We start from the raw sequence: 57671 nt of genomic DNA on the forward strand, positions 1-57671 counted from the left end.
TATCTCTCTTACATGAATATGCTCTAAAGTAGGTAGAGTAGAAAATGCTACTGGTGTAGAAAAAGAACTGCGGCCATTTTGATTCGTTACCATTGCCTGATACCAATAATTTGTATTAGGGTTTAATCCATTGACTTGATACCCATAAGTAAAGACATGAGACGTATCTAACCCTTTAAAATCTGTTACATTCTCAATATGCTTCGCCTTTTCAAGGGTTCCTGTATCTTCTAAGGAATTAAATAAAAGGTATTTCACTTCTTTTGCTGGACTTTCAAAGTTTTCGGAAGTAACAGATAACTTCGCAGAATTGTCTGTTTGATCCTCAACTTTTGTTGATAAAATTTTCGGTACTAAAATACTTTCAAAAACAAGCCGATAAGACGAGCCTAAAAGCTTTAGATTTGTAGAAGAAAGTTGCTCCCCTCCAAGATTACGATAGACTGTCCCATTAGCATTTAACCGAGCCTCAGTCGCATCAAATGTTCCCAACTTTGCACTTGAATTTGAATAACTTTCAACTTTCATACGATTACTTGCCAGAAGAGATACGTTTTCAACAGCAGTAGAATTCGCCAATAACCCTAAAGTCCCTTGAGCTGTCCCACTAAAATCAACTTTTTTTGGATCAAGTAGGTTTAGATTGAATTGATTATTGGAAGAAAGATCAAACATCGGCCCAGAAGCAATTGTCATGTCTAGCTTGGCATTTTCTTTGACAGTAAATGAGCCTTTTGCATCTTTAATTTGAATTGGAAGTTGCAATGATAAATTTACTGACGATTTTTTTTGAAAATCAAAGGTTACAGTTGAATTATTATTCAGATTAGGATAGATAAATCTTTTTCTAGTTGCATTCGAGACATCCGTTTGCTTGACACTTAAATAACCATTTTCTTCTACTGTAATCTTTTGATCAAAACTAGCAGAGCTATAAATAAACGCTCGATTGGTTGTAACATCAAAAGAGGCATCTTTTCGCACTACTATTTGGGTCGTATCTTTGTATGGATTGTTGCTATTTGTGCTATAAGAATAAATTAGCCCATCAATTGAATAAGCATCATGATTAACTGTAGTACGACCTGACTCAATTTCTATATAATTCGTTTCAGCCCATTCTTGAGCATATAAACCTCTGCCAGTTTGAATAAATTGATTATTTCCCCTCAAAATGATGGCGCCGTTAGGATTGTATAGAGGTTGCCCACTATCACTGTAATAACTTATTCCATCGTAAATAATCGTCATATTAGAATAAGTGGAATTCCCCGTAACAATTCCATAATAGCCTACAGAACCAGAACCGTCTGTATTACCAATTACAGCATTCTTAATTGTTACTGTCGCATTGTTTTCTTCTAAATAAAAACCAGTGTTATAACTCCCGGCTTTGCTATATGTAATTTTATACCCATTTCCATCTATCACTACACCATCAGACAATTTGAAACCACTCTGCGCTAAATCAATATTCTTAGTTAATCGAAAGAGTTTCTTACCTTCTGAAAGATAGGTTCTTAATTGAGTAGCTGTATCTACTAACCAGTAAGCATCTTCTCTTACTAGTTCAGTTTTGAGCATATCATCGTTTGATTCAATCAAACTTGATGAAGGCTCCTTCGTATCGTAGATTGTTTCAGAACTCATTGTTGTTTCATATGTATTAGAAGTCATTTCAGACATTTCTATTGAATCACTGACAGAATCATTACTACTTTCATCTATTGATTCTTCCGTTGAATCAGATTCTGTTATTGTTATTTTATCACTAAAATTTATTCTTTCTGAGGCATTTACAATTAAACTTGAATTAGAATTAACGAGAAAAAGAAGAATTGTTGCTAAAGTAACAAGTCTATTTAACTTTTTCAAACACTCACTCCCTTCATTCATATATTTACAAATAAAAAACTAACAAAGTTTTCTTATTCACAAATTTTGATGTTCTAAAAAAAAACACTTTGTAATACTAACAAAGAAATATATCAATTGTCAATAAATTATTTCATAAAATCAGAAATATATATCATAAAATAGATTTAAAATCGATAAAAAGTAGCATTATTTGAATTTGATTATATCTTTATAAGAAAAAATCTACACTTTAGAAGTGAAGCTACTTCAAAAATAAACTCAAATTACCATGAAGCAATCCGCATGCTAAAAGTTCCTTCTACATTGTTGCCTAATTAAGAGTGTAAAAATTTGAAAAACTCCCTCTAAGTAACGAATGTGACTTAGCAATCCATTTGCATAGATGCACTTATCGCCGTTTTTTCTCGTGATTCGATGTAGAAAAATCATTGCTTGGCTTAAAGAACTAAAAGCTTCTGTCCAAAATTCTCAATGGATATAAATTATTAAACAACATAATAAAACAAACTTTTCTAATAAAATCAGATAATCAATATAAAAGGACAAAAAAAATGGTTCTATACTATTTTGCGTTGGTGGAAATTCCTAAAGGAAAACCTACCAGCACTTTTTTGAGTGTTCAAACACAAAAAAGGAACAACAAACTGATAAAATGAAATCGACAAAAACCACAAATCATCAGAAAGGTTGTTCCTCTATGGATAAGAATAACAGAATTTTACTTGGACTAGCAGCTAAACATCTCTCCTTATGATCAATTACTCAAGTTGGTGTTTCCAAATGCCCAACTCATCACTGATTGTTTTCACATTGTCCAACAGATGAATCGAGCCTTAAATCAACTGTGGATAAAGACCATGAAGGCCTTTCAGCATTCCTCTCCACAAGAGCAGAAGCAGTACCGTCCACTCAAACGGTATTGTCGATGAATTACTCAGCCACAATTCAAACCTTGCGTATTGCTTACGATACCGTTCAATTTCTCAAATATGCATTTACTCATCAAAATGACAAGTGTTTCTTTGAAGAGCTTGATACGCTAGATCCCCGATTGCCTTTATGGTTCAAAAAGAAACTGAGTTTCTTCATGAAGCATAAACAAGGAATGACTAACGCTTTCTGTTTTTCTTTTTCTAACGGGATTACAGAAGAGGTGAATCACAAGATTAAGGTAATCAAACGGGTTGCTTATGGCTACCGTAATTTCTATCATTTTCGTTCACGTCTTTACATTGTTCAAGGTCTTATTTTTTCATAGCATTAACAGGAGAAATAGGCGAATATCTCCGCAGCTATAAGGGCAAATCGGGAATTAGCGGCTGTGTATCCATGTTCTTACAGCTGCTTTGACTCGATGTAGGAATGGAATTGGCACAGGGTTCGCCAAGTCGCTTCCGACCAGTTGCCCAGATCATTCTCGCTGTTTTTCTTCTTTCAAAAAAACTTAAAACAAAACCAGAGATTCTCTGTTTTTTGTTTCAAGCTCTTCGATTTTATTCAGTTTTTTGTTCTACCATCAGGATTTGACATAGAACCAAAAAAATCAGAACAAAAAATACACTTTTTGTTCTGACCTTATTTCGATTTAACGTATCAGCCCTATTTTATAAAGAGCTCTTTTTAATAGTTTGATACCTTTTATTTAAGAGATAAGCACAACTTAGCATGATTAATCCAACTAAAAAGAGGAAATTTTTAGATTCTCCTGTAGCAGGAAATTTTTTCAAAAAAATTCGTTCTTCTTGAGGTTCTGCCAATTTCTCAACAGATTCTGAACTAGCTGATTCTCGGAAAGAAGTATCCTCTGTCCCACCAATCCGACCTTCTATTTGAATAGAAGCTGCAGATACATCTACATCATCATTTAGATAAAAACCTATTCCTCCTGTTAACAGCACAACTAGTAAGAAATAGTTGAATAACTTTCGGAACATGATTTCCACCTCACTGCCTTATATTTAAGTATAACTATCTACCAATTTTTTCTCCATTTGCTTGAATAGAAACGAACCTTAATGTTAGTGTATAGTTCTCATTCGTTGCTTTTGTTGCGGCATCTGTTGGTAAGTTTTGCGATTCTCCTAAGTAATTAAATTCCGCTCTTTTACCCAAGCTTTCTCCACTACCAATTTCTAATTCATAATTTTTATTGGCTAAAACTAACCACGGAAGCTCTGGAGCAGACTTTATAAATAGTTGTCCATTATTAACAATCCCAACTGAAGTCGGTTCATTCTTTATTGCTGGAAATACTGGTTGCGGGTTTATTCTTAATTCTTTTACATATTTTGGTGTTCCTGTCATTTTCTCAACATAGACTGCTACTCCACGCCCAGAGTTATTTTCGACACTATATGTAGCCGAGGTAATATCTTTGTGTTTACTAGCGGTTGTTGTATGAAAAGCTGTTGCTGTATCTAATGTTACATTAATCCAATCATCAAACCCTTCAGGGATTTCAGTAGTTGGATCGGTATTGTCTAGTTTACCGATGGTTCCTTTGATCTCAATATCTCCAGTTTTTACACCATCTAATGTGTCTGCTGTACTAATTGAACTAAAGCCAGTAAAACCTAACCCTATAATCATTGTTGCTGCAAATAGTTTGTTGTGTGTTTTCATCATTCTTGTTCCCCTTTATCTACTATATTTTTTCAGTTATTCTGTAAAACCTACTTTAAGTTAATACGATAATTGTGATACTCGCTTGCACTTGACCTCTTTTTTCTTTTGTTTCAGGATCATAAATATTAAAGGTAGCAGTGGCTGGATACTCTCCTTTAGTCAAATTTTTATCTAATTTAGCTTCTGTGACTTCATAGCCCGGTTGAATGGCTCCTGAAGAATAGACTTTTTCTTGCCCTTCTTCATCAAGTGTAATAATGACTTCGATTGGATAGGCATTGGCTTTAGGATTTTGAATAAATAGTTTTCCAGTATCATTGCCATTTTGAAACAGTGCTTCTGGCTTAATAACCATATTAAACTTACTAGCATCAACCTCTTTTTGTTCCGCTGCATTGACTTCTTTATCTGTCATTTTCTTGGCACCTTTTTTATCTGGTAAATAGTCACCAGAAACCACTCTTACAGGTTCCTTTTGCGAAAAATAATAGTAGGTTCCTCCGCCAATTGCTATCAAAGCAAGTAGCAATAATAGTAACCATTTTTTTCTATTTTTCTTATTTTCTGTTTTCGTTTCTATTTTAAATTCCTCCTACTTCACTGGTTCAAATTTAAGTGTCATTTGATATTTCGGTAAAAGCATTGTCCGTAATGGATTAAAGAATTTCCCTGAAAAATCTAATTGAATCTTCTTTTGATCGGTTGTATTTAAATTCCCTATCAAGACAGGATTTTCATTTACCACGTTCGCCAAATCAGCTTCAAAAGTCGTTGCACCAAGACCTGATAATTTTATGCTTAGCGCATCTTTCCCTAATAAACTAACCGAATCCGATGTCAGCTCAATTGTTTCGGCATCTACATTTTGCTTTTTAAAATCAGAAACACTAACTTGAACTGGAACCGTCCCTTTATTCACCACCTGATAATCATCACGTTGTGAATAAATTTCACCAGCATCTTTTGTTCCTAAATCCTTATTTTTCGTTTGAAAAACCATCTCAATTGGAATTTCCACATCAATTACCTCTTCAAGCTGAGTCGTAAACTCTTTCACTGGCGTTTCGCTTAAAATAAATTCTTCTCCAGAAACATCGGTTCCTTTAACCCTTACATAATAGGTAGTATTATCATCTAAACCAGTTAACTCGATGTAAAACATTTCATTCTTATTCCCGTCTAAAACCGGTTCTATTGTTTGATAATTTGCAAAGTTTTTATCTTTACTATATTCAAAAAATAGATTTGTATAAATACCACCATAATCAGCCTGCTTATTTTTGATAGGATTCTCTTCACCATTACTAAAATCAGTCCAAATTCCTGTATCACTGTCTAGCATAGCGAATAAAAGAACGGAATGCGTTGTTACACTTCCTGCATATAACACGTTAAGTATCGGCTTCGTGGAAAAAGCAACCGGACTAGAAAGTTCACTTCGACCATTTTGATTCGTTACCATTGCTTGAAACCAATATTTAGTGTTAGGGTTTAATCCATTGATTGTATGCTCATAAGTAAACATGTTTGAAGTGTCTTTTCCTTCAAAATCAGTAACATTTTCAATATGTTTCGCTTTTTCCAACGTACCTGTGTCTTCTAATGAAGTAAACAAAAGATATTTTACTTCCTTTGCTGAGCTACCATAATTTTCCGAAGTCACTGACAACTGAGCAGAATTTCCGGTTTGCTGATTCACTTGTGTTGATAAAATCATGGGTATCTTGATACTTGTAAAAACAAGCCGTTTCGAAAGGCCCAAAAGCCTTAAATTCTCATCAGTAAGTTTCTCACCCATAATATTTTGATAAACTGTTCCATTAGCATTTAAAATAGTCGTTTTTGTCTCAAAATTAGATAACCAAGTTGTGGAATTAAAGTAACTATCTACTTTTACCTTATTACTAGTTAATACAGCTAAACTATCAACAGAAGCATTATCAGATAATAATCCAAAAGTACCTTGCCCTGTCCCTGTAAAATCCGCCAGTTTAGGATCATAAATGATGATTTTAAAATTATTTTTTGTAGTGATATCAAACGTTGGACCAGATGCTACAGACATATTTATCGTAGCATTTGGATTGACTATAAATGATCCCGTAGCTGCTTTAACTTGAATTGGCGCTTGTAAATCTAACCTTACGTTCGAGTTTTTGTCAAAATTAAATTTTGCAGTTGCGTAAGTATTCAAATCTGGATAAATAAATCTTTTTCTCACTAAGTTAGTAGCTTCTGTTTGTGAGATATTTAAGTGTCCGTTTTCCTCAACTGTGATATTTTGAGCAAAGCTAGCAGAACTATAAAGAAATGTATGATTTGTTTGAACATCAAACGTCGCCTCTTTCTTAACTACAACCTGTGAACTATTCTTATATGGGTTTCCTGCTGCTGTACTATAGGAATAAATAAAACCATCTGTCGTTGTAGTCTGATGGTAGACAGTTGTTGTCCCACTCTGTATTTCCACATAGTTTGTTTCCGCCCATTCTTGAGCATAGCTTCCAGATCCCATTTGAACAAATATATTTTCTCCTCGAAAAAGAAACTTTCCATGTGGATTATACAAAGGCTGTCCATTATTACTAACATAAATTACATTCTCAAAAATAATTGTTGAGTTGCTAAATCCTGAGTTGCCGGTGACAATCCCATAATAACCAGTTGCACCAGAGCCATCAACATTACCAAACTTTGTATTCTTAATCGTTACAGTCGCATTAGATTCTTCTAAACAAAAACCAGCTAGGTAACTTCCTGCTTTATTATAGGTAATTTTAAAGCTGTTTCCGTCAATGACTACACCATTAGATAATTTGTACGAAACCATTTCCAAATTAATATCATTTGTTAAACGGAAAAGTTTCTTGCCTTCTAAAAGATAGGTCCTTAACTGAGCCTCTGTGCTTACCAGCCAATAAGAATCTGAATCTTGTTTACTCGCTAGATACTCTCTTTTTTCAATCTTATGTATTTCTGATGAAGACTCTGAAGTCATATCTGAACTTTCTACAGTTTCAGGAACTTCTATGTTTTTATCTGAATTTACTATTTCAGGATTTTCTGAAGAATCACTACTTGGTTCTATTGTACTTTCTTTGCTAGTTGCTTCATCTTTTACCTTGGAAGATGTTGTTACCGTTTTCTCAAGTTTTTCTGTTTGCCCTTCTGATATTGCTTGAGCTTTAACAGCAAAACAACTATTTAGAATAAAAGAAATGAAGACCGCTAAAACAATTATTTTATTTAACTTTTTCAAACCCTCCCTCCTTCTAAAAAAATCCTAAATAAAATGAAAATAAAAAAAATCATATCGTTATATGAGAACTAAAATACACATAAAAACATGCTTTATATAATAATATTATACATTTATACTACCAACGAAAGTTAAATAAGTCAATGCGAAATATCTCTTTATTCTTTTTTATGATATAAAAAAAATATTTTATAAAAATAAAAAACGAGAGGATATATGGTTTTTCTGTATCAAAATTTAGTTTCAACAGTCTGATTTCTTTTTCTTTTTAATTATTTTAAACCAATAGAAGGATCAATTATAAAAAAAAAGCTTAAAACAAAAAATATTTGTTCTAAACTTTTTTAATTTTTTATCTCTAGTAACCTAATCCTAGACAAAAAATAAAATTTACAAAAATTCAACTTAATTGAATTTTTATCCTAAAATAGAAAGTTGAATTATTTTAAAAAGAATAAATTTGTTTATGCGAATCAATCAAAAATAATTACTTTATTGCTGATTCTCCTCCGACTCTTCATTCATATGCTTTTTTGAAATCGAATGGAAACTATTCCCTTGTATACTTAATACGAACAATACTAAAACTAATACAAAAATTGATAATGACAACAACAACGTCTGCATACCATCTCCATGAATAACCATCAACTGGCGCAAAACTGCAGTAATACAAATTAGTACTAAATAACGAATGGGAATATGGTGCCCTTCTTGAATATAGCGAATTACCATAATCACAAACTCAAAAAGAATGAAAAAGGATGTGATCTCCTGAATTAATAATGAAAAAACTTTTGGTGCTAAGGGTTGCTTTACAAATAGAACAATATCAACCCATTGCTTAACCATAAAAACAATTAACAACAACGCCAACATACCTAATAGTATATCTAGCAATAAAGTCAAAAACTTTTTAAATGTCTCAAACTGAATTTTCATCTTTCCCTCCTTTAGCTATGTTTATTGATTTTCAAAAACTTTAGATATTACCTTTTAATTATACTCTATTCATTTAAGCAAGAAAATAATATTGAACCAAAATTGTTTAGAAAAATTTTGACGTTAAAAACTGACTGATAAAACTATGACATCAATTATCATTCAAATCTAAATTTATTTTTCCACCCATCAAAACACTGACAATAAAAAAGCTTTAAGTATAATTCTGCAAATTATACTTAAAGCTCCTAATCAAAAAATGGACATTCATATCAAACAAAGTACCAATCAAATCAATTTCTAAGTATGAATAGAAGAATGCGACTTTTGTAAATCAATACCTTCTCTTCATCCTAGCTCATTCATTACAACTTTAGTTCAAATCTACTCTCAAGTGTCTCTTCTGAGTTTGGACCTACGAAAACAAGGAACTCTCCAGATTCCACATTAAAATCCATTGAACGTGTATAATAATATAAATCCTCTTTTGTCAGAGTGAAAGAAATCGTTTGCTCTGCTTTTGCAGCCAATAGAACTTTTTTATACTTCTTAAGTTCCTTGACTGGTCGAACAACTGAACCAACTACATCTTGAAGATATAATTGAACAGTTTCTAAGCAAGGAATAGAGGATGTATTTTTTATTGTGATAGATACAGTTAATTTTTCAGTCATTATATCCGTACTCAACGCTAACTCAGAATACTCTATTTCACTATAGCTTAACCCATAACCGAATGGAAACAGTGGGTTATTAGGACAATCTAGGTATTTAGAAACAAAACGACCTTTGTGAGTCGAACTAGTCAACGGACGTCCTGTTTTAAACTCGCTATAATACATCGGCAACTGTCCTACATGATATGGAAAGCCCAAACTTAATCGACCCGATGGATTGACTTTCCCTAACAGGATCTCAGCAAGCGCATTGCCCCCTTCAGTTCCAGGAAACCACGCTTGAAGAATTGCATCCATTTGCTTTATTTCATCTGTATAAACAAGGGGTCTCCCACTAAATGAAATCAAAATATTTTTCTTTCCAAGTGTAACCATTTCTTTGATGAACTCTTTTTGAATCGTTGGTAATGTAATATCTGTTCGACTGCCAGCTTCACCACTTTGCATCGTATGCTCACCCATAGCAAAAATAATGACATCAGCCTTTTCCCCTGCAGCTAAAGCCTTTTTTAGAAACTCTTTCTTAGCATCACCAGACATTGCAATAGATGCTATCTGTTCTTTCGTTGCACCAAATTCACCAAGAAAATCATAGTTTTCTAACATGTCACAGCCTTGCTCAAAATGAAAATGCTCTTCAACTATCTCTTTTTCTAAACTGGACTTAAGAGACACTACATCCGAAGTTTTCCCATGAACCGCCCACAACCCAATTAGATCCTGTTTATCACCATAAGGACCCACCAATAAAATCTTCTGCTTATTAGGAGCCAATGGTAAAATATTATCTTTATTCTGAAGTAAAACAATCGATTCTGAGGCAACTTGACGTGATAGCTCACGATTTTTTTCTGTTAGTAACATTAGTTTTTCATTTTCTACAGTTGCACCTCTATAAGGATCTTCAAATAAACCTAATTTATTTTTTAACTTAAGCACACGCCAGACAGCTTCATTGACTAGTTGAGGATTAATCTCTTGGTCTTTTATAAGCGGCTCTAACTGCTTGGCATAGCAACTAGTTTTCATATCAATATCTGTCGTCGCATTGATTGCCATCAGGCTCGCTTCACGATCATTTTTGGCTACACCATGAGCGATTAGCTCTTGAATAGCCGCGTAATCAGAAATAATTACCCCTTCAAATCCCCATTCTTCTCGCAAAATTTCTTTTAAAAGAAACTCGCTTCCTGTAGCTGGAATACCATCGTAGGTGTTAAATGCAGTCATCACCATCTCACAACCTGCATCAACCGCTGCTTTATAACCACTTAAATAGTCTTGACGCAACCGCCGTTCAGACATATCTACATTTGCATACTCTTTGCCAGCTTCACCTGCTCCATAAGCGGCAAAATGTTTGACACAAGAAGCGATTCCTTCGATCGTTCCATCTTTTTCTTGCTGAAATCCCTCAACCATTGCTTTCGAAAAATCAGCATTCAAAACTGGATCTTCTCCTGTTGATTCAAGACACCGCCCCCAACGAGCATCTCTTACTAAATCAACCATTGGAGCAAAGGTAACATGTGCACCTGCTGAACGAGCCTCCGATGCTGTTACCTTATATGCTTTCTTTACTAATTCAGGATTCCAAGTAGCACCTAAGCCAAGAGGGATTGGAAAAATGGTTCTATAACCATAGATAATGTCGGCCATAAATAACAAAGGTATTTTGTGACGACTCTTAGCTAAATATTTTTCTTGAATAACTCTCGTTGTCTCAGCACCCGTTACATTAAGAACTGATCCTACCCGGTCTACAATCTCCTGTGTAATCCCAAGTTTTTGTTTTGGCCCAACGGCTAAGGCCTCACTATGAAAAAAATCGCCTGATAGTTGAATTAGTTGTCCAATTTTTTCAGGCCAACTTAGGGAATTCATTAACTTTTTTAATTCTTTTTCTTTCATGATTGTCCCTCCAATTTTGCTGCTTCTTGCTCTAGTTGATAGGTTATATTATCTAAATGTTTAAACCATGGATACCATAACAGTGGCGATAGAATAAATTGAATGAATAGCTGTAGGATAATTACTGAAAGACTCCCTTCAACTGCTGCATGTAATCCAACCGGTAAACCAAAGATGGACTGTACACCAATAAAACGAGCTACCAATCCCATTTTTGTTAAAAAATATGCCAGAATTAAAGCAATTGTATTATTAGTGATAAACGGAATCGCTAAGTTAAAGTTCAATACAAGCGGCATCCCAAAAATAACTGGTTCAGTAATTCCAAATAGGGCTGGTAAAATCGAAATTTTACCGACCTCACGAAACTGTTTGCTTTTTGCTCGCAACATTAAAACAACTAATCCCAGTGCTAAACCACCAAAAGTCATAATACTAAAGAAGGCTAAACCAACAATGTTTGGAGGTACTTGTCCCGCTTGTACAGCATTCAAATTTTCAACATCCATCGCCATCCAAAGTGGCGTTACCAAAGGCATAATGACATTCGTTCCATGGATTCCAAAGAACCATAGAATCTGTTGTAGCAAACTTAAAAAAATCATCGCACCGATTGAACCACCAATACCTTTTAAAGGTTGCTGAATGATTGAGTAGACGAACTGGTGCATACTGCCAAAAGAAGTCATGTTAAATAGAAAACTGATGAAGATAAACAGGATGCCTATTAAAATAGCAGGAATTAATGCTTCAAACATTCTTGTTACCATTGGCGGTACTCCAGCAGGCATTTTAATCGTCCAACCTTTTTTCTTAATTCTTAAATACAAACTAGCACTTACCAAACCAACTATCATTGCAGAAAAAATCCCTTGAGAACCCAACCAAGTAAATGGAATTCCTGCTGTTTTATCAATCATCTGCCCACTAGGTGTAATAATTAGAAATGACATTAAGGAGATGACCCCCGCTGAAACCGGGTCCTCCTTGTTATCTAATTTTCGAACCAAATGATACCCCATTAAAATAGTAATATAAATAGCTAAACTTCCAATCGTCATTTGATTGACTTTACTTAAAATTTCAGTAAAAGCTGTCAACTCTTTCATTCCTGGAATAAAGTTCAGTAAAACAATTAATAAAACTGAAATAGAACCAATAAAAACTGGTCCGAGTGTTGACATCATCGCACCTGAAATTGTCTGTAAATAGGGATTCGTACCCAGTTTATCAAACCAAGGGCTTACCTTGTTAAAAAAAGCTGTAATTTTCTCTTTCATTCCAATTCCTCCTGAAATATTCTTTGATACTCTTATTATATTTTGAAACCGATTACAAATCAGTTCGTTTTTCAATAAGAAATCGGAAATTTAATTACTTTTTAAAATATTTTTGGCGATATTGTTGTGGAGATAGCTCATAATTTTTTTTGAACACATTATAAAATGACTTTACCGTTGAAAAACCACTATTATAAGCGATATCTAAAATTGTAGCATCTGTATCACGCAATTCTTTGTAAGCTGCTTCCAATCTAATCGAATGTAAATACTCTGTAAATGTTATGCCCATAAACTTTTTGTAAAATCTAGAAAAATAGGAAGTATTGTAGCTAAAAACTTGAGCGACTTCTTCAATTCCTAAATCTCTATGATAATTTTGAAGGATATAATCGTTTACTTCCCTCATTTTTTCCAGATATTTAACCGATTGAATCTCCTTGATGTTGGCTACTGACATTAGATGCTCTTTACAAAGCTCTGATAACAATCTATAAACATTACTTTTGACCAATAGATGTTCTGCCAATGAGGACTTGGAAAAATGTTTTCGAATAGATAAAAGTAATTCTTTCAACACATTTGATTGCTGTTTTGGCGTCAGCTCAAAGATAAAGTCTTTCCCATATTGACCTTCCGTGGCTTCTGCCAAATATTCTAGCGGAAATTGAATGGCTAAACACTCCCCTGGAATGGGACTACGGGAAGAATGGACAATGTTTGAATTAATAAATAAAAGATCATTTTCTTTTAAAGAATAACAAGTATTCTTAAAAGTCACTTCCAACTCCCCCGAAATGCAAAAAAGCAGCTCCCCACTTCCGTGCCAATGAGAGGGAATTAAACGATCTGGAGATTTCGTATAAAAAGTAAATATCTTACATGGATAATTTCCTGTTGGAACAATTTTTTCATATTTCATTTTGATTCCTCACTTTTCCTGTAAAGTATATTCAGCCAACATCTTAAACTCTTTCAGTATCTCAGTCAACCTTTATTTTCTAACATTTTTTAGAGATATTAAATTTTAAATAGGAGCATTCAATATTTTTAAATCAACATATATATGTGTGTGTTATAATTTGTAAAATCAAAAATGGAGGGAAATTTTTTTGAAAAAAATGATACTAACTTGCTTTATTTTGAGACTTTTCTTGGTAAGTAGTGGCTCAAAAAATAACTCTTTAACCACTGCAAAATCAACTAGTAATGAAAGATACATACCAAGCGAGTTATCATCACCACCCCTTTCAACCAGCACCAAAAGTTCAACTACTCCAGAAATCCTCAACCAACAGACCTCCTAAGAGACTACTATAATTGTTATTGACACTAAAGAAAAAACGCCGCAGAAAACACTTGATACTCAAGGTTTTGAAACTAACGATAATCTCAGTTTCACTCTTCTAAAAAGAATCAAAAACGACTATCTCTTCTAGAGACAAAGTAAATACATCTTAAAACAAGGAGGCTCAGGAACTGTTATTTTTACAAGGGTACACCAGACGGGGTAGTAACGCTATCTGATCCAAAAGGCAACCCATAATTAAAATACGTAACTGCCGCTACTTTTGTTAACTATAAATAAAATCTAGATAAAAAAATACCCACTCAATAGAGTGGGTTAAAACGTTGTTAGAACAACGTTAGTTTAATTATTTAGCTAAAGCTTCTTTTGCTTGGTCAGCTAATGTTGTAAATGCTGATGCATCATGAACAGCTAAGTCAGCTAACATTTTGCGGTTGATATCGATTTCTGCCAATTTCAAACCGTGCATTAATTTAGAATAGCTTAAACCATTCATACGAGCTGCTGCGTTAATACGAGCAATCCATAATTTACGGAAATCACGTTTCTTTTGACGGCGATCTCTGAATGCATAGTAATATGAATTCATTACTTGTTCTTTTGCTGTTTTAAATAAAATATGTTTTGATCCATAATAGCCTTTTGCTAACTTAAGAATCTTTTTACGACGTTTACGGGTTACTGTTCCACCTTTAACACGTGCCATGGTTAATTCCTCCTAAATATCTATCATTTCTTTGAATTTCTGTTATTTTTTTGAAAGAATCCTTTCGGGCTTTTCAAAACTATCTAGCTTAGCAATTTAGCTCAGCTTTCTTATTTCATTCTTGCTAATTGTTGGCGAATACGTTTGAAATCGCCAGCTGATACCATGCTTGCTTTACGCAATTGACGGCGTTGCTTTTTAGTTTTGCCGTGGAAACGGTGACTTGTAAATGCACGGAATCTCTTTAAACCGCCTTTACCAGTACGTTTGAAACGTTTTGCTGATCCGCGGTGTGTTTTTTGTTTTGGCATGACTAATTTTCCTCCTCAAAATCTTTCGTTCAACTGAACAAGTACATCCAGTATGTCATCCTGAAGCCTGATAAACCTATCTTAAAATATAATGTTTATATGACTCTCTTTAACATCGACTAATTATCGAGCTCAGTTTTCTCAATTTACTTGTCGTTTTTCGGTGCCAGCGTTAGAAACATGCTGCGTCCATCCATTTTCGCTTTTTGTTCAACTGTTGCGATATCCGCAGTTTCTTCTGCCAAGCGATCAAGAACCTTCTGACCAATTTCTTTATGGGTAATGGCACGACCTTTGAACCGGATCGAAGCTTTCACTTTGTCCCCTTTTTCTAAGAACTTACGTGCATTACGAAGTTTTGTATTAAAGTCATTCACATCAATAGTAGGACTTAAACGAACTTCTTTTACGTTGATCACTTTTTGTTTTTTACGAGCTTCGCGCTCTTTCTTTTGCGTTTCAAAACGGAATTTTCCATAATCCATAATTCGCGCAACAGGTGGTTTCGCTGTAGGTGCTACAAGTACTAAGTCCAAATTCGCTGTTTCAGCAATCTTCAGTGCTTCTACTTTTGTTTTGACACCTAATTGTTCCCCATCATGTCCGATCAAACGTAACTCACGTGCACGAATGCCGTCGTTTACCATCATATCCTTTGCTATGGTCATTCACCTCCAAGTTTTTTAAGAGAAAATTAAAAGCTAGTGCATTGAAGACTTCCTTAAGAAGACAATAAAAAACAGGCTCTGCTTACAGAACCCGCGACTATTCCATCTCAATTACCACCATAAGTGATAGTAGGAATCCTCTTATCTAGCCCAGTGACAACGTCTACTAAGGCGAGAAGCGGGTGCTTCTGCTTTCATTTCTCAACTCTTACATTGTACGATAATTAGGATTCTATGTCAACTGTTTTTTAGTCGATCATTAATTATTTTGAAGCAATTGCTCTAGTGTCACTAAAACGCCTTGCTCATCATTTGAAGAAATAGTCTTTTGGGCTACCTCTTTCACTTTTGGTTGGGCATTTCCCATTGCAAAACTATGTCCCGCATGAGCCAACATTTCCAAATCATTTCCACTATCACCAAAAGTAGCTAGTTCCTCCGCATTAATCCCCCAAAGCTCTTGAAGCTGCATCAAACCATTCGCCTTGTGAATTCCTGAAATAATCAAATCAATGTCTCCATGACCACTAGAAACAGGAACTAGTTTGTCTCCTAGTGCTTCATGTAGTTGCTCTAAAACTATTTCTACTTGTTGAACAGGAAAACTTAAAGCAAATTTGAAAATAATGTCTTCTTCTATCTCAAGCAGGTCTGGAACTTTTTTTAATCGATGATAGTATTTACTGCCATGTTGAATAAATTCAGCCGGTTCTTTTTCATTTACATAAGCACTATTCTTTCCACACAAAATAGTATGTCCGTCTTCAAATTGCTCCAAAATTGTTAATACATCAACTACCGTTTTTGGATCAATTTCCCCATAAAAAATTTCTTTTTCTTCACTAACAACATAAGCGCCATTTTCAGCTACAAATGACAGCTCTTTGGCAATTTCTGGAAAAAATGACTTCAATTGATAGTACTGATTACCACTAGCAATAACAAAACGAATACCTTGTTCTTTCATTTCTTGATAAATATTTGCAAATCGTTTCCGGTCATAGTCTTGCTGACTATTCAAAAAAGTACCATCCATATCCACTGCTACCATTTTAATTGTCATGATTTTTTTCCTTTCCGCTATTATTTCGTTTATTTTGACTGTCTTTTAAACTGTTTACATTAAGTATAGAGGAGTCCTCCTGTTTCTGCAATTGGTTCTAGATTAATACTAAAAACCCCATAGTCGTTTAAGAAATTCGATGAATGCCTTAAATTACTATGGAGTAAATTTTTTATCAAATAATAATTAGTGAACTATTTCTATTAAAATAGAAATTTCCTAGAAAAAGATAAATGATCGAATTTAATCGCTATATCTATCTTATATACCCTAGGCTATCCCTGTAGTCCCTACAGTTCATAAAATCAATTAGCTATTGCTTCATTTAATCCCATCGAAAGAACTTGAACACTTGCTGCTATTTCGGGATCTTCTAGTGCTTTTTTCTTATTTACATCTGGCGTAAATAATTTACTTTCAGTTTCTTCAACGATTACGCTAGAATCTTGACAAGCAGATACTTTAATAATTTTTTTATTATACCAAAGCGCTTTGTATTCCAGCTTCGAAATGAACATCGCCCAAGATACGTCCGTGATTCCTCTATTTAGCTTACTATTTCTAAAAAAATCTTCTTTATGAATATCTTCTACACAAATAACATCGTATTTGGTTACAATTTCAGTTGTAATTTTATTCAAGAAGTCTATTCTTTGATTCATTAGTTTTTCATGCATTTTAGCAATTTTTAACTTTTGCTTTTGATAATTTTTTTGTTGAGAAATATCCATTTTTTTTGACTGGGCTATTTCTTTTCTGCGTATTAATTTTTTTTCCTCTCTTTTCAAGCGAATCTGAAAATTTTGCGTATATTTATCATTATCAATTCGCTGACCATTAGACAAAATAGCAAACTCAGATGTTCCTAACGTTATCCCAACTGCGGAATAGGTTTTAGGCGCTTTAGGAATTTCTTCCTCACAAAGCAAAGAAACAAAATATTTTTTACTAGGACTCAAAGAAATCGTTGCAGACTTTATTTCACCTGTTAACGGACGATGAACCTTCATTTTAATCAGTGTTTTCAACTTGGGAACTTTTAAATATTTAGAATCAAGTATTTTAATGGTTCCATTTTGATTATTCGTTGTGTAAGATGAAACAGAATCTTTTCTCTGCCTCAACTTAGGAAAACCAACCGATTTATTTTTATGAAAGTTCTTAAAAGCCCGATCCAAATGGACTTGTGCATTAGATAATGCTAAACTATCAACTTCTTTTAGGAACGGATAGTCTTTTTTATATTTCGCAGGTGTTGGGTATTTTATTTTAAGCTTAGAATCTTTTTTCAATTTTCGGTATATTTCTACACGGTCTTGTAGTAAAAGATTATGCACAAGTCGAACACAAGAAAACGTCTTTCTTATAAACTCTTCTTGCAATGGGTTAGGATAAAGTCTGTACTTGTAAGCCTTCAGTACTTTCATCACATGCCCCCCTACCAAGATAATAACAGTAAGTATTTTTATAAGCTTGAGAAATTAATTAGCTGCTTTTTCTTTTTTTTCAATAATTTTTTGACGGTAACCTGCTACTTCATCTTCAGCGCAATAAACATAATGTCCATCTAAAATTTCTCTTAAATCACGCTCTTTACCATCTTCCACTTGCGGTTTATAAACAATTCGTTTACGAGAACGTTCATAATCTGGATCTGGTAAAGGTATCGCAGATAGTAGACTTTCCGTATAAGGATGAACACCAAAATTATAAACATCATCACTTGAACCTACTTCTAGTAACTTACCACTATGCATTACACCAATACGATCACTAATATGTTTTACCATTGATAAATCATGGGCAATAAACAAATACGTTAGACCGGCATCTTTTTGTAAATCTTGTAATAAGTTAACTACTTGGGCTTGAATTGAAACATCCAATGCTGAAATTGGTTCATCACAAATGATAAAGCGTGGATTCACAGCTAACGCACGAGCAATCCCAATACGTTGACGCTGACCACCTGAAAATTCATGAGGGTAACGTGTTCCGTGACTTGGATCAAGCCCAACTACTTTAAGTAATTCATTGACTTTTTCTTCACGTTCTGCATTATTTTCTGCTAAATTATTAATATCAATTCCTTCAGCAATGATATCGTTAACTTTCATTCTAGGATTTAATGAGGCATACGGATCTTGGAAAATCATTTGTACTTCTCGTCTAAATTCTTGCATTGCTGTTTTTGAACGGATTTTACTAATATCTTCACCGTCAAAAATAATCTCACCACTTGTTGGATTATATAAACGAATAACACTACGGCCAGTTGTCGATTTTCCACTACCAGACTCTCCAACTAAACCAAATGTTTCACCTTCATAAATATGAAAGCTAATATCATCTACTGCTTTTACTTCATCTTGACGGCCAACATTGAAATACTGTTTCAAGCCTTTTACATCTAAAAGAACTTTCTTTTTCTCACTCACTATTTACCGCCTCCTGCATTTATTGTATTGTGACGTTCTGCATAAAGCGCCCAACGTCTAGCAATTTCTGCTGGTGGAGTTACTTTCGGTGCTTGTGGAGCCAATAACCAAGTTGCAGCATGATGCGTTGGCGAAACTTCAAAATATGGTGGTGCTTGTTCGGTATCAATTTTCATCGCGAACTCATTTCTTGGATAGAACGCGTCTCCTTTAGGTGGATCTAATAAATCCGGTGGAGAACCTGGAATCGCATATAGCTTATCTTCAGTGCCTTCCATTGTGGGCATTGACCCTAGCAATCCCCAAGTATAAGGATGTTGTGGGTTATAGAAAATTTCTTCTGATGTTCCCACTTCAACCAAACGTCCACCGTACATTACGGCTACACGGTCTGCTACATTAGCTACAACACCTAAGTCATGAGTAATGAAAATAATTGATGTACTAATTTTTTCTTGTAAATCTTTCAAAAGCTCTAAAATCTGTGCTTGAATTGTTACATCCAAAGCTGTTGTTGGTTCATCGGCAATCAAAACTTCCGGGTAGCAAATCAACGCAATTGCAATCACAATTCTTTGACGCTGTCCCCCAGAAAACTGGTGAGGATAATTTTTTAAACGCTTTTCAGCATTAGGAATTCCTACTAATTTCAGTAATTCTAATGCTTGAGCCAACCCTTCACTCTTAGACACTTTATTATGTTTCACCAAAGATTCCGCAACTTGTTTTCCGATTGGCATCGTTGGGTCTAATGATGTCATAGGATCTTGGAAAATCATTGCGATTTCTTTTCCTCGAATTGTCTGCATTTGTTTTTCTGATTTTTTTACAATATCTTCACCTTTAAACAGAATTTCTCCATTGTCGATGTTGGCATTGCCACTTAATAAGCGCATGATACTTCTAGTAGTTACTGATTTACCACTACCAGATTCTCCAACAATTGCCAAAGTTTCTCCTTTATAAAGATCGAAACTAACACCACGAATCGCATTTACTTTTCCAGCAAACGTATCAAAAGAAATCTGTAGGTCTTTCACTTCTAATACTTTTTCCATAGTCATTCACTCTACTCTTTCATCTTAGGATCGAAGGCATCACGTAGTCCGTCAGCTAACAAGTTAAAACAAATCATAATGATTGATAACGTTGCTGCTGGAATCCACATTAAGTATGGAAGGAAACGGAAAGTTTTATACCCTTCGTTCAATAATGTCCCTAACGAAGCCATTGGTGGTCTTAACCCTAACCCAATGAAACTTAAGAAAGCTTCGAAGAAAATCGCTGAAGGAATACTGAACATCATTTGTACAATAATCACACTAGAAATATTAGGTAAGATATGCTTAAGGGCAATCTTCAATCTTGATTCACCTAATGTTTGAGCTGCTAATACAAATTCTTGATCTTTTAGTTTCAAGGTCTGGGCTCGAACAATCCGGGCCATTGATATCCAGTTTGTAACCACCATCGCCAAAACAATAGAAAGAATTCCTGGATCTAATACAGTTAACATTAAAATCATCACAACAAGGTTAGGAATTCCTGATAATACTTCTAAAATACGTTGCATCACAGTATCTACACGTCCGCCTAACAAACCTGATATTAGTCCATAGGTTACCCCAAATGTAATATCTAAAATTGCAGCAATAAAGGCAATTAGTAGTGAAACTCGAGTTCCCATAAACAAGCGGCTTAAAACATCACGACCTAAACCGTCTGTCCCTAAATAAAAATTAAGATCATCTGGTACTTTAGCTTGAGCATATTTATCAACTACTTGACCAGCAACCGTTGCTTTTCCATTTAGTCCGTTAATTCCTTCTAAACCGGGAATACGAGGAGGTAAATTGATATAAGATACATTTTGTTGTGTCGGGTCATGAGGAGAAACCCAAATTGTAATGACAGATATGAATAAAATAACAGCTAGAAATCCTATTGAAACAACAGCCGCCTTATTCTTTTTCAAACGTCTCCATGAATCTTGTAGGAAACTTAGAGAAGGAGTTGCAATACGTTCTCTTTCTTGCGATGTCGAAGCATCAAGATGTTGAAATTCAGTTTCAGGTATTTCCCGAATTTTCTCGGGTACATTTTTTAAATCAATTGTTTCCATTAGCCTCGGTCACCTCCTGAAACACGTATTCTTGGATCGATTAATCCATAAAGCAAGTCAACAATTAAAATAACAAATACTAACATCGCAGAATATAAAATCGTTACTGCCATGATTGTTGGATAATCATTCGTCATAATTGACTTAACAAATTGCTCTCCAATTCCTGGGATTGCAAAAATATTTTCAACAACTAACGAACCAGTCATTAGACCCACAGCTAATGGACCTAACAATGTAACCAACGGAATCAAACTGTTTCTTAACCCATGTCTAAAGGCTACTTGCCAACGACTTAAACCTTTTGCTCGTGCTAATTCCACATAATCACTATGTAAAACTTCCACCATTTCCGTTCGAATAAAGCGGGCGGAATCCGCCATTGGACTCATCGCTAGTGCAATAGTTGGTAAAATCGTATAAGCAAAACCATTCCACATAGCAATTGGCAAGACTTTTAATTTCATGGCAAAAACATATTGCAACAATACAGCAAAGACAAAGTTTGGAATCGATCTACCTAAAATTGCCATTAAGGTTGCTAAAGTATCTACCCATGTGTTTTGTCTCATAGCAGCAATTACCCCTAATAAAATACCAACAACTGTTCCAAAGATAATTGCCTGTAACCCTAGTTGCAGTGATGGTCCTATCCGACCAGCTAATAATTTAGCGACTGGTTGATTTTTAAATTGGAATGAAATACCAAAATCACCTACAAGTAGATTTTTTAAATAGATACCGTACTGAACAATCACAGGCTTGTCTAAACCTGACTGTTTATTCAGCATAGCAATTGTTTCTGGACTAAGTTTTTCTTGGTTTGTATATGGAGTACCAGGTAATAATTGCATTAAGAAAAACGTAATCGTTGCGATTAACCACAATGTGATAATCATAAAGAAAACGCGTTTAAGAAAATACTTTCCAAAACTGTTCAAAAAGGACACCTCCGAGTTTATTTTGACTTCATCAGATATTTTCGATAAAGTAAGGGGTAGAAAAAATTATGCTGAGATAAGGATGAGCACATGAAAAAATTAAAATGGCCCTTGATTACATCTGCCTCTACTAGTTTAGGTATTGCTTTGTACCTACTCTTTGTAAAGCAATCTTTTACGTTCCAAACTTTATCAGATACGTTCTTTATTGTATCACTTTTTTTCTTGATTGTCGGTATAGCTTTATGGATTATGTCCTCTGGCTTTTTTGATACCTTTCAACGAACAATGAAAAATGCATTTCGCTTTAGAAAAAAGAATGATCCACAAGAATTTACTCCACTTTCTATAATAGGCAACGATCATCGCCTATTCTGGCTAGAAACTGGAGGCATCTTACTGATAATAGCCTTATGCTTTTTACTATTTTACTTTTTATAGATAAAGATAGCAAGGACCTTGCCCTTTTAGCTAGAAGGCGAAGGTCCTTTGCTATTGGCTACCGTTTCAGATTATTCTGAAATATATGCCCATTTATAATCAAAATTAGGTCCTGCTGAATGGAAAACAACATCCTTCACTTTTTCAGAACGCATAAATGTTGTTGCTCGTTGATAGATTGGTGAAACACCCATATCATCTATAATGATTTTCTCTGCATCAACCATATTTGTCCAACGTTTTTCTGGATTATTAGCATTGGTTGTAGCAGCTTCCTTCACATTTTTATCGTAGTCAGCGTTAGTATAATGCCCACGATTATATGAGTTGTCTGTTTCAAATAAATTCAAGAAACTACTTGGATCTGCATAATCAGCACCCCAACCACTAATTGTGGTATCGAAGTCTCCTTTGTTCGAACGATCTAAACGAACAGAAAATGGTACTGGACTCACTGTAACTTTAACACCCTCTAAGGATTGTTGAATAGCACCTTGAAGATACTCAGTCATTTTTTTACCAGTATCTGTATCAGATGAAAGAATGTCCATCTCTAAAGTCTTAATTCCCAATTCTTTCTTCGCTTTTTCCCAATATTCTTTGGCTTTCTTTTGATCGTAAGAAATTACGTTCCCTGCTTCTTCAGTAAAATCCTTTTTATTTTTAGGATCAAAAGACATACTTGCAGGAACAAGGCCTTTAGGCTCTAGAGAACCATCTGCTAAAATCTTTTCTACTAAAGATTTACGGTCGATTGAATAAGAGATAGCTTTTCTAAGGTTTTCATTTTTATATGGTGAATTTGCTTCACGCTGATTAAACTCTATATAACCCGTAGATGCTTCTTTTTCAGTCACAAGTTCTTTATCATCCGCTAACTGTTGAGCCAGTTCTCCACTCAAAATAACTTGGTCTACTTGACCATCTTGGAATAAGTTTAATGAAGTAGGTGCTTCTTTTACAACACTTACTTGAATTTCATCTAAATTCACAGTTTTGTTATCCCAGTACTCTTTGTTCTTTTTCAAATTCCACTCAGTATCAGTTCCAGGTCCATCAAAATCTGCTAAAACAAAAGGTCCATTATAGACTGCTTTATCACTTGAAGTCGCATAATCTTTTCCATATTTTTCAACAATATCTTGTCTTTGTGGGAAAAATGAAGGGAATGCTAATAAATAATCCATATAAGGAGTGGCTTGTTCTAGTGTAATTTCTAATTCATAATCGCTAACTGCCTTAATCCCTAATTCCCCTTTGTCTTTCTTACCTTCAATTATCTCTTGACCATTTTTAACACTTGCAAACATAGAAGCATATTCTGAAGCAGTTACTGGGTCAACTGTGCGTTGCCAGCCATAAACATAATCTGCTGCTTTTACAGATTTTCCGTCAGACCATTTAGCATCTTCGTTCAATTTAATTTTGTAAACTAAACCATCCTCACTAACTTCAGCTTCTTCAGCAGCTCCAGCTGGTTGAGGTTTACTATCTTTGTCTAAACGATAAATTCCTTCATACGAATTATTTAACGTATTAAAACTTATCTCATCTGTTGCTAACGATAAATCGGCACTTGGCATTTCACTTTTCTCATTAATACGAAATACTTGCTCACCACTCGCTTTTTCTCCTGATGCCGCTTTTGAATCCTCTGTTTTTGTTCCGCCACTGCCACATGCAGCAAGTGCAGATAAACTAAATAAAGTAACCATTCCTAAAGAAACCGACTTTTTCAACTTCATTATATTGCCTCCTAAGTGTCTTTTGTTTTTTCTGAAAAATCAGAATTTAATAATTATTAATTGCTATGAGGTATAGTTTACATTTTTCACACAAAAAAATCAAGAATAATCTGAACTTTTCTTAATATTTGATGGATTTTCCATGATAAAACTTTGTATTTTCTTACCTTTTTCACTTTTTCAGCCTACTAGGTTTATTGCAACAAATATGGTAGATTAAAAGAACTAAGGAAAATGTCAGAATAAATGAAGCTTTTTAACCCCTAACTACCGGATTGTTTTATTAAAAAATGAATAGCTCATTGCCTTTTGAATATTTGCTACTTTATTTGAATTATTATTAATGGAAAATAGGCTCTTTTTCACAATAATCCTGTTATTTATTCACACTTTCCTACTATATAATATGGAGGTTTTACAAAATGAAGCTAAAATACCCTACTAAACCTAATATGCCTATCCTAGATGAAACAGATTTTATTTCTTTAGAAGATGAATTAGTCATTGAAGGTTTGCATTTGAAAGATCAGGACTTAAGCTATCAAGATATCAATGGTTTAGTCTTTAGAGAATGTCAGCTTGAAAAAGTGATTATGAATCGAAATCATTTCAAACATTTTGAATGCAGTAATGTTATTTTTGATCATTGCGATTTTTCTAACACAGAATGGATTGGAGGCAGTTTTCATCAAGTTCAGTTTCGGCAATGTAAATTGACAGGGACAAATTTTGCAGAGTGTTATCTCAGAGATTGTCTTTTTGAAAATTGTTTAGCCGACTATTCCTCCTTTAGCTCATCCAATCAAAAAATTGTTCATTTTAAGGAAAATAGTCTGAACAGTACTGAATTTTTTGAAATGGAGTGGAAACATTTAATATTAGAAAACTGCTCTTTGACCGATAGTAACTGGTTTAGAACGAAACTAAAGGACTTAGATTTTTCTCAAAATACCTTTCAAAAAATTGCTGTTTCTCAAGAATTGCTAGGTGGGGTAAAAGTCAGCCCAGAACAAGCGTTGATTATTTCGGCTGGCATGGGAATGATTATTGAATAAGTGAAGAAAGAAGGAAAAAAAATGAACAGAAAGGATGAACACCTTTCACTAGCACACACTTTTCACAGAGAGAATAAAAATGATTTTGATCAGGTGCGTTTTATCCATCATTCTTTTTCTGGCATTTCAATTGACGAAGTTGATATCTCTACGTCATTTCTTGGTTTTTCTTTTAAACAGCCCTTTTATATTAATGCTATGACTGGTGGAAGCCAACAAGCAGAAAAAATTAATCAGCAATTAGGAATGATTGCAAAAGAAACGGGAATGATGATAGCAACTGGTTCAATTCGGTCTGCTATAAAAAATCCAACACTGGCCTCTAGCTTTCAAATTATGCGAAAGGAAAATCCAACTGGTGTAATTTTTGCGAATATCGGTGCAAATCTTTCTTTGGATAATGCCAAACAAGCACTTGAATTAGTTGAAGGAAATGGGCTGCAAATCCACCTTAATCTACCTCAAGAATTAGTTATGCCTGAAGGAGAACGCCATTTTTCTAATTGGCTGGAAAATATTGCAGACATTGTGGCGAATCTTTCTGTTCCTGTAATCGTCAAAGAAGTTGGTTTTGGTATGAGTAGTGAAACGATTGAAACTTTGCTCTCTATTGGTGTAAAGGCTGTAGATGTCAGTGGAAATGGTGGCACTAGTTTTACTCAAATTGAAAATGCGCGTCGGCTAAAAAAAGAGTTATCCTTTTTAGATGATTGGGGACAATCTACGGTTGTCTCGCTCTTAGAATCCGTCAGCTATCAATCACAAATAGCAGTTCTTGCCTCTGGTGGTGTTCGTCAGTCATTAGATATTGTCAAAGCCCTTAGCTTAGGGGCAAAAAGTGTTGGAATTTCTGGAACTATTTTAAATCAGTTACTAACAAACGGACTGGAGGAAACCATTGCTTTCATTCAGCAATGGGAAGAAGAATTGCAATTACTCTATACTCTACTGGGAAAAAAGACGACAGCTGATTTACTAACAACTGATTTAATTCTCACTAGTGACTTAATTCATTGGTGTGAAAGTAGGGGCATTTCCTATCAGCAATTTGCTCAAAGAAAATAAAAAAAGATGAAATTAGCCTTTATTGAAGGATTAAATTTCATCTTTTTCGTTAGTTCAACTCTGTTTTTATTGTATGAGACTAATTTGCTTTCTCTAATGGACTTTTCATAACTTTATCCCAATTTGTTCCAACTGGTTTAAATCCTAATTTAGCATATAACTTTTCTGCTGGAAAATTTCCAGGGGTTACAACCAAATAAACTTCTTGATATTCTGACGATTCAAAGGAATAGAGCATTTGCTGCAGGATTTTTTTTGACAATCCTTGCCCTCTTTTTTCAGGATCTACTGCTAGATAAATAATTAAAGGAATTTCTCTAAATAAGGAGACAATTCCACTACCTATAATCGCTTTTCCTTCCTCAATATAAAAGGAATGGCGTTTTAGTATCGGCCCATATTTCCCAGCAAAACTTGCTTCCACTTCCTCAAACCAATCTGTTAGTGTTTCATCTTCATCATCAATCGTTCCTTTAAAAGAATAAAGCAGATGCCTAGCTAATCGTTTACTCCGCTCCGTTCTATTACTTTCGTTCGTTTCAAAGCTCTTTACTTCTTCACTGAAACTATACTCCCTAACAATTTGCTTTCTCATAATAACTCTCTCGCTCATCCACTGTCCCCTTCTAGTAAATAACTTTTGCTATTTATTTCCTTTTTTACCCTTTAAAATTATACAACGGTTTAATTATTTCTTGTACTGTCATAGTCGCTTCTACCTCTTCTAGTAATTGTTTTTTAGGCTTATATGCTTTTGGTGCTTCATCAATTGTTTTCTTTGAAACAGACGTTGTCCACACATGTTTCATGGCTTGTTGGTAACTTTCTAGACTAATATTTGCTTTTGCTTGAGAGCGACTTAAGACTCGTCCAGCGCCATGAGGACCCGATTGGTTCCACTCTTGATTTCCTTTACCGGTAGCCAAAATACTGCCATCTCTCATATTTAAAGGGACAATCATTTGCTCCCCTGTTTTAGCTGATGCTGCCCCTTTTCTTAAAATTAATTCCTTTAAATCAATGTAATTATGAGGACAATCAAAAGAATCAACGACTTCTTTTTCCCACTTCATTCCTTTAAGAATTGTTTTTGCCATCAACTGTCTATTTAGTTGTGCATAGTTTTGAGCGATTTGCATATCTTTTAAATAATTTGTTAAAGACTTTTGGGTCACATATGACATCTCATAAGGAACTTTTATTGCTTCTCTTTCTTCAATAAGTCGTGCCATTAAATCATATTGCCCGTTCTTTTTTGCATTTACTGCCATAATTTTCAGTTCTTTTCTAAGTTGTGATAATTTCTGATAAGCAATTTCTTGGTGATACTCAGCTATTTCTTTTCCAAAAATACGACTAGCACTATGAATCACTAAATAAAGAGCATCAGCGCCTTCATTCACTTCAATAAAATGGTTTCCACCGCCAAGACTACCTAAACTTCTTAGTACCCAGCCCTTATGAACTGGCGCATGAACCGCACCTAATTCAAATAGATGAATCGGCTTATCATGGGTTTGGCTCCCAGTAGGAATTTGATTTCGGATGATACGATCTAATTTATCAAAATGGGTTTTGATTTTCTTTTTCATTTTTACTACGAGTAAACCACAACCAATATCGACCCCCACTAAATTTGGCACCACTTTATCTTGAATCGTCATTGTTGTTCCGATCACACAACCTGAGCCGCTATGAGTATCCGGCATAATCCGAATCTGACTTTCTTTCGCGAATTCTTGGTTACATAAAGACATGATTTGCCCAACGGTATTATCGTCTAAAAAATCTGTATAAATTTTTGCTTCGTTATATTTTCCTTTTATTGTTAACATTCTAATCTCCTAATTACTTTTTTAGAATGCAACATTTCTTTGCATTCTATTTTATGTTCCATTTATTTCCTTTTTCATTCCAATCATTGGTTACACCTCCAAATATTACTTAAATCAACTATCTGATGCTCATTTTGACCATAAAAAAACACCGACCTATAAATGATCGATGGCTTTTCATAAGATATTTAAACTCTTATTTATTACGTAAGAGAGCACACACAAACAGATCTTTTGTGTTGGTTGCAACTCTTTGCCTTGTATCCAATCATTTTTTGTATTTTCTCTGCTACAATAATTATTGTCTTTTTCATGATATGCTCTCCTTTCTCTTGTTGTTATTTATTTATGCTACCACCATAGTTAACTCTTTGTCAACTTGGGATTCAATAAATGATTTATTCTACTGGTAGTTCTGCCGAGGTAAATACTTCTGAAACATCGTCATCCTCTTCTAACTTATCCACTAATTTCTGTAATTTTTCTGTTTGTTCTGCGTCTAAATCAGTGAAAGTTTGAGGCAACATCGTCAATTCTGCTTGTGCTAAAGTGAAGCCTTCTTTTTCGAAGAAGTCTCTAACATCTGTAAAATCTTCTGGTGCTGTATAAATTTCAAATACTTCTTCTGATGTTTCCAAATCTTCTCCACCAGCTTCAATGACTTTTTCAAACATAGCATCTTCTTCTATTTCTAAGCCTTCTCGCTCAATAGCTAAGTAACCTTTACGATCAAACATGTAATTAACAGAGCCAGTTTCCCCTAAAGAACCACCATTTCTTGAAAAAGCTACTCGAACATTAGTTGCTGTTCGATTTCGGTTATCAGTTAATGCATACACTAAAATAGCTACTCCACCCGGTCCATATCCTTCATAAATAATTTCATCATAGTGTTCGTTTTCACTACTGCTACTGGCTTTTTTTAGCGCTCTTTCTACGTTATCATTAGGCATATTTGCTGATTTTGCTTTATCAATCACTAAACGTAACCCTGGATTCATAGCTGGATCAGTCCCACCAGCTTTAGCTGCAATATAAATTTCTCGTGATAACTTCTGAAAAATTTTCCCTCGTTTTGCATCTTGTGCATTTTTACGTCCTTGAATATTTTTCCATTTACTATGTCCTGCCATAAAAATAGTCCCCCTTAGTCAAATAGTCAACTCTCCTCTATTGTACTATTCTTCGAATTTGTTGCAACTATCGTCTAATTAGAAAGAGGTTCCAATACAAATGACTAGCTTTTTGGGTTCAACTTAATTAAAGCCTCTTGGGGTATTTCGCTCTCTGGAACTTCTTTCCACTGCTTGACATTTTGCCCTTTAATCCTAATTTGCAGATATTTCCCTGCTTTTAACTCTTTACCAAAGGAAACAAATTTCAATTTACGAGCTTTTCCTTCTTTGTTGTAACTCTCTTGAATATAGGTGTAATTATCGATTCGACTTACTGCATCTGGAAACTTCTCTTCATATTCTTTTGGAACCTTAATATAAACCTCTTCTGTTTTAGCAAGTGGATTGATTCGATCAAACAAAGAAGCGATATCAGATGTATTGTTATAGGAATAGAAATAAAGACCAAAAATAATTGCTACAACAATGGTTATTCCTGCAACGATTGAAGTCAAAAACCTTCTCATGATTGTCACAACCTTCCAATAAAATAAACTGCCTATGTTCTATCCTACCTTTTCTCATAACCAATTCCATCCTACTAAAGAATGACTTTTTCTTCTTTTATTCATAAAAAAATCCCTAATAACTTTTTAGTCTATTAGGAATTTTTTGATCGTCGTTTTTTATAGCTTTCTATTTTTCTTTCGTTTAGAGTAGAAAATAATTCCTCCAATAAAAAGTAATATAAGATATGCAAAGTTACTGGCAATAAAAACAAGGAACTTTTTTCCTGCTTCAGACCAAAAGCTCTTCTGGTTGTTCCAGTTCTTCTGGATCAATGTAAATACAGAGCTATTCTTTTTTTCTTTTTCAGAGGATTTTTTTTCTTCAACAGTGAGTTCAAAAGTAATATATTCTACTTGATTATCTATTCCCTGATTCATCCTAGTCAAGTTTTCCCGTTCTTCACGAATAGTAGCCAATCGTTCTTGAATTTTCAGCATATCATCTAGAGCATCGCTTTTAGCTAAAAGGTCCAGCAAGGCTTGCTCTTCTGTCTTTAAAGCATCAATCCGACTCTGGTTATCAGAATAAACGGTAGAAAAGTTTTCTGTTTGAACTTCCTCACTGGTTGTTGTGCCAATTTCATCTAAGCTTTCCATAAATTTTTCACTTTGCTTTTTAGGTATCCTTAACTTGTAATAACTTGATTGTTGCTCCCAGGAACCATTTTCGGGCTTTTGAAGAGTCGATTTTTCGATGTAGCCGTCAAATTTTTGTACTATTTTTTTCAGCTTATCATTGGCTAAGTCTAGCTTTTCGGTTCTTTTTGTCATTGTATAGAATTGCGCATTTTTGCTCTTTTCTTCTGGTAAATTAACGGCTGAATCATTGACTGCACTTTCATTCTTTGCCGCTGCTGGTGCCGGTATTTGTGAGTCTGCAACTTGCTGAGATGCTTCTTCCTTACTAAATTGCCCAGCGTTTTGACCGATCGGACCTCCCTGATAAAAAATAATCAGAATTAAGCTGAAAATCACTATCCCAACAACAGCAATTGCTGCTGGGTATTTGCCTAATTGAGATAAAAAATTGCTAATTTTAATCTTTTTCTTAGTCGTTTGTTTTCCTATTTGTTCATCAATTATTTGAAATAACTCTGCTTTAGGAACGTCAATGGACTCCCATTCTTTTTCCCATTCTTGATTCAGTTTCATTGGTCATCCTCCTCAAGATAATTTCTTAGCTTCAAGCGTGCTTCGTATAATTTATATTTGGTTGTTCCTAATGGTTCATGCATAACCTCACTAATCTCTTTCAATTTTTTTCCACAAAAATAATGGAGAATCGTGATTTCCTGTAAATGTTTTGGTAACCGTGCAATTGCATCGTAAATATCCAAGCACTCTTCCCTTGAAAGCTGTTTTTCTGGTTCAATAACTTGCTCCTCTAACACAGAAAATTGTTTCCCGTTTTTCTTTATGAAGTCTAATGAAGAGTATATGACAATTCTTACTGCCCAAGTTGTAAAATATTCTGGATAGGTTAACGTATCAAGTTTTTTCAATATTTTTATTATTGCTTCTTGAACAATATCTAATGCATCTGCTTCATTTTTCACATATAAATACGCAGTTTTGTATAATTGTTGGTAATTTTCTTTCAATACTATTTCTAATGCCTCTGAATCTCCATTCATTGCTTGCTGGACAAGCCTTTTTCCCATTATCTTTCACCTTCTTTATTTATTAGACGACTCTTGAGACAAAAAGGTTGGCTTTTTTTAATTGGTTTTATTGTTTATAATAACATTTTTATTTTACGAGCCTTATCTATCTATTTAATTGACGGAACCAAGCTTATTCGATACGATAGTAGTAAGAGATGGAGGAGGTTTAACGATGAAATTCTATCATATAAAATCAGAGGAAGATATACTAGAAGTAACTGAAGATGAACGCTTCTTCGTTATTTGTGATCGCCACAACTTTTCCACTATTTACAAACAATTTAATATTATCAATCAAGAAGAAAGTCGAAAAGCAGTTGATTTAGTCCATTTTGAAAGTCATGCTGACTACGATGTGATTTCTTTTTCCTTTTTTGAATGGAAAGACAAGCAAATGGTTTTTGAAAAAGTTTATTTATACTTTAGTAGAAGTTATGTTATTTTTGTTTGTGACCAAAATGAAACCTTATTCAAGTCTGTCACTAGCGACATCCAGCTTAATCAAGACAAGCAACCTAATGGAATTGATACTTTAACCTATATTTATTTTAAAATGCTTGACCACATTCTATCTGAAATGTTTGTCTCCTTAGAACATTTTGAAACATCAATCGCAGAGGAAGAAATGAGCTTATTAAAAACCACGAAAGATTACGACTTTGAGAAAATCATTCAAATGAAAGCTATTTCTTTCGAAGCAAAAAGACAGTTACGTTTACTCACTTATATTAGCGAACAAATTCTTAGCAATGATAATAATTTAATTGAAGAAGAAAACTTAAAATACTTTAAAAATATCTCTGCCAAAACGAATCGCTTATATGAATTTGGTTCAAGTTTAAATGACAAAACGGCTCACCTGATGGATTTATATAATACAAATGTCAGCGAACGTTCGAACAATTTTCTAAATAAGCTGACTGTTTTTACTGCTTTTGCTACTCCTATAACAGTTCTATCTGGTATTTATGGTATGAACTTTGTCAATATTCCTGAATTGAAACTGAAATATGGCTACTTTTTCCTTTTAGGATTGATTGGCTGTATTACCGGGATTATCTATGTACTTCTAAAGAAATCTAAAATGTTATAAAAGGAGCTGGGTGTCTTGATTATCTATAATATGACTGCAAAAAAGAAACTGACTTCCCTTGAAGAAATCATTGACCAACAAGCCATTTATTTTGTGATTGGCGAATATAAAGAACGGGAAAATCTTCAAAAAAAATTTCATTTTCATGATTATCAAGAACAAAAAGAAACCCTTGACCAAATGATTCACTTCCAAATTTATGAAAATTTTGACTTTGTGAGTTTACTTTATCTAGATTTGCAGGATGAGGAATTTACACATTCTAAATTAAATTTGTATTTGGGAGAGCAAGCTCTTGTTGTTTTAACTGACGATGTACAAGGAATGGAAAAAACCTTAAATAAAGAAATTAAAGAATGTTTAGATGATATCTTTATTGGACGAGAAAAAATCAATCACCTATACTATCATATTTTTCATTCTGTTCTTCATGAAATGTTTATTAAATTGGAGGATTTCGAAGCTATTTTGTTAGCAAAAGAAGATGCTTTAATGAAAAAAGTGCAGAAAGATGAGTTCCCAACCTTAATTGCGTTGAAACGAACAGCAAATGAAATAAAAAGAAATATGCGCCTACTTGCTTACGTAAGTGATGAAATCCTTGCAAATGATGGCGGTTCTCTACTTGAAAGTGATATAAACTTATTTAAAAGTATCAATATTCGGACAAAAAAAATGTATGAATTTTCTGTCTCTCTGTTAGAAACTAGTATGCATCTACTAACGGTATACGATAGTAAAATTGCAGAACAAACCAACGCTTTTATGAATACTTTTACCGTGATTACAATGTTTTTAACACCGCTGACTTTTATCAGTAGTTTATATGCTATGAATTTTATTGGAACACCGATTTTAAAATTTGATTTTGGAATTATCCTCTTTTTAGTTGCCTGTTTCTTAGTTCTTAGTTTAACCACCTTCATTTTAAGACGAAATAAGTGGATTTAAGCTGTTCATCCTATCAAAAAAGAATTCCTTTTACGGGCTTAAGCCTCATAAAAAGAATTCTTTTCTTATTTTTTCCTCAATTTCTTTATACCAATTATCAATAAGCAAAGTGCAACTGCCGTCAAAGCCCCAGCAGAATCTAGCATCACATCTTGAAACAACGGTGTTCTGCCACCTGTCATCATTTGGTGAAACTCATCCAATCCTGCATAACCAGTAGCTGCTAACCACGCTATAACTCCTGTTAACCAAACACTTTTTATTCGAGGTAACAGCCCCAAAAACCAGCTTCCTCCGAGAATAAAATACGTTCCAAAATGAGCGCCTTTGCGAATAAAAAATTCGACAAATTTTACGTAGCCTTTAGCCTGAATACTGACTTCATCACCTGCATAAATAAAAGAAATATTTTTTAATTGCTCTTTAAACGGTTCTCCACTCAATAATTTCTGAATAACTCCAACTTGAGATTGTTGTTCATAGGTTTGAGAGGAACTATAAAATAAAATAGCCATTACTAAAAATGCAATTCCTATGTAAACGTCCTTATTTCTAAATATTTTTTTCAATTGAACACCTCATTCCATTCTTTTACTATAGTATCTTTTTCTTTCAAAAAAAACAATCAATCTCTTGTTTATCCCTTATGATATAATGGAAAAAGAGAAAATATGCGTTTAGATCAATTGATCGCAAAAAATTTCTTTTTTTTCAATAAAAAAGAGTAGGTCAATTTCTACTAGAATCAATCGATTTAAATCTATCAACTTATTCATAATTTAATGAAATCTTTGTTATACTAGGACGTGTCTGAAAATATTTGTGCATAGAATTTTCATGCATACCCTATTACAAAAAAACGAAAGAAGGAATGAATAGTGAGCTACTCAACAATTTGGGATTTAGAATCCATTTTTCCAGGAGGCAGTGCCTCAACACAATTACGTTTGCGTATAGAAAAATTACAGCAACAAATTGCTGAATACCACAAGTCAGTTGAACTGTGGAACCCTATGAGCGATGACGATTATTCTAAATTAGAATCCATTTTAGCGTTACAAGGAGCAATCTCAAATGGCTTTACTCAATGTCATAGCTTCATTACTGGTCTTTTATCTGCTGATACAAAAGATAGCAAAGCAAAGGTTTTATCCAATGATCTATTTTCAACACTACCTTCATTCCAGCTAGCAGAAACGATATTCACTAAAAAATTAGCGGATATTTCTACCGCTAAATGGCAAGAATTAGTGAGCATGGACGCTTTCAAAGCCATTGCTTTTCGTTTAGAAGAAATTCGAAGAGATGGCAACAAATTATTGTCTGAAAAAGAAGAAAATATTATCAATACTTTGTCTTTAGATGGTTTAAACGCTTGGAGTAGCCACTATGATACCATTGTCGCTAGTATCAAAATTCCTTTTGAAGAAAAAGACGGTTCTATTTCCCACCTATCTGCTGGTCAAGCCTTCAATCGCATGATGGGTGATCCTGATCCAGTCGTTCGGAAAACTCTTTTTCAGCAATGGGAAAAAGCATGGTCTGAAAAAGCGCCCCTTTTAACTGACACATTAAACCATTTAGATGGCTTCCGTCTTGCAACAAACAAGCTCCATAATGTAGAGGACTTCTTGGAAGAACCACTAAACTATAATCGAATGAAAAAAGAAACCTTGAACGTTATGTGGCAAACAATTGAAGCAAATAAGCAACCCTTTGTAGATTATTTAACTCGCAAAGCACAATTATTTGGAAAAGAAAAAATGGAATGGCACGATCAAGATGCTCCGATTGTTTTAGGTGATTTAAAAGAAAAAACCTTCACTTTTAATGAAGCAGCAACATTCATTTTAGAAAATTTTGAAAAATTCAGTCCAAAAATGGCTGTTTTTTCTAAGAATGCTTTTGAAAAAAAATGGATTGAAGCAGAAGATCGACCTGACAAACGACCTGGTGGCTATTGCACTGAACTACCTGAAACAAAAGAATCTAGAATTTTTATGACATTTGGGCAATCCATGAATGAAGTTTCTACGTTAGCTCACGAATTAGGGCATGCATTTCATAGTAGTGTGATGTGGGAATTACCTAAGTTAAACAGAGAATATGCCATGAACGTTGCTGAAACTGCTAGTACTTTTGCTGAACTAATTGTTGCTGATGCAACATTAAAAGAAGCTAAAACACCTGAAGAAAAAATTAATTTACTAGACACAAAAATGCAAAACGCTATTGCCATGTTTTTAAATATCCATACTCGGTTCATCTTTGAAAGCAACTTTTACCAAGCCCGTCAACAAGGGTTTGTAGGGGAAGATGAGATTACAGAAATGATGTTGGCGGCTCAAAAAGAAAGTTATCAAGATAGTTTAGGCACGTACCATCCACATTTTTGGGCAAGCAAATTGCACTTTTTCATTGATAGTATTTCTTTTTATAATTTCCCGTATACGTTTGGTTATTTATTTAGTTTAGGGATTTATGCTTATGCAGCCAAACAAGGAACTGAATTTGAAGACCAGTATATCGCCCTTCTACAAGATACCGCTTCGATGACTTCTGAAGAATTAGCAAAGAAACATCTTGGTGTTGACTTGACGCAACCTGATTTTTGGCAAGCTGGAATAGATCTCGTTCTAAATGATGTCACTCAGTTTATGGAACTAACAGAAGAGTATCTTAAATAATCTAGTTTCAATTTATAAAAAATACAACACCTAACACTTATACTAATTTTGACATAACCTTTATCTAAAAGCTGGACTAAAAATCAAGGACGCTTTTAGATAAAGGTTTCTTTTTTTTATTTAGTCTCAATCAATTTTACTTAGTAGCTACTTGTAATTTTCACTTAACAAATCAATCGCTAGTTACCTAGTTCATTTTAGTTGCTCCCAGACTGCTAAAGCATCCTTCATTCCTTTGACTTCGTGAACTCGAACAATTTCCACTCCTTGCTGGGCTACAAATAGTGAAGCTGCTACTGAACCAAAATCCCTTTTTAATGGGTCTGTTTCATCGATTAAAGCAGCGATTGTTCTTTTTCTAGAAACACCATATAGCAAAGGATACTCTTGATAACGAAATTCCTGAGGCTGTTGCAAGATATGAATATTTTCTTCTAAACTTTTCCCAAAGCCAATACCGGGATCAAAACAAATCCTGGACGCTTCAATCCCCTTTGACTCGCAGAGTACAGCTTTTTCTTGATAAAATTGTTGAACATCCTCTTTAACCGATAGCTTTGGCTTTCTAGGACGAGAATGCATTAGAATTAACCCAGATTCAGGATATTTTTGCGCTATTTCCAACATGCCAGATTGGTCTAACCCTTTAATATCATTAATAATTGTTGCTCCTTCGTGCAATGCTGCCTCGGCTACTTCAGGATAATAAGTATCAATTGAAATTCGCGTAGTTGTAAGTTGGCGGATCTCCTTAATGACTGGCAGAATGCGTTGCAATTCTTCGACAGCAGATATTTCATGATAGCCAGGTCTCGTTGATTGCCCTCCAATATCAATAATATCAACATCAGCCGCAATCATCTCTTGCGCACGCTTCACAGCCTCTTCTACTTGGACATAATGACCGCCATCTGAAAAAGAATCTGGTGTTACATTTAAAACACCCATAACAAGCGTTTTATTCTCCGAGAAAAAGGGATTCGTTTTCATCGCAATTTTCCTCCTTAATTTTTTCTATCATCTTTTTTAACGCAATCACTCTGGGGCTATACGTATCGCGAGTTGCTTTTGACAGTTGAGCTAATGTACAACCTAGTTCTGGTAAATAGAAAATCGAATCGAAGCCATAGCCTAAATCACCTGTTATTTTTTTGGCTAACTCTCCTTTTAGGGTTTCAGAAGAAGTCAGATAGTGTCCTTCTGGCCAAGCATACACTAAAGTCGATTTTAATTGAATCTCTCTCGTTAGTTCTGGCTTTCCATTAAATAGTTCCAGTAACTGTTGATTCTTCTGTTGCTCTGATAAATTTTCATTAAAAAAACGGGCTGTCTTTAAGCCCAATAAGGCTGGGAATGCAATTAATTCAAGACCTCCATCATCAGCCAAAACAGGACGATTGATTTTTTCAGCATAAAATTTAGCTTTCAACAAGGCATTTTCCACATACGTATTGCCAGTCTCTTCAATCTCCACTGATTCAGGTAAATACTCCTGATAAGTGACTAGTTGGACAGCTTCTGAATCTATTGCTTGCTGCATTTCTTGTAATTTTCCGTGGTTATTTGTTCCAACAATAATCTTCACTAACTCACACCTTTAAGAATTAATCGCACTTAAAAAATCTCGTTTCCACTCTCTATCAGTCTTAAACACCCCTTGATAATGAAAGGTTTTCGTCTTGCTTACGGGAGTTTTAACACCTCGCATGGTCATACACATATGTTCAGCTTCAAGAGCCACAGCAACCCCTTTAACGGCCACGTGCTCTGCCAATTTATTTGCAATCATGATTGTTAAATCTTCTTGAACGCTAGGACGCTTTGCACAATACTCAACTAATCGAGGCAATTTGCTTAATCCTAAGACTTGATTTCCCTCTGGTATATAAGCAATATGAGCTTTTCCAAAAAAAGGTAACAAATGATGTTCACACATAGAATAAAACTGAATATCTTTAACAACCACTAAATCTTCACTATTTGAACTATCGAATAACGCATAATCGTTAAATTCTGGTTCATTTAGCGAACTAAAAACCTCCCCATACATTTTAGCTACACGTTTGGGTGTATCTATTAATCCAGAACGTTCGGGATCTTCTCCAATTGCTAACAATATTTCTCTAACTGCATTTTCTATGATTACTTTTTTTTCTGCCTCCATAATTATTACCAACTTTCTCCGCTAATCCAGACTTCATTTTTATTTCCAGTTTGATCAATTAATTTTTCTAAAGACTGAGAAAACAATGTTTTGCCTACATAGACATCTTTTAAAGGAATCAAGACAAACGATCGTTTTGCTATCTCTTGGTGGGGAATCACCAAATCAGGCTCCGTCACGATTTGTTGCCCTAATAATAAAATATCAATATCAATTGTTCTAGGTCCCCAGCGAATTAAGCGCTCTCTTTTTAGTTTTTTTTCAACCGTTTGAGTCACTACTAATAATTCTTGTGGGGCATAATCGGTGTCAATTTGAATCACTGCATTTAAATAGTTATCTTGTGGAACATCCCCATACGGTTTTGTTTCATAAATCAATGATTTTTTCGTTACAACCATTCGACTCTCTTGATTTAAAAAAGCAACTGCTGCTTTTAAATTTTCTAATCGATCGCCTAAGTTACTGCCTAATGCTAGATAGCCGACTGTCATTTATAGAAAACTCCTCTCCAGCTCAATTTCAATATTATCAAAAATGCCTGGCATGGGTACACTGTATTTCCTTACTCGAACTAAAGCTTGTTCTAATTTTTGACCATGCTCTATTTCGATATCATCCAAAATAGCACTAGCTACCGCTTCAATCAGATTGAAAGAACTAGTATTCAAACGCTGCATAATTTTCTCATTGACTTCTGCGTAGCTAACCGTATCATTCACATTATCTGTCTTTCCAGCTTTTTCTAACGCCAGTGTTAACTCGACATCTACTTCTAATTGCTGGCCTAAAACACGCTCTTCAGGCAAAACACCATTTCGAGTGTAAAATTTCATGTTGTTAATTCTAATTTTCCCCATTCATCATTCATTCCTTTATCATTTTTCTCTATTGTATCAAACCTTGTTAGAAAAATAGACCTTTAAGTAAAAAAAATATTTAGATACTAATAAATAGGTTGGTCCAAAAGTCTTTTAGGTTTGAGCAATTCGAGAAAAAAGCAACAATAGGCTTTTGGTATTGCTCGTTTTTTTTCGGAATTGCCGAATAACCTAACTTTTGGCCAATGTTTATTCAGGGATACCGTCCGAGATAACATTAGTTTTAACTTTTTTCCCAGACTCCACTATAAATCTAAAAAGGAAAAAAGAGGATAAACTTACCCGTTGATAAGTTTCCCCTCTAATTCTTAGTATGTTTTTTTAGCGATATTTTTCATGAATAGTTCCTCAAGCCATTTTCCCAACAACCTTGACTCTTAATCGTGTAGCATTTTCTGGATGATAAGCTAAAGGAATCTCCTCCACTTCTACTAATTCAATTGTTTCTTTGATTGCACCAGCTAAAAGCGCTTGTTCTGTTGCTTTGTTTTGTGCGTCTTCTAAGCAGTCGCTTCGTTCCGTTTTAGCATAAATGTAGATTTGTTCATATTGTCCACTAATTTGTGCAATAGATGCGCCAATAGCATTGGCTACACCACCATTTTCATTGCGAATCAATTCTTTTACACCAATAATATCTTCTGGAATGATGACACTACCACCGCCAACTAAAACAACGGTCACATCCGTTGCACTAGTTTTCATTTTATCAATAGCTTCACCTACCATATCTGCTACTTTTTGATACGCTTTTTCAGCAAAATTTTGATCGATATGAGCGACTAATTCGGGATTGCCTATTGTGGCATGCCCTAAACGAACAGCAATATCTGTCGTCGTCAATTGGTTGCCACCAAATACTAGGGCTTCTTCTGTAATACGGTAGCCAACACTATCTGGTCCAACTGTGATGGTTCCATCTTGCGCTTGACGAACTAAACTCCCGCCACCTAAGCCAATCGATACGATGTCAGGCATTCTGAAATTTGTTCTGACTCCACCAACATCAACTGCTAAAGAAGATTCTCTAGGAAAACCATCAACCAAGACACCAATATCAGATGTTGTGCCTCCCACATCTAAAACGACTGCATCTTTGAGCTTCGCAAGATAAGAAGCTCCTCGAATACTATTAGTTGGACCACAAGCAATCGTTAAAATGGGAAATTGTCTAGCATAATTTAATGACATTAAAGTTCCATCATTTTGACACAAATAGACTTCTGCATGATGAATGTTCTCTTTTATTAAAGCTTGTTCAAACCCATTACTCGTTATTTGGATTACTTCATGTAATGCCGCATTCAGAATGGTCGCATTTTCTCTCTCTATAAGACCAACAGAACCAATTGTTGATGAAACTGAAATGGGTATCTCATTTCCTAGAACCTCTTCCACAAGTTCTTTTACTCGCAGCTCTTGTTCGTTTTTCAAAGAAGAAAAGACACCTACAATTGCAATAGCTTGTACCTTTCCTTGCCAACTTTTCACTACTGACTTAATTTCTTCTTCATCTAATTCAGTCAAAGGCTGCCCATCGTATTCGTATCCCCCTTTAACTAACCCATAGGTTTCTGACAATGAAGCAATCAAGTCTTTAGGCCACGCCGTATAAGGTAAAACTGAAGCTGTCGCTGGGTAACCTAATCTTAAAATCCCTACTTTAGCTAATTTTTTACGTTCGACAATTGCATTAGTACATTGTGTTGTTCCTAACATTGCATGGGTGACTTTCCCTCTGTCAATACCAGATTCTGCTAAAACTTGTCTCATTGCTTTAGCAATTCCTGTTTGAATATCTTCAGTTGTTGGGATTTTTATACTATGCACGAGATTTAATTGGCCATCTAAAATAACCGCATCTGTATTGGTTCCACCGACGTCAATTCCAATTTTATACATCTATTTGTCCTCCTTTGCCACAAGTGTTTCAATTGGTACATACTCTAAATCATAGCCAAAATATTTTGGTCCGACTGTTTCTATACCTATTTCAGTTCGCCAATCAGAATCAGCAATCAATCCCATTACCTGAACTCGTTTGCCATACTTTAAAGCTTCAGTCGTCACAGGAGCTAAAGTTTCTAAATCTACCATACAAATTAAATCTGGCGTCATGGCAATTGGTACACCATTTTTCTCAGCAACTAAATTTTCATTTTGGAAATGGATAACAGCTTCATCTCCTAAATTATCATTTAATCCGGAAATTTTCACACGGCCAAAATTAAAACCACCTTTGATCTCTCTTTTTACATCAATTATTTTTCCTTGAAACAGTTGAAATCCATTTGTAACTTCTAATAAAGCAGTCATTTTCTCTTGTTCATTTTCATAAGTACCTCGAATAACTTTGCCAATTTCTTCTGATAGTGTGATTATATTATGAATCCCATAATCTTTTAATTGACGTCCCGTTGCTGGATAAATGCTGACCATCGCACTAGCCCCCATTTCAACGGTTTGAACTCTTGCTAAACGTTCTGTCCATTTGTTGTCAATTGTTTCCATGATTCCTATGTTGCCTTTTTCATCGGTAATTGCCATTGGCGTAGCTGACATTCCGTGTAAATTAAAGGTTGCCATTTGTAATTCTGGAAAAGCTCGTCCCATGCTATCACAATCAATTAGAGGAATACCCATCTGAGCAGCAACAACAATCGGGATCATCGAGTTTACTCCACCAGCTTCCATAGGAAACGTTCCTCGAATCGTTTCTTTGCCTAGATATCTACCTAGCTTTTCAAAAACACGGACAAATTCATTCCCATTAGGAAATTTTTCTATCATTACTGAAGGAGCTCCCATCATCGCTGCTGGGATAAAGAAATCATCGTCTTCTACTTCTTCCGGAGATAATAATTGAACAGGCCCATTATTTTCGATTGCTGATAAGGCCATCATTTTACCAATATATGGATCTCCCCCTCCACCAGTTCCTAAAAAAGCTGCTCCAACAGCTATGTTCTCAATTGCTTCTGCATCTAAATAACGCATATTATCCCTCTTCTTTCTTTCATTTATTTAGCATTCAAATGATTACTAATTATTCCGCCTCTATCTCTGGTGTCCTAACCCATTTAACCCCTACAATATAAGCGATAAAAGAGATGACGATCCCAATTAGAGGTTGACTAGGTAATTGGGGTAAAGTTGGGAAAAAGCTGAATATAACAGGAATACTGGCAATTGCCGCTCCAATCAACCAAGTACAGACTCCTAACCAATTAACACCTGGGACTGTCGCCCATTTACTTTTGTCTCCCTTTTGTACGATCCAGTATGAAGCTATCATTACTCCCGCAACAGGAGGAATCATGGCAGATAGAACTGACATAATAGGGACAAAATAATCCAAAATCCCAATAACTGCCAAAATAGTTCCAATCCCTCCAGACACAGCAATCGCCAATTTCTTTTTACTTTCCTGAATGTTAAACACATTAATCATCGCTAGTCCTCCTGAAAAAGCGTTCACTGCATTGGTCGTCCAAGTAGCTAAGACTAGCGCAATAATTCCTAAAACAGGAAATCCTAGATTCATGAAAACCATGGTAATATCCGCCGTTCCTGATACAATCGTCAAGATAGCCCCGACCGAGATCATTAAGACTCCGGCTGGTAAAATCCCCAACGTTGCGGCTTTCACAACATCTTTTCTTGTTTTCGCATATTGAGAATAGTCTCCTGCAATAACCGCTCCTAATGCAAAAGAACCAATGGTCATAGATAACCCTGACATAAAAGAAGCTTCGCCTGTTGGTTTATAATCTAAAACAGCCTCAAAACCACTATCTCCTAAAGCAACAAATAGACCGTATACACAGACGGCCACAAGAACTGGCACTGCACAATAATTTAATATATTTAAAATTTTGATTCCATATACTGCTGATAATAACATGATGACTCCCCAAATTAAGGAAGAAACCTGAACGGGCAACTGGATATTATACGTGTTCAAAAAATTTGAAAAAGCAATCCCACAAACATTGGCCTGAATACCGAACCAACCTAAACAAGCAATCGCCAAAATAATAGAAATAATTTTTTGTGAACCAACCACCCCAAATACTTGGGAAGCCACGCTTACGGAAGGTAAGCTTAAATCTGTACTTTGAATTCCTTGAAAAATCATAAAACCTACAATAATACTATAACCAATACATCCAACTAATAAAGCTTGCCACAAGGACATTCCCGAAACTAAGGTACCGCCAATAATCAAACTAGGAACACAAATCATTGCACCCGCCCACACAAAAGCCAAGCTAAACCATGATTGAGTTTCCGTTTCATTCTTTTTCATCTGTCTTCCCCCTTCATTTTGTCAATTATATATAACCTAAGCCTGATAAGTCTTTTTCAAAAAGAAAAAAAATCTTGCCTATTTTGTCATAATAGACAAAACAAACAAGATTTGATTAGTGATTTAATACACGATAAATCATCGTTGCCATGTACACATCATAGGTTTCTGAAAAACAAGTAACATCATAACCTAAAAGCTCACTAATTTTTTTAATTCTATATTTTACAGTATTTTTATGCACATAGAGCAATTCACTACATTTACTGAAACTACCGTTTGAATCTAGCAAAAAGCTACATAATGTTTTTATCGCTTCTTTATCTTCCATGAGTGGCTCTAAAATAACCAAATGCTCAGCGATTTTTTGCTCTCCCATTGTCGCTAACATCATTGCCTTCTTCAAACTTTTGATTTCTGCGGCTGAAAATATTTTTCTTTCTTTATAAATAACTGGGAAAAGCTTTTCGACATCATTAACCAATTGATACATTTCACGCACATCACTGGTATTTCTCATTCTTGGGCAAAAAATAATATCTTTAATGCTTGAATAATGTGTCGTCGTCTCCATAAATTCTTTTGTAATATCTAACTCAGAATGCTTATGCATATAGTTTCCTAAAAGAACAACGAAACAATGATCGATCATTTGAACCACACAAGTCCGATAAAATTTAGATAGTTGATCGATCAACTCAGCTCTGATTTCTTTTTCTTTTGAAAGATCATTAATATGAACTAACCATAGTAACTGAACAGAGGACACATTAACAGACAGAATTTTTGCTAAACGATACATTTTTTCACTTTCATCATTTATGATTGCTTTGACTAAAGCATATTCACTCACTTCACCGTGCTTTTTCCCCCACAGGTTCAACGCCACTTGAATCACTTCAGTCACTTGATCCAATTCAAAAATAGGTAGTTCCTTCTTCTCAGTTATGACAAATAAGTACATTCGGCCATTGTCTTTCTGCTGAATTTCTTTTTGGTAAACAGATAAGTCTTCTATAAGAAAATTGTTGTCTTTTCCTTTTTTATCAATTTGTAAGCTCTCAATGATTTGTTGGACACCTAACGTTGAATTTCTTGGCCACATCACTTGATTAATGATTTCAAAACGACTTGTTGTCAAAATAATATTGGTTTTCACACGGTCAGCAAGCATTTTTATCGTCATTTCAACACTTCGTAAATGTTCAGGTAACAACGATACTTTTTCCAATATTTCATTAACAAAACTATCGTTGGCTGATTGTTTTGTAATAATTGCGTTCATTACTTCATAGATTACTTCATTGTAGCGTAATGAAGGATCATTTTTAGGCATACAGATAATCATAAATCCTAGTTTTTCAGCTAATTGAACCACTTTAGGAGAAAGTTTTGGTAAGACAATTCCTACGTAATACAGAATAATCCCGATTTCACCTAAGTCATACAAGCATTGAATCGCTTGGCACTGTTTATCCACATCATCTTTGATGCTATAAAAGGAACTAATTAGTAATTCACCCGCATAATATTCTTTTTGATTCATCTGAATATTTTTAGAAAAAAATAACATATCTGACACTTCTAAAAATGATAATGAGGTGACAGAACGTTCCAAATTTTCTGCGCCTGCATAAACCTGAGCTTCCCTTAACGAAGGCAATTGCAACAAATCTTTTACTTTAACTCCCATAATGCTTGCCCCCTCTTAAATAAATGGTTTAAATATCCTACTTTCTATTGAACTATTATATAGTATTTATTCTTCCGCTACTATGTTTGAGGAAAAAAAATTCAAAAAGCTTAAAGGAAGTTATTTTACTGATTAAATTTCTCTGTTCATTTACTGGGATATTCTTTATAATCACTGGAATTTATTCACAAAAATGGTAAACTTGTTTTAATCAAATAAATAGTTCATAAATATTTTGAGGATAGAGGAAGAAAATGAGAAAAAAGAAAATTTTAAAAAAGATAGATAAACATTTATCTGCGGTTCAAGTGTTGGCGTTGGGGTTTTTCCTATTAATCTTTGTAGGAGGCAGTTTACTGACTCTTCCAATTTTTTCTAGAAGTGGTGAGGCAACCAATTTTATTGATGCTTTATTTACAGCAACCTCTGCGGTTTGTGTTACTGGTTTAACAACGGTTAATACAGCTTTACACTGGAACCCTGCTGGACAGTTGCTAATTATGATATTAATCGAATTAGGCGGTTTAGGATTTATGACTATGCCTGTTATGCTCTATTTTATTTTGCGTAAAAAAATTACTTTAAGTACAAGAATTTTATTAAGAGAAGCGTTGAATCTAGATGGTATCTCAGGTGCCTTCCGCTTAATGATGTATATTGTCAAATTAACAGCCGTTATTCAAATCACTGGTGCTGTTTTACTGTCTTTCCAATTTGTGCCAGAATTTGGTTGGAAAAAAGGGATTTTCTTTGGAATTTTCCATTCAATATCTAGCTTCTGTAATGCTGGATTTGATTTACTTGGAGACAGTTTAGCTCCTTACCAACAGAACCCTTTCGTTCTCTTAGTTGTAGCAGGATTAATTATTTCAGGAGGACTTGGTTTCATCGTTTGGCGAGATTTATTAGGATTTAAGCGACTGAAAAAATTCTCCCTCCATTCAAAAATTGCTTTAATCACAACAATTAGCTTATTACTTGGTGGCTTTATAATCTTTTTCTTTACTGAAAATAATGCTGCTACCTTAACAGAAGGAACTAATTTTTTCCAAAGACTAGCAAATACCTTTTTCATGTCAGTCACTCCTAGAACAGCTGGTTATTATTCGATTGATTACATGCAAATGACCAATGCTGGATTGATTACAACGATGTTTTTAATGTACGTTGGAGGTACATCAGGGTCTACTGCTGGTGGTCTAAAAACGACTACATTCGCAGTACTAATTATTCAAATTAAATCGATATTTAAAGGCAGAACTCGAGCTGAAATTCAAGGAAGAACGATTCGTGAATCTACGGTATTTAGAGCTTTCACCTTGTTCTTTATCACATTGACACTGTGCGTGTTCGCGATAATTATTCTAACCATTACGGAAAATATACCAGAAACTTCTGGAATGGAATATGTTGCTTTTGAAGTATTTTCAGCTTTTGGTACAGTTGGCTTAACGATGGGACTAACCCCGAATCTAACTTTTATAGGAAAGATTATCATTATGTTAATGATGTATATTGGCCGCGTTGGCATTTATACTGTTGGCTTCTCTTTAATGACTAGAGGACAAAAACAACAAGCTAAATTCAAGTATCCAGATGAGAGTGTTATGATTGGGTAAACAAAAAAGCGAACGAGAAAAAGCTGAAAATCAGTTTTTTCTCGTTCGTTTTTTCTTAATCAAATTTATTCGAACGGAACAGAGTACCTATAAAGTAATAAATTCCGACACCACTTAACACAATTAAGCTAATTACCAACCCTATCTGGAAGCTTCGAGGTCGATATTTCATTTCGATTTGATGGTTTCCTTTGGATAAATGAATTCCTGTAAAATTTGTCAAAACAGGAAAAGTCTTTACTTTTTGACCATCAACTTTGACTTGCCAGCCTCGATCGTAAGGAACCGAGAGAAAGAGCAGCTGATTCTCTGTACTTGAAACACTAACGTTACCACGCAATGTCCCTGTATCTCTCTTATATAATTGAAGTGCTTGTTTTCTTTCTTTCTCAATAAAATTATCGAATACTTGCTGATCCAAAGTAGCTAGTTGCCATTTATTTATATCAGTCTTTTTCTTAGTATAAACTTGAATTGAAAGGAGCTCATCTTTTTCTGCATAGCCTAAATTGAAAAGTTGATTCGTAGCAACATAAATCGTTTGATTGATTTTTTCGCCGTTTACTACAAGCTTATCGATCGTTTTCCATTTTACATCAGGAATTCTGAAATAAACATTTCCCGAAACGATTGGTTTCACCGTCAGCGAATAACTATCCTCTGGAGAAGCATCTGAATCAATAATAGCTGGCGATTTAAAATACGGCTCTGCTATTTTTTTTATTCCTTGGAGAATATTTTCTTGATTTTCGAGGGGTTCATTTTTCTTTAATTTAACAGAATCAAAATCATTTGCTGCTAAAAAACCCATACCAATTGCTTCTGAATTTTCATAAACATTCGTTTTATTCGTTGAAAAGGATAGCGGCACTTTTTCTTTTACTGTCGGCATCATTTCATAAGGAACATTCAACAACATATTAATGACTTGCGAATCATCTACGTAACTAATTCTGCGATCATTTTTTTCATACAAGCCTACATCATTCAGCATTTCTTGAACGTTCGCATCTAATGTAGAGGTATAACCAGAAACACCTGCATAGCCATATAAGAAAGAATTGTTATAGCCATTATTTTGTTCACTATATCCAGCAAACTGAGAATCAAGAGTTTGTTTTAATCTGAATAGCCCACCATTTTTTTGCTCTAATTCATCAATAATTTCACTTTGCGAACGATAAGTAGAAGCAAACTGTTGCTGATTTCCAAAGGGAATATCTTTAAGTGCAATCCAATAGTTCCCCCCTAATTCCAAACAAACCAACAAGACCAGCACTACTTTTAACCAAGGTTGACCACTATTTTTTCTACATTCAATCCTAAATATAAAGTAGTATAGCCAAATAAAGAATAGACTTATTAACAAATAGACACTAGATACAATTGATCCTTGAGTCTCAGATATCATTAAAGAGATGTATCCTAACAATAACAGAACTGAAAAGATAAATGGCACACTTAAGGAGAAGCCTTCCTTTTTATTCATTTTCAAATAAGCTTCATAAGCGAATTTAATGACTAAGAAACTAAAAATAAATGCATTCCTATAAGGAAAACCTGCTGGACTTTGGAACATGTGCCAGATTGTATTGATAACGTCTAGCCAAAAACTTAAGAAGATAAAACCAAGCAGATAAGCAGTAGCTTTTTTTTCTCTTTTAGGAATTCTTTTTTCTAGAAAATACGAAATAAAAAGCATTGTCATTAAAATTCCTGAAAAAATCGTTGGTAAATGATCTAGGCGTAGTTCAAAATTAATCGCCCCTAATCCAAATTGAGAAAAAAACGCTGTTCCAAACTTAGGATAGGGTAAAAAAGTTGAACTATCGAAATTCGTTTTTTTAGTTTGAAGCATCCCTTCAACTGCAGGTATTAAAATAAAACTAGTAGCCACCCCAGTGAGTATCGAAGCTAGCCAAAATAATTTCCCGTCTTTAAAAAAAGCAACACAATTTTTCTTAAACCCGCTATTATCCTTTTTAAATCGCCAATAAAAACTATAAAATACGACAAATATGCATAACATGTAGCCCAAATAGTAATTCGTTACAATCGCAGCAAAAAGAGCCAAGCTGTAAAGTAAATACTTCCCTTCATCCCATAATCTTTGAATACCTAATACTAATACTGGTAATAAAATCAATGCATCCAACCACATAAAATTTAAACAGTAAACTACTACAAATCCACACAAACTATAAGATGTCGAAAATAACCATGTCATATAAGTAGATTTTCGGTATGTTTTCTCTAAATAGTAAGCCATCGTTAAGCCCATAAAAGCTATTTTCAATCCTATAATCAATAAAATTGCAATTGGAAGCTCTTCATAAGGAAAAGCCAAAGCAATAAAATTAAATGGACTTAATAAATAATAAGCCGCCAATGGTAAAACTGTCCCGCCAATCACATTGGAAAAGGAATAGAAAGAAAGCGTTCCTTCTTGGATCATTCGCTTAAACATGCTAAGAAAGTGCATGTATTGTGTTCCCAAATCACTTACTAAAAGATTTTTATTTCCAAAGGGTGCCAACTCTAATAAGAAATATACACAACCAACTATGAATAATGGCAATAAAAAACTACCTAAATAAAAAAATACTCTCTTTTTCTTTAATCTATCTATGTTACTCACTCCCCTTTTTTTGTGGTCTGATTTCCTATATCTGTACTCTCAACATTATTTTTTGGTCAAAGTAATAGTGCTTCTACTTATATTTAAATAGGCTCTTAACATGTTTTTCAAACGTCTTTAAACGTTGATTTTTTTTGTGATTTTGAAAAAAATGACGATTAACTGCTACTTCTTTCATATCTATATGTATGCTTCATTTTTAGTTTATCATGTTATCTAATTTTTCACATTGATATATATGAATCAAAAGGATAAGAAAAAGAACTCTAGTTATTTTACCATATTCATGAGGATGATTATTTCTAAAAAAGCGTTTTCCCTCTATTTCTTAAACGAAACTTTACGAAATCGTTTTTACTATTTCTGCAAATGAAAATCACTATCAATTAAGCGCTTTCTCTTCTTCTTTTTTGGTACATGTGTTATGTTTTAGTTAATCAAGTTAGAAAGAAGGGGTTTTTATGGAACTAAGAGATTATGGAAAAGAGCCGATTGCTTTTAACATTGAAGAAGCTACTTTGCAAAATGAACGGTATCGTACAACGTTGTGGACAGGGGAACATTTCCAACTAACAGTTATGAGTATCCCTGCTGGTGGCGGCGACATTGGGATGGAAATTCACCCCCATGTAGATCAATTCCTTAGACTAGAAGCTGGTACAGGAAAAGTTGAGATGGGTAGAGAAAAAGACAATATTACAGTCAGTAAAATTGTAAAGGATGGTGATTGTATCATTATTCCAGCGAATACTTGGCATAATGTTACTAATGTAGGCGATGTTCCAATGAAAGTTTATTCTATCTATTCTCCACCTAATCATCCTTTTGATACAAAAGAAGAGACTAAAAAAGAAGCAGAAGAATTAGAAGGATAATTCTTCGATAAAAAAACGAGCTGAAATCTTGCAATTGCTAAGATTTCAGCTCATTCCTTTTATTTTTCTATCAATGATAAAATTCTTCTACCAATTATTTCCTCTAACGGTTTACTGTAATAAATAAACATCCCTGTCAAACCTGAACACAATAACAAACTGGCAGTTACATCACTTAGGTAGTGTGCCCCTAAGTAAACTCTAGCAAGCATAACAATTATAATCCAGCCTACTATCAAAACAACGGACACGTTTTTTAAGTTACTCCTTTTACTCCCTTGGAAAACTAACCACAAAATCAGCACATAAAGCGCTACAGCACTGGCAACATGACCACTTGGAAAACTATACCCTGTTTCAGAAACCAGTTGATGTATTGGTCGTTCTCTACGGACTAGATGCTTAATGATATAAGGAATCACTGCACCACTGACTAAAAAACTACCGAAAAAGAAAATTGCTTTCACTTTATTATTCATGAAAAAAAGCATTAGAAAAATAATTGTTGCTAAAATTAAATTTGTTGTGGGACTAGACATTGCTGATATATTTTCATAAATAGCCGTTAATTGAGACGAAGGATTATTTTGTATTACTTGACTTCCAACTTGGTCGATTTTTTTTAAACCATCAGTCTGAATTATTACATTTAATCCAATTATAGAAAATAAGAAAAGCATTCCACTGTACAAATACATAGTTTTTCTCTGTAACACTTTATTCCCACCTGCTTCCATTTAATTTAGATTGCCCTCACTATTGAACTCCATGTTCCAATTGGCTTACCTATTAACAGTAAACCTTAGGCTAATAAGCAATAAAAATTATAATGCTTTTGCTAAAACAACAGGAAAAAATAATGGAAATATTATAAATACTTAGTACAAATTAAGATTTTTTTAAATAGCAAAGCATTGATTAAAGTTTGTTTACACTCCAATCAATGCCATATATATATTGCTATTTCGTTGCAATTACAAACTTTCTTGTAGAAATCCAATTTCTTTTTGTTCGCTTTTCTCCTCTATTTTGATTGTTTTAAGCAATCTTAATCCATTTAAAATAACTAATATTGTGCTACCTTCATGTCCAATAACTCCTAAAGGCAAATTAATCACTTGGAAAAGATTAGACAGAATCAGAATCGCAATGACTGTTGCTGAAAAAATAATATTTTGCTTTACAATTCGTTTTAATTTGATAGACAACATATGACTCATTTGTAATTTCTGTAAATCATTTTGCATTAATACCATATCGGCAACATCCATTGCAATATCCGTTCCACCACCCATGGCAACTCCAATCGCAGCATTCGCTAACGCTGGTGCATCATTGATTCCATCACCTACCATAGCATTGATTTTGTAGGTCTCTTTTTGAGCTTTAATCAACTCTGTTTTGTCTTCTGGTAAACAATCTGCATGAATTTCATCGATTTGTAAACTATCCCCTACCGCTTTAGCTGTTGAATTATGATCTCCAGTAATCATCGTTGTATGGATGCCGACTGATTTAAAATAGGCAATGGCGCCACTAGCTTCTGGCTTAGGAACATCTAGCAATCCAAAATAGCCAACAACTTCGTCTCCTTTTGAAAGAAAAATGACTGTTTTTCCTTGTTCTTGCAACTTTTGAACATTTTGGGTTATTTCCTCATTGAACTCTTGTTCACCAGAAAAACTGCCTTTTCCTATACGCCAAATAGCTCCATTGATTTCTGCTTCCATCCCAAATCCAGTCACATCTTTTACATCTATTTCTTGAAAATGAGAACTGACTTCCCCTGAGAATCTCTTCACTATTGCATTAGCAAGTGGATGAGTTGACGTTCCCTCCATCGTAACTAAAACAGCCTTTGCTTCTTCTACGTCAATTCCAGGATTAAAAATAGAATCGGTCACTACAGGTACCCCTTTAGTTAATGTACCTGTTTTATCAAAAGCGATGGCTTTCAATGAAGAAAGATTTTCTAAATAAATACCGCCTTTAAATAGTACCCCGTTTCTAGCTCCATTAGAAATTGCCGCCAACGTCGCTGGAGTAGCTGAAGCCACTAAAGCACATGGAGAAGCAACAACTAAAAGAACCATTCCTCTGTAAAAACTTTCATTCCAACTCCACCCTAGAAACAAATAGGGAATTAGAATCATCAGTGGAACCACAATCAAAACACCTTTAACATATTTGTTTTCAATGTTTTCTATAAAAGAAGCTGTTTGTGAGGGTGTATTTTGAGCTTCATCCACCAATTTAATAATTTTGGCAAAAAGAGTATCATCACTCGTCTTCGTTACTTTAAGCGTGATGGCATCTCCCAAATTAATTGTTCCACCAAATAGGTCAGCCCCTTCTGTCTTCTCAACAGGAACTGATTCCCCGCTAATTGCAGCTTCATCAATGGTTGAAAATCCTTTAATTAATTCTCCATCAATAGGAATACTTGCCCCTTTAGGAACTAAAACTAAATCATTAATTTGTAATTCGGCAACGCCAACTTCTGTTGTTTTTCCATCCTCACCAATTAATAGCGCACTTTCCGGTTGCATATTCATTAAATTAGAGATTTCTTTTTTACTTTTGTTAGTTGTATATTCTTCTAAGGCTCCACTTAAACAGAAAATAAAGGTTAACATTGCTCCTTCAAACCAGTTCCCAATAATACAAGCACCGATTGCTGCCAAAGCCATCAGTAAATCCACATTCATATGTTTATCTTCAAAAGTATCAATTAGACCTTCCTTTGTTTGCTTAAATCCTCCAAATATAATTGACAACACAAAAGCAATCTGAAAATACGCGACACCCATTTTCTCCATAGTAAATCCAATGATCATAAATACTAAACACAAAACCGTTGAGACCATCGCCTTTTGTTCACTTGACATAACTATCACTCCTACTTCATTCTTTTTGATTAATGGGCATTTTCCTGAATAGATAGACTCATTTCTTTCTATTTTGGATTTTCGCTTCTTCATCTCAAAAACATCATAGCACACTTTTTTTCTAAATGATAATAAAACTTTCTAATTGAGAATGATAATGGTTATCAGTTGTCGCAACTGATAACCATTATCAATACAAACCTTTTCAAATAAACAATAAACATAAAAAAGACCCTCCAAACGCTTTTAATATTAATTATAAACTGAGAAAGTTTTTTTAAGTTAAATAAAAAAAGAGGATGAGACAAAACTAAAAATCAGTTTTGTTTCATCTTCTAAATCGAAATAAACGGTGGTCAAAAGTCTGGCTCTTCGGAAATTTCCCGAAAATCACTCAATCCATAAAATGTATGGTGCGCTTTGCGGTCCAATTTCTCGCCCCAAAGCGACTGCTGTCTCAACCTTTTATCCATTATGGCCCTTCTAACATTTTTTCGTTTTTTTGCTAATAAGTAGATAGTTCATTATTCCTAAAAGAAATAGACTAAAGAAAACATTTCTCACTCTAAAGAAAAAATATATTTTCCCTTCATTTATTTCCTTTTTTCTTAAAAAATTGCTATTTTGATTTCACATAAGTATATCCATTAGCCGCTGGTCCTTGAGATTTACCAATAAATAGGACTAATACTAAAATCGTTAATACATATGGCGATATTTGAAGCCAAACAGCATCAATGTTTTTAATAATAGGAACGTAGCTCCCAATCACACTTAAACTTTGAGCAAATCCAAAGAAAATGGCTGCCCCCATTGCCCCTAATGGATTCCACTTACCAAAAATCATGGCTGCCATAGCAATAAATCCTTGTCCAGCAATCGTTGAAATTGAGAAGTTTAACGAAATTGATTGTGCTGCAACTGCTCCTCCAACACCACCTAAAATACCAGAAATCAAGACACCTGCATATTTCATTAAATAGACATTAATTCCTAATGTATCAGCAGCTTGTGGATTTTCTCCTACTGAACGTAAACGCAAGCCAAAACGAGTATTGTAAATGACATACCAACAGACTGCCGCAACCCCTATCGCTACAAAAGCCGGCGCTGAAGTACTCTCAAAAAAGATTGAGCCAATGATCGGAATTTTACTAAATATTGGAACATCAATTTTTCCAAAACTATGTTTAATATAATCCGTTTGTCCTTTTTCTTCATAAAGAATCCTTGTTAAAAAAATTGCTAACGCTGGAGCCATCATATTAAGAACTGTTCCACTAACGATATGATTTGCTCGAAGTGTAATGGTTGCTACAGCATGAATCAACGAAAATAAGCACCCCACTAAACCACCAATTAACAAGCCCAACCAAGGTGTTGCACTTCCAAATACATCTCCATATGATAAATTAAACACAATTGAACTGAAGGCACCAATTACCATCGTTCCCTCAAGTCCTACATTAATTGTTCCACTTCTCTCAGAGAAAGTGCCACCTAATGCAGTAAAAATTAACGGCGCAGAATAAATTAACGCTGAAGACATTACAATTGCAAAAATTGAGATAAACCCATTCATACTAGCCAGCCTCCCCTTCTCGTGCATTTACTTTTGGCTGAAGGATTGCTTTCTTCTTTCTTTTTTCCAGTAAATCTAGGATATGTCTAATTAAATAACTCGCTCCCACAAAGAAAATAATTGATGCAATCACAATATCCACAACTTCTGTTGGAACTCCTGAGGCCATTGGCATACTCACTCCGCCAACTTTTAATGCCCCAAAAAGAATGCCTGATAACAATATTCCCAATGGCTGCCCATTTCCTAAAAGTGCAACAGCCATTCCATCAAATCCAGTTCCAGGTAAACTACTCATAACGAAGATGTTCTGAAAGTTCCCTAAACCTTCCATTGCCCCACCTAAGCCAGCTAAACCACCAGAAATTAACATTGCTAAAATAATATTTTTCTTCGCACTCATTCCTGCATATTCTGCTGCAAAAGGATTCAATCCAACCGAACGAAGCTCAAAACCAACGATCGTTTTTTTCATTAAAATCCAACTAACAATACACATTAAAAGAGCAATCACAATGCCCATATGGATCGTTGAATAGTCCGTCATCGTAGTTAATGCTTCTGACCTTAAACTAGCGTTCTCACTAATTTTTTTAGTTGTATCATCAGATTTTGTCAAAACATTTCGAATAATATGATTGGTCAAATAAAGGGCTGAGTAGTTCAACATGATTGTGACAATCACTTCACTAGTTCCAAAATAAGCACGCAGGGCTCCTGCAATTCCAGCCCATAAAGCACCTAGTAAAATTCCTGCTAATACACATAAGGGAATTAGGATAAAACTCGGTAATGTTGGAAACATCAATGCCATCATGACCGAACCTAGCCAGCCAATTACTAATTGGCCAGCTACGCCAATATTAAAGAAACCAGCACTCTTAGCAACTGAAAATCCTAACGCTACTAAAATTAAAGGTGTTGCTTGTCTTAAGGTTTCTCCAAAGTAGAAAACACTGCCCAGAGATCCTTGAAGTAAAGCAGTATACCCTTCAATTGGATTGTATGAAAAAGCCAACATAATAATTCCGCCTAAAATTAGACCAAGTAATACTGAAATTATGGGGATGACTGCTCCTTTTAGTTTTTCATTTTTCATTTTACTCGCCTCCCACTGACACTGCAGCTTTCTGTTTCTGCTTCTCTTCCTCCATTTGTAAAACCCGATTTGCCATAATTGATTCCATCGTTGCACCAGCCATCAACAAACCTAATTCTTGCTGTGTCGTTTCTTCCGGTTTAACCACCCCGGCAATTTGTCCATCATGCATCACTGCAATCCGATCAGAAACATTTAGTATTTCATCTAGTTCAAAACTAATCAGCAACACAGCTTTGCCACAATCTCTTTGATCAATCAAACGTTTATGAATATACTCAATCGCACCTACATCCAGTCCTCTTGTTGGCTGAGCTACAATCAATAAATCTGGATTACGATCAATTTCTCTAGCAATAATCGCTTTTTGTTGATTTCCTCCTGATAAAGATTTGACTGGGACGAGTTCATCCACTGTTCTTACATCGAACTCCTCTATTAACTCCCTAGCGTGCTGATTAATGATTTCATAGTTTAAAAAACCATGTTTACTGAGGGGCTTTTTGTAATAAGTTTGTAGTCCTATGTTTTCAGCGACAGAAAGTGGTAAAATCAATCCATATTTGTGACGGTCTTCTGGCACATGCCCTACCTTTGATTCTGTGATTTGTCGAGGTTTCTTATTACTAATTTCTTCCCCATTTAGCTTAATCGAACCTTTTTCAATTTTGGTTAAGCCTGTTAACGCTTGAATTAATTCACTCTGCCCATTTCCATCAATACCTGCAATCCCAACAACTTCACCTGCTCGAACGGTTAAGCTTAAGTTTTTTACAGCGTCTAAGCCACGATTTTCTTTGACATACAACTCATTTACTTCCAAAATGACTTCTTTTGGCTCTGCAGCCTTCTTATCCGTTTTAAAGGAAACAGCACGTCCCACCATCATATCAGCTAATTCTTGTTGACTAACATCGGCAACTGCAACTGTATCAATACTTTTCCCTCTACGAATAACCGTACAATGATCAGCAACTGCTTTTATTTCATCTAATTTATGCGTAATAAGTATGATTGACTTGCCTTCTTTAGTTAAGGTCTTCATGATTACAATCAGTTCATCAATTTCTTGCGGTGTTAATACCGCAGTCGGCTCATCAAAAATAAGGATATCTGCACCACGATATAAAGTTTTAAGAATTTCTACTCGTTGCTGCATACCTATAGTGATATCCACTACTTTGGCATCGACCTTTACATCTAAGCCATATTTTTTTGACAGCTCTGTAATTGTTTTAGTCGCTTCTTTTTTATTTATTCCTATCGCTTGCATTGGCTCAGAACCTAATATTATATTTTCACTAACGGTAAAATCTTGGATTAACATAAAATGTTGATGAACCATCCCAATACCTAGGTTATTCGCAATTGTAGGATTAGCAATGGTTACTTTTTCCCCATTAATCTTAATGGTTCCGGAAGTTGGTTCCAGTAAACCAGATAGAATATTCATAAGGGTTGATTTTCCCGCACCGTTTTCTCCAAGCAAAGCATGAATTTCTCCACGCTCTACTTTTAAATTAATCCCATCATTCGCTCTAAACTCACCAAACTGTTTCACAATATCAATCAT

General features: G+C 34.6%; 50 protein-coding genes and 1 pseudogene (2 of these 51 running past the window's edge). 9 read left to right on the top strand and 42 right to left on the bottom strand.

The features are described 5' to 3' along the window. Window positions 1-1875 carry the 5' portion of a fibronectin type III domain-containing protein gene (locus BCR26_RS05505; RefSeq protein ID WP_069697973.1) on the bottom strand. Its footprint begins 777 nt before the window's first position, so 1875 of the gene's 2652 nt are visible here — the first part of the coding sequence; the start codon lies at window positions 1873-1875; the stop codon falls past the left edge of the window. A 773-nt stretch (window positions 1876-2648) separates the two neighbouring features. Between BCR26_RS05505 and BCR26_RS05510 the strand changes: the two are divergent. Then, window positions 2649-3136: pseudogene (locus BCR26_RS05510) on the top strand (transposase). Between the two features lie 346 nt (window positions 3137-3482). Here the strand turns inward: BCR26_RS05510 and BCR26_RS05515 are convergent. From BCR26_RS05515 to opp1B, 18 genes are all read right to left on the bottom strand, one after another. Next, window positions 3483-3812: a hypothetical protein gene (locus BCR26_RS05515; protein WP_069697974.1), complete on the bottom strand. Its 330-nt coding sequence runs from the start codon at window positions 3810-3812 to the stop codon at window positions 3483-3485. A 34-nt stretch (window positions 3813-3846) separates the two neighbouring features. Then, window positions 3847-4503 carry a hypothetical protein gene (locus BCR26_RS05520; protein ID WP_245341790.1) on the bottom strand — a complete coding sequence of 219 codons (657 nt, stop codon included), beginning with the start codon at window positions 4501-4503 and terminating at the stop codon, window positions 3847-3849. 52 nt (window positions 4504-4555) lie between these two features. Continuing rightward, window positions 4556-5032 (bottom strand): hypothetical protein, encoded by a 477-nt coding sequence (locus tag BCR26_RS05525; RefSeq protein WP_245341791.1) that lies wholly within the window; start codon window positions 5030-5032, stop codon window positions 4556-4558. Between the two features lie 63 nt (window positions 5033-5095). Then, window positions 5096-7762, bottom strand: coding sequence for a fibronectin type III domain-containing protein (locus BCR26_RS05530; RefSeq protein ID WP_069697976.1), 2667 nt, complete (start codon window positions 7760-7762; stop codon window positions 5096-5098). A 492-nt stretch (window positions 7763-8254) separates the two neighbouring features. Then, the gene (psiE, locus tag BCR26_RS05535; RefSeq protein WP_069697977.1) at window positions 8255-8704 is read right to left on the bottom strand and encodes a phosphate-starvation-inducible protein PsiE; all 450 of its coding nucleotides are present in this window, start codon (window positions 8702-8704) and stop codon (window positions 8255-8257) included. 365 nt (window positions 8705-9069) lie between these two features. Then, window positions 9070-11292, bottom strand: coding sequence for a beta-glucosidase BglX (gene bglX / locus BCR26_RS05540; protein WP_069697978.1), 2223 nt, complete (start codon window positions 11290-11292; stop codon window positions 9070-9072). Then, on the bottom strand, window positions 11289-12572 hold the full coding sequence (locus BCR26_RS05545; protein ID WP_069697979.1) for a PTS sugar transporter subunit IIC: 1284 nt from the start codon (window positions 12570-12572) through the stop codon (window positions 11289-11291). Before BCR26_RS05545 ends, bglX begins: the two co-directional genes overlap by 4 nt. Window positions 12573-12666: 94 nt before the next feature. After that, complete coding sequence (locus BCR26_RS05550) at window positions 12667-13494, bottom strand: AraC family transcriptional regulator (RefSeq protein WP_069697980.1); 828 nt, start codon at window positions 13492-13494, stop codon at window positions 12667-12669. Between the two features lie 168 nt (window positions 13495-13662). Continuing rightward, window positions 13663-13863, bottom strand: coding sequence for a hypothetical protein (locus BCR26_RS05555; RefSeq protein WP_069697981.1), 201 nt, complete (start codon window positions 13861-13863; stop codon window positions 13663-13665). 364 nt (window positions 13864-14227) lie between these two features. Next, entirely contained in the window at window positions 14228-14587 is a 360-nt protein-coding gene (gene rplT, locus BCR26_RS05560; protein WP_069697982.1) for a 50S ribosomal protein L20, read from the bottom strand. A gap of 110 nt (window positions 14588-14697) precedes the next feature. After that, window positions 14698-14898 (bottom strand): 50S ribosomal protein L35, encoded by a 201-nt coding sequence (rpmI, locus tag BCR26_RS05565; RefSeq protein WP_069697983.1) that lies wholly within the window; start codon window positions 14896-14898, stop codon window positions 14698-14700. A gap of 146 nt (window positions 14899-15044) precedes the next feature. After that, window positions 15045-15566 (bottom strand): translation initiation factor IF-3, encoded by a 522-nt coding sequence (infC, locus tag BCR26_RS05570; RefSeq protein ID WP_069697984.1) that lies wholly within the window; start codon window positions 15564-15566, stop codon window positions 15045-15047. Window positions 15567-15825: 259 nt separating this feature from the next. Beyond that, window positions 15826-16629: a Cof-type HAD-IIB family hydrolase gene (locus BCR26_RS05575; RefSeq protein ID WP_069697985.1), complete on the bottom strand. Its 804-nt coding sequence runs from the start codon at window positions 16627-16629 to the stop codon at window positions 15826-15828. Between the two features lie 305 nt (window positions 16630-16934). Then, window positions 16935-18056, bottom strand: a complete 1122-nt coding sequence (locus tag BCR26_RS05580; RefSeq protein ID WP_069697986.1) for an RNA-guided endonuclease TnpB family protein — start codon at window positions 18054-18056, stop codon at window positions 16935-16937. A gap of 54 nt (window positions 18057-18110) precedes the next feature. Further along, window positions 18111-19067, bottom strand: a complete 957-nt coding sequence (locus BCR26_RS05585; RefSeq protein ID WP_069697987.1) for an ABC transporter ATP-binding protein — start codon at window positions 19065-19067, stop codon at window positions 18111-18113. Beyond that, a complete protein-coding gene (opp1D, locus tag BCR26_RS05590; RefSeq protein WP_139124887.1) occupies window positions 19067-20131 on the bottom strand; it encodes an oligopeptide ABC transporter ATP-binding protein Opp1D in 1065 nt (354 codons plus the stop codon). Before opp1D ends, BCR26_RS05585 begins: the two co-directional genes overlap by 1 nt. Window positions 20132-20136: 5 nt before the next feature. Next, on the bottom strand, window positions 20137-21189 hold the full coding sequence (opp3C, locus tag BCR26_RS05595; protein WP_069697988.1) for an oligopeptide ABC transporter permease: 1053 nt from the start codon (window positions 21187-21189) through the stop codon (window positions 20137-20139). After that, the gene (opp1B, locus tag BCR26_RS05600; RefSeq protein ID WP_069697989.1) at window positions 21189-22130 is read right to left on the bottom strand and encodes an oligopeptide ABC transporter permease Opp1B; all 942 of its coding nucleotides are present in this window, start codon (window positions 22128-22130) and stop codon (window positions 21189-21191) included. The genes opp3C and opp1B overlap by 1 nt, the downstream gene beginning before the upstream one ends. A 90-nt stretch (window positions 22131-22220) precedes the next feature. On the opposite strand from opp1B, the gene BCR26_RS05605 reads away from it, so the two are divergent. Further along, on the top strand, window positions 22221-22571 hold the full coding sequence (locus BCR26_RS05605; protein ID WP_069697990.1) for a DUF3899 domain-containing protein: 351 nt from the start codon (window positions 22221-22223) through the stop codon (window positions 22569-22571). Between the two features lie 71 nt (window positions 22572-22642). Here BCR26_RS05605 and BCR26_RS05610 read toward each other — a convergent pair whose 3' ends face one another. Further along, on the bottom strand, window positions 22643-24316 hold the full coding sequence (locus tag BCR26_RS05610; protein WP_069697991.1) for a peptide ABC transporter substrate-binding protein: 1674 nt from the start codon (window positions 24314-24316) through the stop codon (window positions 22643-22645). Between the two features lie 422 nt (window positions 24317-24738). Here BCR26_RS05610 and BCR26_RS05615 point away from each other — a divergent pair, with 422 nt between their 5' ends. Both BCR26_RS05615 and fni read left to right on the top strand, forming a co-directional pair. Further along, window positions 24739-25371, top strand: a complete 633-nt coding sequence (locus tag BCR26_RS05615) for a pentapeptide repeat-containing protein (protein WP_069697992.1) — start codon at window positions 24739-24741, stop codon at window positions 25369-25371. A 21-nt stretch (window positions 25372-25392) separates the two neighbouring features. Beyond that, on the top strand, window positions 25393-26436 hold the full coding sequence (fni, locus tag BCR26_RS05620; protein ID WP_069697993.1) for a type 2 isopentenyl-diphosphate Delta-isomerase: 1044 nt from the start codon (window positions 25393-25395) through the stop codon (window positions 26434-26436). Between the two features lie 79 nt (window positions 26437-26515). Here the strand turns inward: fni and BCR26_RS05625 are convergent, their stop codons facing one another. The 6 genes from BCR26_RS05625 to BCR26_RS05650 form a co-directional block, all read right to left on the bottom strand. Beyond that, complete coding sequence (locus BCR26_RS05625; protein WP_069697994.1) at window positions 26516-27049, bottom strand: GNAT family N-acetyltransferase; 534 nt, start codon at window positions 27047-27049, stop codon at window positions 26516-26518. Window positions 27050-27095: 46 nt separating this feature from the next. Next, window positions 27096-28271 carry an RtcB family protein gene (locus BCR26_RS05630; protein WP_069697995.1) on the bottom strand — a complete coding sequence of 392 codons (1176 nt, stop codon included), beginning with the start codon at window positions 28269-28271 and terminating at the stop codon, window positions 27096-27098. 398 nt (window positions 28272-28669) lie between these two features. Continuing rightward, on the bottom strand, window positions 28670-29404 hold the full coding sequence (locus BCR26_RS05635) for a YebC/PmpR family DNA-binding transcriptional regulator (protein WP_069697996.1): 735 nt from the start codon (window positions 29402-29404) through the stop codon (window positions 28670-28672). A 104-nt stretch (window positions 29405-29508) separates the two neighbouring features. Beyond that, the gene (locus BCR26_RS05640; RefSeq protein WP_069697997.1) at window positions 29509-29913 is read right to left on the bottom strand and encodes a YxeA family protein; all 405 of its coding nucleotides are present in this window, start codon (window positions 29911-29913) and stop codon (window positions 29509-29511) included. A 159-nt stretch (window positions 29914-30072) separates the two neighbouring features. Continuing rightward, window positions 30073-31107 (bottom strand): DUF4349 domain-containing protein, encoded by a 1035-nt coding sequence (locus BCR26_RS05645; protein WP_069697998.1) that lies wholly within the window; start codon window positions 31105-31107, stop codon window positions 30073-30075. Beyond that, a complete protein-coding gene (locus tag BCR26_RS05650) occupies window positions 31104-31616 on the bottom strand; it encodes a sigma-70 family RNA polymerase sigma factor (RefSeq protein ID WP_069697999.1) in 513 nt (170 codons plus the stop codon). The genes BCR26_RS05645 and BCR26_RS05650 overlap by 4 nt, the downstream gene beginning before the upstream one ends. A gap of 175 nt (window positions 31617-31791) precedes the next feature. Here BCR26_RS05650 and BCR26_RS05655 point away from each other — a divergent pair, with 175 nt between their 5' ends. Continuing rightward, on the top strand, window positions 31792-32712 hold the full coding sequence (locus BCR26_RS05655) for a magnesium transporter CorA family protein (protein ID WP_069698000.1): 921 nt from the start codon (window positions 31792-31794) through the stop codon (window positions 32710-32712). Between the two features lie 30 nt (window positions 32713-32742). Next, complete coding sequence (locus BCR26_RS05660) at window positions 32743-33663, top strand: magnesium transporter CorA family protein (RefSeq protein WP_211272285.1); 921 nt, start codon at window positions 32743-32745, stop codon at window positions 33661-33663. A 65-nt stretch (window positions 33664-33728) separates the two neighbouring features. Here BCR26_RS05660 and BCR26_RS05665 read toward each other — a convergent pair whose 3' ends face one another. Further along, window positions 33729-34232, bottom strand: a complete 504-nt coding sequence (locus BCR26_RS05665) for a VanZ family protein (RefSeq protein ID WP_139124888.1) — start codon at window positions 34230-34232, stop codon at window positions 33729-33731. Window positions 34233-34541: 309 nt separating this feature from the next. Here BCR26_RS05665 and BCR26_RS05670 point away from each other — a divergent pair, with 309 nt between their 5' ends. After that, window positions 34542-36350 (top strand): M3 family oligoendopeptidase, encoded by a 1809-nt coding sequence (locus BCR26_RS05670; RefSeq protein WP_069698002.1) that lies wholly within the window; start codon window positions 34542-34544, stop codon window positions 36348-36350. 192 nt (window positions 36351-36542) lie between these two features. Here BCR26_RS05670 and folP read toward each other — a convergent pair whose 3' ends face one another. From folP to BCR26_RS05715, 9 genes are all read right to left on the bottom strand, one after another. Then, window positions 36543-37340, bottom strand: coding sequence for a dihydropteroate synthase (gene folP / locus BCR26_RS05675; RefSeq protein WP_069698003.1), 798 nt, complete (start codon window positions 37338-37340; stop codon window positions 36543-36545). Next, window positions 37309-37935, bottom strand: a complete 627-nt coding sequence (locus BCR26_RS05680; protein ID WP_069698004.1) for a non-canonical purine NTP pyrophosphatase — start codon at window positions 37933-37935, stop codon at window positions 37309-37311. Before BCR26_RS05680 ends, folP begins: the two co-directional genes overlap by 32 nt. 12 nt (window positions 37936-37947) lie before the next feature. Next, window positions 37948-38514 carry a GTP cyclohydrolase I FolE gene (gene folE / locus BCR26_RS05685; RefSeq protein WP_069698005.1) on the bottom strand — a complete coding sequence of 189 codons (567 nt, stop codon included), beginning with the start codon at window positions 38512-38514 and terminating at the stop codon, window positions 37948-37950. Between the two features lie 5 nt (window positions 38515-38519). Next, entirely contained in the window at window positions 38520-39008 is a 489-nt protein-coding gene (folK, locus tag BCR26_RS05690; protein WP_069698006.1) for a 2-amino-4-hydroxy-6-hydroxymethyldihydropteridine diphosphokinase, read from the bottom strand. Then, a complete protein-coding gene (gene folB, locus BCR26_RS05695) occupies window positions 39009-39374 on the bottom strand; it encodes a dihydroneopterin aldolase (protein ID WP_069698007.1) in 366 nt (121 codons plus the stop codon). A gap of 369 nt (window positions 39375-39743) precedes the next feature. After that, window positions 39744-41297 (bottom strand): hydantoinase/oxoprolinase N-terminal domain-containing protein, encoded by a 1554-nt coding sequence (locus BCR26_RS05700; RefSeq protein ID WP_069698008.1) that lies wholly within the window; start codon window positions 41295-41297, stop codon window positions 39744-39746. After that, window positions 41298-42392 carry an S-methyl thiohydantoin desulfurase family protein gene (locus BCR26_RS05705; RefSeq protein WP_069698009.1) on the bottom strand — a complete coding sequence of 365 codons (1095 nt, stop codon included), beginning with the start codon at window positions 42390-42392 and terminating at the stop codon, window positions 41298-41300. It lies immediately after the preceding gene. Between the two features lie 49 nt (window positions 42393-42441). Then, window positions 42442-43704: a cytosine permease gene (locus BCR26_RS05710; RefSeq protein ID WP_069698010.1), complete on the bottom strand. Its 1263-nt coding sequence runs from the start codon at window positions 43702-43704 to the stop codon at window positions 42442-42444. A 115-nt stretch (window positions 43705-43819) separates the two neighbouring features. Continuing rightward, the gene (locus BCR26_RS05715) at window positions 43820-45397 is read right to left on the bottom strand and encodes a PucR family transcriptional regulator (RefSeq protein ID WP_069698011.1); all 1578 of its coding nucleotides are present in this window, start codon (window positions 45395-45397) and stop codon (window positions 43820-43822) included. 254 nt (window positions 45398-45651) lie between these two features. On the opposite strand from BCR26_RS05715, the gene BCR26_RS05720 reads away from it, so the two are divergent. Further along, complete coding sequence (locus BCR26_RS05720; protein ID WP_069698012.1) at window positions 45652-47016, top strand: TrkH family potassium uptake protein; 1365 nt, start codon at window positions 45652-45654, stop codon at window positions 47014-47016. Between the two features lie 55 nt (window positions 47017-47071). Here BCR26_RS05720 and BCR26_RS05725 read toward each other — a convergent pair whose 3' ends face one another. After that, window positions 47072-49594 (bottom strand): YfhO family protein, encoded by a 2523-nt coding sequence (locus tag BCR26_RS05725; RefSeq protein ID WP_245341792.1) that lies wholly within the window; start codon window positions 49592-49594, stop codon window positions 47072-47074. Between the two features lie 521 nt (window positions 49595-50115). Between BCR26_RS05725 and BCR26_RS05730 the strand changes: the two genes are divergently transcribed. Next, window positions 50116-50529, top strand: a complete 414-nt coding sequence (locus tag BCR26_RS05730) for a cupin domain-containing protein (protein ID WP_069698013.1) — start codon at window positions 50116-50118, stop codon at window positions 50527-50529. A gap of 59 nt (window positions 50530-50588) precedes the next feature. On the opposite strand, the gene BCR26_RS05735 is transcribed toward BCR26_RS05730, so the two are convergent. From BCR26_RS05735 to BCR26_RS05755, 5 genes are all read right to left on the bottom strand, one after another. Then, window positions 50589-51245 (bottom strand): phosphatase PAP2 family protein, encoded by a 657-nt coding sequence (locus BCR26_RS05735; protein ID WP_169818858.1) that lies wholly within the window; start codon window positions 51243-51245, stop codon window positions 50589-50591. 258 nt (window positions 51246-51503) lie between these two features. Then, window positions 51504-53417 carry a heavy metal translocating P-type ATPase gene (locus BCR26_RS05740; protein ID WP_069698015.1) on the bottom strand — a complete coding sequence of 638 codons (1914 nt, stop codon included), beginning with the start codon at window positions 53415-53417 and terminating at the stop codon, window positions 51504-51506. A 619-nt stretch (window positions 53418-54036) separates the two neighbouring features. Further along, window positions 54037-54999: an ABC transporter permease gene (locus BCR26_RS05745; protein ID WP_069698016.1), complete on the bottom strand. Its 963-nt coding sequence runs from the start codon at window positions 54997-54999 to the stop codon at window positions 54037-54039. Window position 55000: 1 nt separating this feature from the next. Beyond that, complete coding sequence (locus tag BCR26_RS05750) at window positions 55001-56098, bottom strand: ABC transporter permease (protein WP_069698017.1); 1098 nt, start codon at window positions 56096-56098, stop codon at window positions 55001-55003. Window position 56099: 1 nt separating this feature from the next. Beyond that, window positions 56100-57671, bottom strand: the 3' portion of a protein-coding gene (locus BCR26_RS05755; RefSeq protein WP_379962695.1) for an ABC transporter ATP-binding protein. It continues 60 nt past the right edge of the window; the window shows 1572 of its 1632 coding nt (coding positions 61-1632); its start codon lies off the right edge, out of view — the gene reads right to left on this strand; the stop codon is at window positions 56100-56102.

Origin of the sequence: Enterococcus rivorum (genome assembly GCF_001742285.1) — a bacterium.
GTDB lineage: Bacteria > Bacillota > Bacilli > Lactobacillales > Enterococcaceae > Enterococcus_L > Enterococcus_L rivorum.

Bases quoted from the DNA above. Each gene is read 5' to 3' on its own strand.
- BCR26_RS05605 (WP_069697990.1), top strand. From the start codon at position 22,221: ATGAAAAAATTAAAATGGCCCTTGATTACATCTGCCTCTACTAGTTTA.
- BCR26_RS05745 (WP_069698016.1), bottom strand. From the start codon at position 54,999: ATGAATGGGTTTATCTCAATTTTTGCAATTGTAATGTCTTCAGCGTTA.
- BCR26_RS05740 (WP_069698015.1), bottom strand. From the start codon at position 53,417: ATGTCAAGTGAACAAAAGGCGATGGTCTCAACGGTTTTGTGTTTAGTA.
- folB (WP_069698007.1), bottom strand. From the start codon at position 39,374: ATGGGGAAAATTAGAATTAACAACATGAAATTTTACACTCGAAATGGT.
- BCR26_RS05545 (WP_069697979.1), bottom strand. From the start codon at position 12,572: ATGAAAGAGAAAATTACAGCTTTTTTTAACAAGGTAAGCCCTTGGTTT.
- BCR26_RS05615 (WP_069697992.1), top strand. From the start codon at position 24,739: ATGAAGCTAAAATACCCTACTAAACCTAATATGCCTATCCTAGATGAA.
- psiE (WP_069697977.1), bottom strand. From the start codon at position 8,704: ATGAAAATTCAGTTTGAGACATTTAAAAAGTTTTTGACTTTATTGCTA.
- BCR26_RS05720 (WP_069698012.1), top strand. From the start codon at position 45,652: ATGAGAAAAAAGAAAATTTTAAAAAAGATAGATAAACATTTATCTGCG.
- BCR26_RS05640 (WP_069697997.1), bottom strand. From the start codon at position 29,913: ATGAGAAGGTTTTTGACTTCAATCGTTGCAGGAATAACCATTGTTGTA.
- BCR26_RS05625 (WP_069697994.1), bottom strand. From the start codon at position 27,049: ATGAGCGAGAGAGTTATTATGAGAAAGCAAATTGTTAGGGAGTATAGT.
- opp1D (WP_139124887.1), bottom strand. From the start codon at position 20,131: ATGACTATGGAAAAAGTATTAGAAGTGAAAGACCTACAGATTTCTTTT.
- rpmI (WP_069697983.1), bottom strand. From the start codon at position 14,898: ATGCCAAAACAAAAAACACACCGCGGATCAGCAAAACGTTTCAAACGT.
- BCR26_RS05700 (WP_069698008.1), bottom strand. From the start codon at position 41,297: ATGTATAAAATTGGAATTGACGTCGGTGGAACCAATACAGATGCGGTT.
- BCR26_RS05710 (WP_069698010.1), bottom strand. From the start codon at position 43,704: ATGAAAAAGAATGAAACGGAAACTCAATCATGGTTTAGCTTGGCTTTT.
- BCR26_RS05630 (WP_069697995.1), bottom strand. From the start codon at position 28,271: ATGTTAACAATAAAAGGAAAATATAACGAAGCAAAAATTTATACAGAT.
- BCR26_RS05705 (WP_069698009.1), bottom strand. From the start codon at position 42,392: ATGCGTTATTTAGATGCAGAAGCAATTGAGAACATAGCTGTTGGAGCA.
- infC (WP_069697984.1), bottom strand. From the start codon at position 15,566: ATGACCATAGCAAAGGATATGATGGTAAACGACGGCATTCGTGCACGT.
- folK (WP_069698006.1), bottom strand. From the start codon at position 39,008: ATGACAGTCGGCTATCTAGCATTAGGCAGTAACTTAGGCGATCGATTA.
- bglX (WP_069697978.1), bottom strand. From the start codon at position 11,292: ATGAAAGAAAAAGAATTAAAAAAGTTAATGAATTCCCTAAGTTGGCCT.
- opp3C (WP_069697988.1), bottom strand. From the start codon at position 21,189: ATGGAAACAATTGATTTAAAAAATGTACCCGAGAAAATTCGGGAAATA.
- BCR26_RS05645 (WP_069697998.1), bottom strand. From the start codon at position 31,107: ATGAAACTGAATCAAGAATGGGAAAAAGAATGGGAGTCCATTGACGTT.
- BCR26_RS05580 (WP_069697986.1), bottom strand. From the start codon at position 18,056: ATGAAAGTACTGAAGGCTTACAAGTACAGACTTTATCCTAACCCATTG.
- rplT (WP_069697982.1), bottom strand. From the start codon at position 14,587: ATGGCACGTGTTAAAGGTGGAACAGTAACCCGTAAACGTCGTAAAAAG.
- BCR26_RS05550 (WP_069697980.1), bottom strand. From the start codon at position 13,494: ATGAAATATGAAAAAATTGTTCCAACAGGAAATTATCCATGTAAGATA.
- BCR26_RS05520 (WP_245341790.1), bottom strand. From the start codon at position 4,503: ATGATGAAAACACACAACAAACTATTTGCAGCAACAATGATTATAGGG.
- BCR26_RS05655 (WP_069698000.1), top strand. From the start codon at position 31,792: ATGAAATTCTATCATATAAAATCAGAGGAAGATATACTAGAAGTAACT.
- fni (WP_069697993.1), top strand. From the start codon at position 25,393: ATGAACAGAAAGGATGAACACCTTTCACTAGCACACACTTTTCACAGA.
- BCR26_RS05575 (WP_069697985.1), bottom strand. From the start codon at position 16,629: ATGACAATTAAAATGGTAGCAGTGGATATGGATGGTACTTTTTTGAAT.
- BCR26_RS05660 (WP_211272285.1), top strand. From the start codon at position 32,743: ATGACTGCAAAAAAGAAACTGACTTCCCTTGAAGAAATCATTGACCAA.
- folP (WP_069698003.1), bottom strand. From the start codon at position 37,340: ATGAAAACGAATCCCTTTTTCTCGGAGAATAAAACGCTTGTTATGGGT.
- BCR26_RS05650 (WP_069697999.1), bottom strand. From the start codon at position 31,616: ATGGGAAAAAGGCTTGTCCAGCAAGCAATGAATGGAGATTCAGAGGCA.
- BCR26_RS05610 (WP_069697991.1), bottom strand. From the start codon at position 24,316: ATGAAGTTGAAAAAGTCGGTTTCTTTAGGAATGGTTACTTTATTTAGT.
- BCR26_RS05750 (WP_069698017.1), bottom strand. From the start codon at position 56,098: ATGAAAAATGAAAAACTAAAAGGAGCAGTCATCCCCATAATTTCAGTA.
- BCR26_RS05635 (WP_069697996.1), bottom strand. From the start codon at position 29,404: ATGGCAGGACATAGTAAATGGAAAAATATTCAAGGACGTAAAAATGCA.
- BCR26_RS05715 (WP_069698011.1), bottom strand. From the start codon at position 45,397: ATGGGAGTTAAAGTAAAAGATTTGTTGCAATTGCCTTCGTTAAGGGAA.
- BCR26_RS05515 (WP_069697974.1), bottom strand. From the start codon at position 3,812: ATGTTCCGAAAGTTATTCAACTATTTCTTACTAGTTGTGCTGTTAACA.
- folE (WP_069698005.1), bottom strand. From the start codon at position 38,514: ATGGAGGCAGAAAAAAAAGTAATCATAGAAAATGCAGTTAGAGAAATA.
- BCR26_RS05730 (WP_069698013.1), top strand. From the start codon at position 50,116: ATGGAACTAAGAGATTATGGAAAAGAGCCGATTGCTTTTAACATTGAA.